Genomic DNA, 57671 nt, shown 5'->3' with positions numbered 1-57671 from the left:
TGCGATCAGCATTCCGCCGTTCACGCCGTAATGCCCGCCGGTCCAGAAGAACGGTGAAACAGCGAAGATGACCGGGCCGAGGAAAAGCGCCGCCGCCTGCAGTCGTCGCACGAACATGACCGGCAGATTATGGAGACCGCTCCAGGCCTGCAAGTGCACACTCAAGAAGTGTCTTTTTATTCCGCAATATTGGTCCGCGCCGCCGGGACGCCCACGCCGTTCGAATGCGGGTTCCGGCACTGATGGCGCGCACCGCCCGCACCGCCCGCACCGCCCGCGCTGCGGGCGGTGCGCACGTCGGCCGCGCGCCGCGCGCCGCGCCCGCTATGCATCGTTCGCCCTTCCACTGGCCTCGCGCCTTTGGGTGATGGTGGCCGCTCCTTCTGTGGCGTCGTGGCTGGCAGAGTTGGGGGCGCGCGGTTTCGTTCTGGCGCCGCCGCCTCTGGGCGGCGGCCGGGGCCGAGTTGTCGGGTGGGCGGAGTCGGCGGGTGCTGTGCCCCGCAGGCTGGGGTGTCGTCGTCGGCCGGGCCCCGCGGCGGCCGCGGCCGCGCAGGCGCCGGGCGGGCCGGTTCGTTTAGAGTGGCCGGACGATGGCTTCTTCGCGCGACAACGCCGCCCGGATCCATCACCGCGGCCTGGTGATCGGCGTCGACATCGGCGGCACCAAGGTCGCCGCCGGAGTGGTGACACCCGGCGGCCGCATCCTGGCACGCGACCGCGCCGAGACCCCCGACCGAAGCAAGAGCCCCAAGGTCGTCGAGGACACCATCGTCGAGGTGGTCGAACGGCTCCGGCGCGCCTACCCGGTGCGGGCGGTGGGCGTGGGCGCCGCCGGCTTCGTCGACGAGCAGCGCGCGACCGTGCTGTTCGCGCCCCACCTGTCCTGGCGCGACGAGCCGCTGCGCGAGGCGCTGCGCTCCCGGATCCAGCTTCCGGTGGTGGTCGAGAACGACGCGAACGCCGCCGCGTGGGCCGAGGCGCGGGTGGGCGCCGGGCGCGAGGCCGCCGACACCGTGGTGGTCAACCTGGGCACCGGGATCGGCGGCGCGGTCGTCATCGGCGGCGAGCTCTACCGCGGCCGCCACGGCATGGCCGGGGAGTTCGGGCACATGACCGTGGTGCCGGGCGGGCTGCGCTGCGAGTGCGGAAACCGCGGCTGCTGGGAGCAGTACGCGAGCGGCAACGCCGTCACCCGCGAGGCGCGCGAGCTGGCCGCGGCCGACTCCCCGGTGGCGCGGGGCCTGATCGCCGCGGTGGCGGGCACGCCGTCGCTGATCACCGGGTCGCTGGTGAGCGAGCTGGCGCGGTCGGGCGACATGGCGTGCGTGGAGCTGCTGGAGGAGGCCGGGGGCTGGCTCGGGCTGGGGCTGGCCAACCTCGCGGCGGCCTTCGACCCCGACCTGTTCGTCATCGGCGGTGGGGTATCGCAAAGCGGCGAACTGCTGCTGGAGCCCGCCCGGCGGGCCTTCCGGCGCACGCTGACCGGGCGCGGCCACCGGCCCGAGCCGCGCATCGTCTCGGCGGAGCTGGGCAACGAGGCCGGGCTGATCGGCGCGGCCGACCTGGCCCGCGACGCGCTGCCGCGCTGGCGTCAGGGCCGCCGCCAGCGCCGCATCGGCAGCGCGGCCCGCATCCGCGGCCGCTCCCGCTAGCCCGCCGCCCGTCCGCGCAAGCCCGCCCGCACAATCCGCCGCCGAGCGCGCCCGCCCGTGCGAGCATTCCCGCCCGCCGCATGCCGCCGCGCGTCCGGTGACCGGCGCGGGGAACCCGTGCCGGAATAACCGAACCTCGTTCTAGTCGGGGCGGTCCGGGGTCTGTAGAGTGCCGCCCATGGAGCTGAATGGAGTTGCCGCCCTGGTGTCCGGCGGCGCAAGCGGACTGGGCGAGGCCACCGTCAAGGAGCTGGCGTCCGCGGGGGCGACGGTCGTGGTCGCCGACCTGAACGCCGAGCGCGGAGAGGCGCTTGCCAAGGAGGTCGGCGGCGTCTTCGTCGCCACCGACGTCTCCGACGAGTCCCAGGTGCAGGCGGCCGTGGACGCCGCCGTGGCCACCGGCCGCCCACTTCGGGTGGCGGTGTCGTGCGCGGGCATCGGCTGGGTCACTCGCACCGTCACCAAGGAGGGTACCCCGCACGACCTCGCCACCTACAAGAAGGTCATCGACGTCAACCTGATCGGCACGTTCAACGTGCTGCGCCTCTCGGCCGCGGCGATGTCGGCCACCGAGCCCGTCAACGAGGACGGCGAGCGCGGCGCGATCGTGAACACCGCCTCGGTCGCCGGGCTGGAGGGGCAGATCGGCCAGATCGCGTACGCGTCCTCCAAGGGCGGCGTCATCGGCATGACCGTGCCCGCGGCTCGCGACCTCGCCGCGGCGGGCATCCGGGTCAACACCATCGCGCCGGGCATCCTGGACACCCCCATCTACGGGCAGGGGCCGGAGTCGGAGGAGTTCAAGCAGCGCCTCGCCGCCCCGGTGCCGTTCCCCAAGCGCATGGGCACCCCCGGCGAGTTCGGCAAGCTGGCGCGCGCCCTGCTGGAGAACGGCTACATCAACGCCGAGGTCGTCCGGATCGACGGCGGCCTGCGCATGCCGCCGAAGTAGTGCCGTCAGCGGTCGGCGGGAGGAGGCGGGACCCGGCGCCTCCCGCCGACTCGAGCCGAGCCGGCAGGCCCGGGTCCGCCCGGCCGGAACCGAGTGAGGAGCACGATGAGCGACGAGGTGGGCTTCGCCGCCGAGGACGGCGTCGCCGTCATCACCATCAACCGCCCGCAGGCCAAGAACGCCGTCAACGCCGCCGTGGCACAGGGCGTCGCCGATGCGCTGGACGAGCTGGACTCCCGCACGGACCTGGTCGTCGGCGTGCTCACCGGCGCCGGGCAGACCTTCTGCGCGGGCATGGACCTCAAGGCGTTCATGCAGGGCGAGGTCCCCACGGTCGAGGGGCGCGGGTTCGCCGGGTTCGCCCAGCGGCCGCCGCGGAAGCCGCTGGTCGCGGCCGTCGAGGGCTACGCCCTGGCCGGCGGGTTCGAGGCGGTGCTGGCCTGCGACCTGGTGGTCGCCGCCGAGGACGCCAAGTTCGGCATCCCCGAGGCCAAGCGCGGACTGGTGGCCGGCGGTGGCGGGCTGCTGCGCCTTCAGCACCGCATCCCGCGCAACATCGCGATGGAGCTCGCGCTGACCGGCGACTTCGTCAAAGCGCCGCGCATGGCCGAGCTGGGCCTGGTCAACAAGGTCACCGCGCCCGGCGTCGCGCTGGAGGGCGCCCGCGAGCTCGCGGGGCGCATCGCGGCCAACGCCCCGATGGCGGTCGCGGTGTCCAAGCGCGTCATCGGCGAGTCCGACGACTGGGCCGCCGATGAGATGTGGCGGCGCCAGGACGAGATCGCGGGCCCGGTCTTCGTCAGCCGCGACGCCATGGAGGGCGCGGCCGCCTTCGCCGAGAAGCGCGAACCCCGGTGGACGGGCGAATGACCCGCAGCGGGCGCGGCGCGGCACGCGGCCGACGTGCGCACCGCCCGCAGTGCGGCCGGGGCCCCGTCCCCGCCGGAGACCGGGGCCCCGCCCCAATCTGAGTGCGGGGCCTCCGGAAGCGGTCGGCGCCCGGGCCAGCCGCGGACGGCGCGGCCCGCCCCGGCGCGGCTTCAGCCGGGCGGAAGCGGGACGTCCAGCGCGCGCAGCATCGTCGCCAGCATGTCGTAGTAGCCGACCAGGGTGATCAGTTCGACCACGCCGGCCTCGCCGAAGTGCTCTTCGGCGGCCGCGTGGCAGGCCTCGGAGGCGTCGCGGTCGCGCAGCAGCGCCCGGGCGTAGTCGAGGGCGGCGCGGTCGGAGGGGCCGAAGGTCTCGGGTACGGCGTGGCCGCCCAGCGCGGCGATCTCGGCCTCGGTCAGCCCCGCCTCGCGGGCCAGCCGCCGGTGCGCCGACCACTCGAAGGCGCTGGCGCGGGCGGTGGCCACGGACAGGATCACGATCTCGCGGACGCGCGCCGGCAGCGTGGTCCGCGCCCCCACGGCGGCGCTGAGCCCCTGCAGCGCCGCGCCCACGCCCGGGGCCGCCAGCATCGCGTTGAAGGGCCCGTGCAGCCGCCCCTGCTCGTCGAACAGCTCGAACGCCGGCTCGCTGCCGTACTTGGCCACCACGCCGTCGTATATCGCCCGCTGCTCGGGGCCGAGCTCGTCGGGGGAGTACCAGTGGATCCGGCCGTGGCGCATCCGACGATTATGCCGCGGCCGGCCGCCGCCCCTCCGCGGCGGCCCCCGCGCGCCGGGGAGGGGACGGACCCGCGGCCGGATCCGGCCGCGGGTCAGATCCGCTGCCAGGCCTCGGAGAGCACCCGGCGCAGGACGGACTCGATCTCGTCGAAGTGCTCGGGGCCGCAGATGAGCGGCGGGGAGAGCTGGACGACGGGGTCGCCGCGGTCGTCGGCGCGGCAGATCAGACCGGCCTCGAAGAGGGCGGGCGAGAGGAACCCCTTGAGCAGCCGTGCGGCCTCGTCGCCGGTGAAGGTCTCGCGGGTCTCCTTGTCCTTGACCAGCTCGATGCCGTAGAAGTAGCCGTCGCCGCGGACGTCGCCGACGATGGGCAGGTCGTACAGGCGCTCCAGGGCGGACCGGAACACCGGGGTGTTGCGGCGCACGTTGTCCAGCAGCTTCTCGTCCTCGAAGACGTCCAGGTTGGCCATGGCGGCCGCGGCGGCGACGGGGTGGCCGCCGAAGGTGACGCCGTGGGTGAACATGCCGCCGGGCTCCTGGAACGGCTCCATCAGCCGCTCTCGCGCGATCACGCCGCCCATGGGCACGTAGCCCGACGTCACGCCTTTGGCGAAGGTGATCATGTCGGGCAGGTAGCTGTACCGCTCGGCGCCGAAGTACTCGCCGAGGCGGCCGAAGGCGCAGATGACCTCGTCGGAGACCATCAGCACGCCGTAGCGGTCGCAGATCTCGCGGACCCGCTGCAGGTAGCCGGGCGGCGGCGGGAAGCAGCCGCCGGAGTTCTGCACCGGCTCGACGTAGACCGCGGCCACGGTCTCGGGGCCGTTCTGCACGATGGCGTCCTCGATGCGGTCGGCGGCCCACGCGCCGAACGCCTCGGGGTCGTCGCCGTGCGCCCGCGCCCGGTAGAAGTTGGTGTTGGGCACCTGGACGGTGGTGGGCACCAGCGGCTCGAAGGGCGTCTTCAGGTCCTGCACGCCGGTGATCGACAGCGCTCCCATGGTGGTGCCGTGATAGGCGACCTCGCGGCTGATGACCTTGTGCCGGGTTGGCCGGCCGACGGCCTTGAAGTACTGGCGGGCCAGCTTCCAGGCGCTCTCCACGGCTTCGGAACCGCTGGTGGCGAAGAAGACGCGGTTCAAGTCGCCCGGCGCCATGCGGGCGAGGCGGTCGGCCAGGCGCACCGCCGTCGGATGGGCGTAGGTCCAGATGGGGAAGTAGGCCAGCTCGCGGGCCTGCGCGGCGATGGCGTCGGCGATCTCCCCGCGGCCGTGGCCGACCTGCGAGACGAAGAGCCCGGAGAGCCCGTCCAGCAGGCGGCGCCCCCGGGAGTCGTAGACGTAGGCTCCCTCGCCGCGCTCGATGACCGGGATGTCGGAATCGCTATAGGCCGCCATCTCGGTGAAGTGCATCCACAGGTGGTCCTTGGCCGCCTGTTGGAGGCCGCCGGACGTGTCGTGCTGCCGGGCTGTCACTTGGCTCCCCCTGAAGGGTCGTGATGTGCGGGGACCGTTTGGTCGACCCAGTGAAATAGTCGCATCGTCAGAAAGTCTGTCAAGTATCCGCTGATAAACGCGATCTTTACAACGGAATCCCTTGTGGCAGGTCAAGGGGTCTGTCATCGTACGGATCAGGCACGAGCCGTGCGTCCCCATTCCACCGGGAGGAACCCCCCGTGCAAGAGCAGTCGAGCCGCCCACGGCGGCTGCGCAACTTCATCAACGGCGAGTACGTCGACGCGGCCGACGGGCGGACCGGCGACCTCGTCGACCCGGTGACCGGCGAGGTCTTCGCGCAGGCGGCGCTGTCCGGCCCAGCCGACGTCGACGCGGCCTTCTCCGCGGCCCAGGCCGCCTTCGACGGCGGCTGGCGCGACAGCACGCCCGCCGAACGCCAGATCGCCCTCAACCGCTTCGCCGACGCGGTCGAGGAGCGCGCCGACGACCTGGTCGCCGCCGAGGTGGAGAACTGCGGAAAGCCGGTCCAGCTCACCCGGGACGAAGAGCTGTGGCAGGTCACCGACGCCCTCCGGTTCTTCGCCGGTGCCGCCCGCAACCTCGAGGGCAAGGCGGCCGGCGAGTACATGGCCGACCACACCTCCTGGGTCCGCCGCGAGCCCATCGGCCCCGTCGGCCAGATCACGCCGTGGAACTACCCCATGGCCATGGCCTCCTGGAAGATCGGTCCCGCGCTGGCCGCGGGCAACACCGTGGTCCTCAAGCCCTCCGACACCACCCCCGTCTCGACCCTGCTGCTGGCCGAGATCGCCGCGGAGTTCCTGCCGCCCGGCGTCTTCAACGTGGTCACCGGCGACCGCGACACCGGCCGCGCCCTGGTCGACCACCCCGTGCCCCGGCTGGTCTCGCTGACCGGCTCCACACGCGCCGGGCTGGAGGTCGCCCAGCAGGGCTCCAAGGACCTCAAGCGGCTGCACCTGGAGCTGGGCGGCAAGGCGCCGGTCATCGTCTTCGACGACGCCGACATCGAGAAGGCCGCCGCCGGCATCGCCGAAGCCGGCTACTTCAACGCCGGCCAGGACTGCACCGCCGCCACCCGCGTCATCGCCGCTCCCGGTGTGCACGACGACCTCGCCGCCGCGCTGGCCGAGCAGGCCGCCCGGACCAGGACGGCGGGGCCGGACGACGCCGACGCCGCCTACGGGCCGCTGAACAACGCCGCGCAGCTGGAGCGCGTCACGGGCTTCGTCGACCGCGCGCCCGGGCACGCCCGGGTCATGGCCGGCGGGAAGCGCGTCGGCGGCAAGGGCTACTTCTACGCGCCCACGGTCGTCTCCGGCCTGCGCCAGGGCGACGAACTCGTTACCGACGAGGTGTTCGGGCCGGTCATCACCGTGCAGCGGTTCGACGACGAGGACACGGCCGTCGAATGGGCCAACTCCGTCCGCTATGGTCTGGCGTCAAGCGTGTGGACTCGCGACCACGGGCGCGCGCTGCGGGTCTCGCGCCGCCTGGACTTCGGCTGCGTCTGGATCAACACCCACATCCCGCTGATCGCGGAGATGCCGCACGGCGGGTTCAAGCACTCCGGCTACGGTAAGGACCTCTCGCTTTACAGCCTGGAGGAGTACACCCGCGTCAAGCACGTCATGAGCTACATCGGCCGTGACTAGCACTTCCGTGAGGAGCCGTCCCATGGCCACCGCCACCGAGGAGACACGCGCCCGCCGAGGCGCCGGGGCCCGCGCCGGCACGCCCGCCATCAGCCTGGAGCAGATCTCCAAGACCTACCGCTCGGGCGGCGAGAACGTGCAGGCGGTGCGCGGTGTCGACCTGCGCATCGAGCAGGGCGAGTTCTTCTCCCTGCTGGGGCCCTCGGGCTGCGGCAAGACCACGACGATGCGCATGATCGCCGGTTTCGAAGACCCCAGCTCCGGCACGGTGCGGCTGCACGGCGAGGAGGTCACCGGGGTCCCGCCCAACCGGCGCGACGTCAACATGGTCTTCCAGAGCTACGCGCTGTTCCCGCACATGACGGTCTTCGACAACGTCGCCTTCGGCCTGCGGCGCAGAAACACCCCCGGCGCCGACATCCGGCGCGCGGTGGCCGAGGCCCTGGAACTGGTGGAGCTGAGCGGGCGCGAGCGCACCAAGCCCGGCAGGCTCTCCGGCGGCCAGCAGCAGCGGGTGGCCCTCGCCCGGGCCCTGGTCAACCGGCCCAGCGCGCTGCTGCTCGACGAGCCGCTTGGCGCGCTCGACCTCAAGCTGCGCCAGGCCATGCAGATCGAGCTCAAGCGCATCCAGCGCGAGGTCGGCATCACCTTCGTCTACGTCACCCACGACCAGGGCGAAGCGCTGACCATGTCCGACCGCATCGCGGTGATGAACGGCGGCCGCGTCGAGCAGCTGGGCACCCCCGCCGAGATCTACGAGCGGCCCGCCACCCGCTTCACCGCGGGGTTCATCGGCACCTCCAACCTGCTGAGTGGAACGGTCACCGGGCACAGCGGCGACCGCGCCACGGTCCGGGTGGAGGGCGCCGGCGAGATCCCCGCCATCGGCGCGGCGGCGCCCGGCTCGCGGGTCGACCTGACCGTCCGCCCCGAGAAGATCGCGCTGGAGACCGCCGAGCCGCCGGGCGACCGGGCGCGGCTGTCCGGCACTGTCGCCGAGGTCGTCTACCTCGGCTCGGCCACGCACTACACGGTCCGGCTCGGCGACGGCACCGAGATGGTCGTCTTCCGGCAGAACTCCTCCGACGCCGCAAGCGCCGCCGAGCGCGGCGACACCGTCTGGGTGTCGTGGCGTCCCGAACACGCCTACGCCCTTCCGGGCTAGGGGCCGCGGGGGCCGGGCACCGATCCGCCGGTGCGCGGCCCGCACGGCCGAACCGGGAGTGCCGGACACCTGCCGTCCGGTCACCCGCCCTCCCTCCGTCCCCACCCCCCAAGCAGGAAAGAGCGGACCGCCGTGACCCGACGCCTCACCCCCGCGCAAGCAGCTCTCGCGCGCGGGCTCACCCAGCCCCGACTCAGCCGACGCGGCATGCTCGGGCTCTCCGGACTGACCGCCGCCGGCCTCACCCTCTCCGCCTGCGGAGTGGAAGGCCAGGGCGGCGAGTCGACCAGTGCCAAAGGCTTCTGGGACGGAAAGAAGAGCAACGGCCGGCTCGACTTCGCCAACTGGCCTCTGTACATGGACCCCGGCCACCCCGAGCTGAAGGCCTTCACCGAAGAGACCGGCATCAAGGTCAACTACGACGAGGCCGTCCAGGACAACCCGTCGTTCTTCGGCAAGATCCAGCCGATGCTCGCCCAGGCCGAGCCCATCGGCTACGACCTGATGGTGCTGACCAACGGCATCGAGCTGAACAAGCTCATCGAGCTGAACTACCTGGCGCCGCTGGACCACTCCAAGCTGCCCAACTTCGCCGACCACGCCGCCGACATCTACAAGAACACCAGCTACGACTCCGGCAACCGCTACACGATCCCCTACGCCTCGGGCATCACCGGCATCGCCTACAACCCCGAGTACGTCGACCGGGAGATCACCAGCATCGCCGACCTGTGGGACCCCGCCTTCGAGGACAAGGTCGGCATGTTCTCCGACCCCCAGGAGCTGGCCAACTTCGGGCTCTTCTACAACGGGGTCAAGCCGGCCGACTCCGGCGAGTCGGACTGGATCGACGCCGCCGACGCGCTCCAGGAGCAGCGCGACAAGGGCCTCGTGCGTCGCTACTACTCCCAGGACTACATCCAGCCGCTGAGCAACGGCGACGTGTGGCTGTCCATGGCCTGGTCCGGCGACATCTTCCAGCAGAACGCCGAAGAGGGGACCAACCTGAAGTTCGTCGTCCCCGAAGAGGGCGCCACGCTGTGGAGCGACAACATGATGGTCCCCTTCACCGCGAAGAACCCGGTCGACGCCCTGATGCTGATGAACTTCTTCTACGACCCCGAGATCGCGGCGGACCTCACGGAGTACATCAACTACATCACGCCCGTGCCCGAGGCGCGGGACATCCTGCGCGGCAAGGCCGAGGAGGCCTCCGGCGACGACAAGGAGACGCTGGAGCGCATCGTCGACAGCCCCCTGGTCTTCCCCAATGACGACGACTACGCGAAGCTGCACAACTACGTCCCGGTGACCAGCAACAACGAGGAGAACTTCTCCCCGCTGTTCCTCGCCATCTCGCAGTCCTGACCATGGCGGCCGAACGAACGGGCAGGCGGGGGCGCACGCGCAGGCTGGCGCCCTACGCGCTGGTGCTGCCCGGCTGGATGTGGCTGGCGCTGTTCTTCGTGGCGCCCATCGCCAGCGTGGTGTCGATGTCGCTGATGACCGGCAGCCTCGGCGCCGGCTACGCGTTCACCTTCGAGGTGGGCAACTACACCCGCGCCGTAGGCCTGTACTGGGAGCAGATTGTGCGCTCCCTGGTCTACGGCGGCCTGGCGACGGTGCTGTGCATCGCCATCGGCTATCCCGTCGCCTACTGGATCGCGTTCAAGGGCGGCGCCTACAAGTCGACCTACCTGCTTCTGGTGCTGCTGCCGTTCTTCGTGTCCTTCGTGCTGCGGACGATCTCGTGGGGATTCCTGCTCTCCGACAACGGGATCGTCCTGGGCACGCTGAAGAGCGCGGGGCTGCTGCCCGGCGAGTTCGGGGTTCTCAACTCCGCGACGGCGGTGGTCTTCGGCCTGGCCTACAACTTCCTGCCGTTCATGGTCCTGCCGATCTACGCGGTCCTGGAGCGCATGGACCACCGGGTCGTCGAGGCCGCCTACGACCTCTACGCCGGGCGGGTGCAGGCGTTCGTGCGCGTGGTGCTGCCCATGTCGCTGCCGGGCGTGTTCGCCGGCGTGATCATGGTGTTCATCCCGACCAGCGCCGACTACGTGAACGCGACGGTGCTCGGCGGTACCGGCAACACCATGATCGGCAAGGTGATCCAGACCCAGTACCTGGTGAACAACGCCTACCCGCTGGCGGCGGCCATCACCTTCATCCTCATGGCGGTGCTGCTGGTCGGGATCTTCAGCTACGCCAAGGCGCTGGGAACCGAGCAGGTGATGGAGGTGCAGGCGCGATGACCGCGACCGAGACCGGTCCCGCCGGCTCGCTCCGAGCGGCCGGGCCCGCACGCGGCCGCCGGGGCGGCGAGCGGCTCCGGCCCGACTGGGGCAAGTACTTCACCTGGGGCGTGCTGTGCTGGCTGTTCGCGCCCATCGTGTTCATGGTCGTGTTCAGCTTCAACGACATCAAGGGGCGGCACAACGTCACCTGGGAGGGCTTCACCCTCCGCTGGTACTCCGACGCCTTCGCCTACCCCGACCTCAACGTCGCACTGCTGAACACCGTCACCATCGCGGTGCTGACCATGCTCATCGCCGGGTTCCTCGGCACGCTGCTGGGCCTGGCCCTGGGGCGCTACCGGTTCCTCGGCCAGTCGGCCACCAACCTGGTGATGTTCTCGGCGATCTCCGCGCCCGAGGTCGTGCTGGGCGCCTCGCTGCTGTCGATGTTTCTGACCATGAACATCGCCGTGGGCTACTGGACCATTCTCATCGCCCACGTGATGTTCTCGGTGTCGTTCGTGGCCATCACCGTGCGGGCGCGGGTCCTGACCATGGACCCCGGCATCGAGGAGGCCGCGCGCGACCTCGGCGCCAGCCCGCTGACCACGTTCCGGCTGGTGACGCTGCCGCTGCTGGTGCCGGCGATCACCTCCGGCGGGCTGATCGCCTTCGCGCTCTCGGTCGACGACTACATCATCACGTCGTTCGTCTCCGGCAGCACCCAGACCTTCCCCCTGTGGATCTGGGGCGCCACCCGCGTGGGAATCCCACCGCAGGTCAACGTGATGGGCACGCTGATCTTCGGCGTCGGCGTGCTGCTGGCCGTCGGCAACATGGTGCTGGCCCGCCGCCGCAGCCGCTGAGGTCCGCCCGGCGGCGGCGCGCCCGCGCCGCCGCCGGGCGGACACCGGACCGTCCGCAGGCACACGGCCGGCCGCAGGGCCCGAACCGCCGGGACCGCCGCAAGCACGTCCCGCATGAGCAGCATCCGCGAACGGAGTTGATCCACGTGTCCGCCCCCGCGACCGCGTCCGCACCCGATCCGGACGCCTCCCGCACCGCACAGGTCTCCCGTGCGCTGGCCCAGGCCCGTCCGCGCACCTTCTGGCTCGACCCCGAGGTGGCCGGGCACGCCGTCCCCGAGGCCGCACCCGCGCTGTCGGGCGCCGAGCGGGCCGACCTCGCCGTCGTCGGCGGCGGCTACAGCGGGCTGTGGACCGCCCTCATCGCCAAGGAGCGCGACCCCGGGCGCGACGTCGTGCTGCTGGAGGCGCGCACGGTCGGCTGGGCGGCCTCCGGCCGCAACGGCGGGTTCTGCGCCGCCAGCCTCACCCACGGCCACGGCAACGGGGCCCAGCGCTGGCCGGAGGAGATCGCCGAACTGGAGCGGCTGGGCCGCCAGAACCTCGACGGCATCCAGAGCACCGTCGAGCGCCACGGGATCGACTGCGAGTTCGAGCGCACCGGCGAGATGGCCGTGGCCACCGAGCCCTGGCAGGTCGACGACCTCACCGACGAGGCCGCCGCCCTGCGCGCCCTCGGCCAGCGCGTGCGCACCCTGACCGGCGCCCGGGTCCGCGCCGAGGTCGACTCGCCCACCTACCTGGGAGGCCTCTTCGATCCCGACGGCGTGGCCATGGTGCACCCGGCCAAGCTGGCGTGGGGGCTGCGCGAGGCCTGCCTCCGGCTGGGCGTGCGCATCCGGGAGCACACCCCCGTGCGGGCGATCCGCCCCGAGCGCGGCGGCCTGCGGCTGGAGTCGCGTGGCGGCTCGGTCTCGGCCGAGCGCGTGGCCTGGGGCGGTGGAGGTTTCCCCGGCCCGCTGCGGCGCGTCCGGCACTTCGTCGCGCCCGTCTACGACTACGCGCTGGCCACCGAGCCGCTGAGCAGCGAGCAGCTTGCCGCCGTCGGCTGGGGAAACCGCCAGGGCGTCAGCGATTCCGGGAACCGGTTCCACTACTACCGGCTCACCGCCGACAACCGCATCCTGTGGGGCGGCTACGACGTCGTCTACCACTACGGCGGCCGCGTGCGTCCCGCCTACGACCAGCGCCCGGACACCTTCCACCGGCTCGCGCGCCACTTCTTCACAACGTTCCCGCAGCTGGAAGGCCTCTCTTTCACGCACAGCTGGGGCGGGGTGATCGACACCTGCAGCCGGTTCTGCGCGTTCTTCGGTACCGCCCACCGCGGCCGCCTGGCCTACGCCGCCGGCTACACGGGCCTCGGCGTGGGGGCCACCCGCTTCGGCGCCCAGGTGATGCTGGACCGTCTCGACGGCGCCGACACCGAGCGGACCCGCCTGGCCATGGTGCGCGCCAAGCCCGTCCCCTTCCCGCCCGAGCCGCTGCGCTACGCCGGGATCCAGGCCACGAAGCGGGCCATCGCCGCCGCCGACCGCGACGGCGGCCGCCGCAACGCCTGGCTGCGCACCCTCGACGCCGTAGGGATGGGCTTCGACAGCTGACCGCAGCGGCCCCGGCGGGGCCGGGGCCGGAGCCTGCACCGGCCGATCGTGTCAGTCGAAGATGTCCTCGGCGGTGTCGACGCCAAGGGCGCGCTCCATCCAGGTGTCGAGTAGGTCGGGGTCGGTGCAGGCGCTGATGCGGCTCGCGACCTCGCCGGAGACGTTCAGCCCCCGGTGGCGGAGCGCGGAGACCACGCACTCCGCCTTGCCTTCGACCCTGCCTTCGCTGATGTACTTGCGGGCGAAGTCGGACTGGTAGGTGAAAGTCGGATTGGCCATCAGTGCATCCCGGTTCTCTCGTGCCGCTCCCTTGAGCGCGGTCGGGATCGCGCCGGAGGAACCGGGGATCGGGCGGTCGGCCCCGTCATGGGTGGTTCCCGCTCTACCGGTCGGATGTGGAGGCTCCGGGACTGTCGAAGATGTCTTCGGCGGCGTTGGCGCTGAAGGCGCGCGCGTGCCAGGTGTCGAGCTGGTCGGGGTCGGTGCAGGCGCTGACGCGGTTCGCGACCTCGTCCGAGACGTTCAGCCCCCGGTGGCGGAGCGCGGAGACCACGCACTCCGCCTTGCCTTCGACCCTGCCTTCGCTGATGTACTTGCGGGCGAAGTCGGACTGGTAGGTGAAAGTCGGATTGGCCATCAGTGCATCCCAGTTCTCTCGTGCCGCTCCCCTGAGCGCGGACACCATGTAGTCATGGTAGACGGAGAAGTCGTCGTTGTTGAGGGTTTTCAGCCCTTCCGCGCAGGCGACCAGGATCTTCTCCTCCTCGCCGCCGTGTGCCAGTGCCGAGAGCACCGCGAGCTCGGGGAGCTCCCTCGCCTCCTCCGCTGAGACGACCACCGGAATCTCGTCGGGCCCGACGACGAACGGGACCAGCCGCATACCGGGCTGGCCGAGGTCGATGGGCTCACGCGCCCACACAGCGGTCTTCTCGTCGGGGCAGAAGACGATCAGCATCACCGGGCATTCCAGGTTCTGGCGCACCGTGGCGATGTAGACCGGCCAGGAGTAGCGCTTCCGGGTGTCCTCTCTGCGCTGTACCTCGGCGATCACCGCCATGAGTGCCTGCGAGCCGTCGCGCAGGGCGACGACGCGGTCGCAGTAGAAGTTCGTGGTCTTGAACCGCGTGCAGTTCTCCGACGCCATGTCGGCGTGCTCGTACGGGGGGAGGTCGACACCGAACTCGTCCTCCAGTAGGCGCGTGACCAACTCAGGGCGGTTCTTGACGAACTCGATCGGCATCTCATGGGCGTTCGAGGGCATGGCGGGAAGCTATCGGGGTGCCGCGTGCGCTCGGGCGGAAACGCTGGAAAAACGCCGATGATCGGCTTATCGGGATGCGTTGAATTGCGCCCGAATACCGAACGCGTTCGCAGCGGACAGTGCCGTTCGCGCCGATTTTCTCCCATTCGCCGGGCGGTCGCGGTCCGGCGGGCGTTCCGAGTTCCGCGCCTACTGCTCGGTCCGAAATCCGGGCCCGCGCGCATGACAGGTGTCATGTGCGGGGCCGGGCGGTTCTCACGGGCGGGCGGTGACAACGGCTTCTTGGGCGCACGGCGAGTGAGACGGAAGAATCGAAGTCATGAGCACAGCAGAACGGCCCGCGGCCGAGCACGGCGCGGGCGAACCCGCGATCAGCGTCCGCGACCTGCGGCAGAGCTATGGCGACTTCGAGGCGGTCCGGGGGGTCTCCTTCGACGTCCGGCCGGGAGAGCTCTTCGCCCTGCTGGGCACCAACGGGGCGGGCAAGACCACGACCGTGGAGACCCTGGAGGGGTTCCGCCGCCCCAGCGCGGGAACGGTCCGCGTCCTGGGCGCCGACCCCTACGGGCAGCCGCCCGGCCTCCGCGACCGCGTCGACGCCGTACTGCAGCACAGCGGCCTGTTCCCGGAGCTGACCACCGCCGAGACAATCGACCTCTCCCGCGACCTCGCCGCCGACCCGATGGACCGCGCCGAGGTGCTGGAGCTGACCGGCCTCACCGAGAAGGCCGGCGTCCAGGTGCGCCAGCTCTCCGGAGGCCAGAAGCGCCGGCTCGACCTGGGGCTGGCGGTCCTCTCGCGCCCCGAGGTGCTGTTCCTGGACGAGCCGACCACCGGTATGGACCCCGAGGCCCGGCGGGCCACCTGGACGCTCATCGGCGACCTGGTCCGCCGGGGCACCGCCGTCCTGCTCACCACCCACCACCTGGAGGAGGCGGAGCACCTCGCCGGCCGGCTCGCCATCATGCACCGCGGCGAGTTCAGGGCCGAGGGCGCCCTGCACGACGTCGTCGTCGAATGGGGCGACCGCATCGCCTTCCGGATGCCCGCCGACGTCCGCTTCGAGGACCTGCCGGAGCTGCCGGGCGCGACCGCCGCCGCCGAGGTCCGCGGCGGCGACGCCTGGGTCCGCTACACCGTGCGCGGCGACGACGCCGACGGCCGCGCCCACCGGGCGATGGAGCCGCTGCTGGACTGGGCCCGCGAGCGCGGCACGTCCCTGGGCCGGCTGGAACTGCGCAGCGCGTCGCTGGAGGACGTCTTCCTCAGCGTCGCCGAGGGCGCTTCCGGCATCGCCGCGACCCCCGCCGGCGCCGACTGAACCGCCGCGCGCCCCGCGAGGGCCCCGCACGACTTCCGCCGCGCACGACCGCAGAGGAAACACACATGACCACCCCCACCCGCACGCCGGCGCGCAGCGGCTCCCCGGGAGCGCGCGTGCGCCACCCCGTACACCCGGTGCGCCAGGCCCTGCGGCTCACCCGCACCGAGCTCACCCTGATCTACCGGTACCGCACCGCGCTGTTCTACGTGCTGTTCCCGCTGTTCTTCGTCGGGATCGCGATGGTCACTCAGGGCGAGTCGGCCATCCCCGGAGTCAGGACCGAGGCGATCGCGCTCTCCGGAACCCCCGCCGTCATCGCGATGATGATCGGCGTCATGCACGCCTCCAACATCTACGCGGCCCGCCGCGAGCAGCTCATCCTCAAGCGGTTCCGCGCCAGCGGCGTCCCTCCGTTCGCGCTGTTCGGCGCGACGACCCTCTCGGTTCTGGCCGCGGTTGCCGTCCTCAGCGCCATGGTCTTCGCGGTGCTCGCCGCCGGGGTCGGCGAGCTGCCGAGCGACCCGGTGATGGTGGTGCTGACAGCGGTGCTGACCACGGTGACCATGTCGCTGTTCGGCGCGGCGTCCAGCCGCTTCGCGCGCAACGCCGAGAGCGCGCAGATGATGAGCATGGTCCCGTTCCTGCTCTTCTACGCCTCCAGCGGCATGATGGTGCCGCTGGCCATGCTGCCCGACTGGCTCGCGACCGCGTGTCGGCTGCTGCCGATGGCGCCGGCGGTGGACCTGCTGCGCAGCGGCTACCTCGGCCGGGACGTGTTCGGCGGGCTGGCGGGCGCGGACCCGGCATCGGTCGCGGAGCTGTGGGCGGCCGCGCTGCCGTCGCTGGCGGTCGTGCTGGTCTGGACGGCCGTCGCGGTGCTGTCCCTGCGCTCCTTCCGCTGGGACCCCCGCCAGCCCGGCTGAGCGTGCGACTCCGCCGGCGGGCCGCGGGCGCGCTCCCGCCGGCGGACCGGCGGCGGCGTGACCGGAGGACGGCCGGCCCCGCCGCCGCCGGCGTCCCCGACCGGGGGTGCCGTGCGTCTAGGCTGATCGGCGCGGCGAGCCGCGGCGAGCCGCACGGCGGGGAGACCGGCGGAAAGGAGTGCAGGTGGCCGACACCGACGCGGACGGCGGCACAGCGGTGCTGGCCGGTCATGCGGACCGGACCGGCCGCAGGCTGAACCGTGCGCGCCGCATCGTGCTGTCGCTGTCGACGACGACACCGCTCTTCTGCGTGTTCACCGCAGTCGCCGGCGCGACCAACCTCATGGCGCCCAACGAGGCGACGCGGACCTTCGCCAGCCGGGGGCCCTTCCCCCAGGACGTGGTGCTGTCCGCGGTCGGCGTGCTGTGCTCGGTGCTGGTGGCCTACCTGTCCATGCGGGTCATCCGCACCCGCATCGACCGCCCCAGCGCCACGCTGCGGCGCGACGTGGCGCTGTCCTACCTGGCGCTGCTGGTCACGGTCGGGCTGCTGGGCCCCAACCCCGCCACGCTGAGCGTCCCCCAGTTCTGGGCCGCCAGCGTCGCCGTCACCGGCCGGATCCGGGACAAGGCCGGCTACGCCGCGCTGATGCTGGCCGCGGGCGTCGCGCCGATCCTGGTGACGATGTGGGGCTCTCCCGCGTCGGCGATGGGCACGGTCGCCGCCTGGCTGGTGTTCTTCCACCTCATCGTCTTCCTGGTCATGCTGTTCAGCAACGTCGCAATCATCGTGCTGTGGGACGTCGTCACCGAGGCGCACGCCGCCCGCGACGCCCAGGCGCGGCTGGCGGTGACCGAGGAGCGGTTGCGCTTCGCCCGCGATATGCACGACCTGCTCGGCCACAGCCTGTCCGCGCTGGCCGTCAAGAGCGAGCTCGCGGCCCGGCTGGTGGAGGCCGATCCCCGGGCGGCCGGCCGCGAGATGAGCGCCGTGCAGCACCTCGCCCGCGACGCGCTGCGCGAGGTGCGCACCGCTGTGTCCGGATACCGCGACGTCAACCTGGCCGCCGAGGCCGAGGGCGTCCGGGCGGTTCTGGCCGCCGCCGGGGTGCGCTGCACCGTCACCGGCGCCGACACCGACGTCCCCGCGGAGCAGCGCTCGCTCGCCTCGTGGGTGGTGCGCGAGGGAACCACGAACGTGCTGCGGCACAGTTGCGCCAAGCGCTGCGCCGTGACTCTGCGCCGCGACAGCGACAGCCTGGTCGCCGAGGTCTTCGACGACGGTACGCAAGAGGGCGGTGACGGCGCGCCCTTCGGCAACGGTCTGTCCGGGCTGGCGGAGCGGGTCGCGAGCGCGGGGGGAGCGCTCACCGCCGGTCCCGCATCCGGCGGCGAGGGCTTCCTGCTGCGCGCCGTGCTGCCGCTGCCGGCGGCCACCCGCGGCGGCGGGGCGGTCGCGGAACCGCCGCCCGGCCGTGACCCGGGTCCAACACCGGGGAGGAAGGACGTGCCCGCGTGATCCGAGTCGTTCTCGCCGACGACGAGCACCTGGTGCGCGGCGCGATCGCGGCGCTGCTGGGGCTGGAGCCGGACCTGGAGGTGGTCTCCCAGGTCGGGCGCGGTGACGAGGTCGCCGGGGCCGTGGCCGCCACCGGCGCCGACATCGCGGTCCTGGACATCGAGATGCCGGGCAGGGGAGGACTGGAGGTCGCCGGCGAGCTGCGCGAGGCGGCGCCCGGATGCGGCGTGCTGATGCTGACCAGCTTCGGCCGCCCCGGCTACCTGCGCCGCGCGCTGGCCGCCGGCGCGCGCGGGTTCCTGGCCAAGGACGCCCCCGTCGACCAGCTCGCCGGCGCGATCCGCAAGGTGCACGAGGGAGGCCGCTACATCGACACCGAACTGGCCGCCGCCGCGATGGCCTCGGGTGAGAACCCCCTGACGGCCCGGGAGAGCGAGGTGCTCCGCTCGGCCGCAGAAGGCTGGGCGGTCGGCGAGATCGCCCGCACGCTGCACCTGAGCGAGGGCACCGTGCGCAACTACCTGTCCAGCGCCATCGCCAAGACCGGCGCCGCCAACCGCATGGCCGCCATCCGCACGGCCCAGGAGATGGGCTGGCTCTGACCGAGTGCGCCGCGCCGGCCGCCCTGTGCCGACGGGCTCGCCTCCGGTGGCCGCGGAGCGGTCCCGGGTGCGCTAAAGGAACCGCAGGACCAGCATCGCCGTGTCATCGGTGTGCCCGCCCGGGGCGAACTCCTCCAGATCGCGGTCGATGCGCACGATCACCGCCTGGGCCGTCAGCCCCGAGCAGTTGGCGAAGATCCGCGTGAGCCCGTCGTCGCCGAGCATGTCGGGGCCGTTGCGGCGCTCGGTCACGCCGTCGGTGACCGCCAGCAGCACCTCGCCCGAGTGGATCTCCATGGTCTCGGTGTAGAAGTCCACGTCCTCGAACGCGCCCAGCAGCGGCTGCGACGCGCCGACGGCGTCGACCTCGCCCTTCTGGTTGAGGCGCAGCGGCAGCGGGTGCCCCGCCGAGACCAGGCGCAGCCGCATGCCCTGGCCCGGCGCGCCCAGCGGGGTCATCTCGCCGTAGAGCATGGTCAGAAACCGCGTGCTGGTGTTCTCGTCCAGGATGGCCTTGTTCAGCCGTTCCATGATGTGCGCGGGCGAGAACCCCTCGCGGGCCAGTGCACGCAGGGTGTGGCGGGCCAGGCCGGTGACCGCCGCCGCGGCGGGCCCGGTGCCGCACACGTCGCCGATCGCGAAGCACCACCGCCCGTCGGTCGCGAACACGTCGTAGAAGTCGCCGCCGACCACCGTGCGCTCGTCGGCCGAGCGGTAGAACACCGCGTGGTCGACGCCGGGGATGGCCGGCTCCTTCTCCTTGGCGGGCAGCAGGCTGCGCTGCAGCGCCTCGCTCATCGAGGTCTGGCCGGCGTACAGCCGGGCGTTCTCCATCGCCGAGGAGACGCGGCGGGCGAGGTCGTCGACCACGTCGACGTCGTCGCGGGTGAAGTCGGCGTCGGCGTCCTTGCCCAGCGTCATCCGGCCGAGCGTCTGGCCGTGCGCCACCAGCGGAACGCTTATGGCGGGCCCCTCGGCCAGCTCCAGCAGCAGCTCGTCGACCAGCCCGGCCGCCGACAGCATCTCGCGGCTCCACAGCGGGCGCGGTTCGCGCTGGACGGGCGGCGGCAGCTCGGTCAGCAGGGTGCGCAGCACGTCGTTGTAGTTCTCGTTGCGGTGCATGGTGTGCGTCAGCCGCGTGGTGCCCAGCTCGCTGGTGGAGTGCACCGCGCACCAGCTGCCCAGCCGCGAGGCCACCAGCTGGCAGGCCAGGGCGGCCGTCATGTGCTCGTTGAGCGTGCCGGTGAGCAGGTCGCTGGCCTCGGCCAGGAAGCTCAGGCTCGCGCGCCGGGCGAGCTCGACCTCGGCCAGGCGGGCGCGCTCGATGGGCAGGGCGATACGGTCGGCGCCGTCCTGCAGCCGCTTGGCGGCGGTGTCGCCGAAGTGCCGGATGCGCCGCGAGGCCACGCCGATCAGGCCGGTGATGCGGCCGTCGACGATCAGCGGCGCGGTCACCAGCGAGCGCATGCCCGCCTGGGCCAGCTTGCCGCGGTGGGCGCGCGCGATCATCAGGTCGTCGTTGATTATGGCGCCTGGCGCGGGAGCCACAGAGGGGAACGTCTCCTCGGTGCGGCTGCGGAAGGGGCGCCAGGGGTCGTCGGTCAGCCCGGTGGCCGCGCGCAGGTCCCACTCGGTCTCGTCGGTCGTGGCCAGCGCGATGTAGGCGGCGTCGCCGCCCAGCGCGGACCGGGAGTACTCCACCGTGCGGTCGAGGAGGTCGGGCAGCGGCAGCCGCGCCGACAGGGCGGCGTCGAGCGCGGCCCAGGGGTTGGGCCGCGAGGGGCGGCGCCGCGGCTGGCGCACCGGAGCGGGCGGTCCCAGCGCCGCGCCGGGGGCCTCGTCCTGTCCGGCCTCGTCGCCTTCGGCCGCCTCGTCCTGGATGCGGAACCAGACGGCCTTGTCGTCCTTGCTGTAGCTGACGCCCCAGCTGGTCGCGATCGCCGCGGCCAGCGCGAGCCCCAGCCCGCCGCTGCGCCCGGGATCGGCGGCGGGGGCGGTGTCGACGGTGAGGGGGCCCGCCTGCGGCACGGCGCGCTCGGGGACGCGGTCGGCCACGACCACCTCGACGGCGCCGTGCAGGCGGCGCACGACCAGTTCGAGGACGCTCTCGGCGTGCACGACGGCGTTGGTCACCAGCTCGCTGACGAGCAGGACGACGTCGTCCGCGGCCTGACCGGCACCCCATTCGGTGAGGGTGTCGCGCACGAAGTCGCGCGCCTGGGCCGCGGTGGCGGGAGTGGGTGAGAACTCCCGGCGGGCGACTTTCATCGGCTCACCCGTGTCATGTGGCATCGTTTAGCCGTACGGTTTCGCGGTTGCGGGAGAAATGCGGATCCGAGCTGAGCGGAGCGGTACCGGCCACCATTCCCTACGATCTTCCCTTCGAGCGGTGACGTCCCGCCGTGTCCGCATCGACCCCCGGAAGCGGGCACAGTGGGTAAAGCAACCAAGCCATGATTTCAGCAACGTTCGTCTAGTGCGCGGTCAAGCCGCATAACCTGGAGCATCGCGGTCCATCTCGACTGGCGTCTGGTACGGCCGTCGACCATCACGGTACGGTGCGTCGATGACCATGGACGACGATCCTGCCAGGTGGGATCACGTGCCGACCAGGCGGCCCCGGTCCCCCACGGGCCCGAGATGCCCGTAGTGAGCAGTTTGAGGAGGGGATCCATGCCCGAGGCCACACGGGCGCCGGACAAGCACGACGCGCAGCTCGACGAGCTGCTCCGCGCGCTCTACAGCATGCGAGACGGCGATTTCAGTGTACGACTGGACTCTCGCGGCGAGGGCCGGTCCGGTGAGATCGCCTCTGTATTCAACCAGGTACTGGACCACTGCGAGCAGCTCAGCAGCGAGCTTCAGCGCGTGGGCGGCGTCGTCAGCACCGAGGGCCGGCTGAACGAGCGCATCGCCGTCAGCCCGGCCCGCGGCGCCTGGGGCAAGAGCGTCCGGTCGCTGAACCAGCTGCTCGACGAGGTCAGCGAGCCGGTGACCTCCGTCGCCCAGATCCTCGACGCGGTCGCCGGCGGCGACCTGTCCCAGCGCGTCGACCTCACCAGCCGCCACGGTTCGCTCCACGGCGACCTGCTGCGCCTGGCGACCTCGGTCAACCGCATGGCCGACCAGATGAACGGGTTCACCAACGAGGTCACGCGGGTCGCCCGCGAGGTGGGCACCGAGGGCAAGCTGGGCGGCAGCGCCCAGGTCGAGGGGGTCTCCGGCGCCTGGCGCGACGTCACCGAGTCCGTCAACCAGATGGCCTCGCGGCTGACCGCCCAGGTGCGCAACATCTCCGAGGTGACCACCGCGGTGGCCGAGGGTGACCTCAGCCGCAAGGTGACCGTCGACGTCCAGGGCGAGATGCTGCAGCTCAAGGACACCGTGAACGGCATGGTGGACCAGCTGGACTCCTTCGCCGACGAGGTCACGCGGGTGGCCCGCGAGGTGGGCACCGAGGGCAAGCTGGGCGGCCGCGCCAATGTCAAGGGCGGGTCGGGTATCTGGAAGGACCTGACCGACAACGTCAACTCCATGGCCGACAACCTGACCAACCAGGTACGCGACATCTCGCAGGTGACCACGGCCGTCGCGCGCGGCGACCTGAGCCGCAAGGTGACCGTCGACGTCCAGGGCGAGATGCTCCAGCTCAAGGACACGGTCAACACGATGGTGGACCAGCTCGACTCCTTCGCCGACGAGGTCACGCGGGTGGCCCGCGAGGTCGGTACCGAGGGCAAGCTGGGCGGCCGCGCCAACGTCAAGGGCGTCTCGGGCATCTGGAAGGACCTGACCGACAACGTCAACTCCATGGCCAACAGCCTCACCTACCAGGTGCGCAACATCTCGCAGGTGACCACGGCGGTGGCCAAGGGCGACCTGTCCAAGAAGATCACGGTCGACGCGCAGGGCGAGATGCTCGACCTCAAGGACACGGTCAACACGATGGTGGACCAGCTGGAGTCCTTCGCCAACGAGGTCACCCGCATGGCCCGCGAGGTGGGCACCGAGGGGACGCTCGGCGGCCAGGCGCACGTGCGCGGGGTGTCGGGGGTCTGGAAGGACCTGACCGACAACGTCAACTCCATGGCCAACAACCTGACCCACCAGGTGCGCCAGATCTCCATCGTCACCCAGGCGGTCGCCCGCGGCGACCTGACCAAGAAGGTCACCGTCAACGCCAAGGGCGAGATCCTGGAGCTGAAGGACACCATCAACGTCATGGTCGACCAGCTCTCGGCGTTCGCCGACGAGGTCACCCGCATGGCGCGCGAGGTGGGTACCGAGGGCAAGCTGGGAGGCCGCGCCGACGTCAGGGGCGTCTCGGGCATCTGGAACGCGCTCACCGAGAACGTCAACTCGATGTCGCAGAACCTGACCACACAGGTGCGCAATATCTCCCAGGTCACCTCGGCGGTGGCCAAGGGCGACCTGAGCAAGAAGATCACGGTCGACGCCCAGGGGGAGATCCTGGAGCTGAAGGACACCGTGAACATCATGGTCGACCAGCTCTCCGCGTTCGCCACCGAGGTCACACGCGTGGCCCACGAGGTCGGCAGTGAGGGCCAGCTGGGCGGCCAGGCCAAGGTCGACGGCGTGTCGGGCACCTGGAAGCAGCTGACCGACAGCGTGAACGAGCTGGCCGGCAACCTGACCACGCAGGTGCGCGCGATCGGTGAGGTCGCCAGCGCGGTCACCCGCGGCGATCTCACCCAGAACATCCAGGTCGACGCCCGCGGCGAGATGCAGAAGCTCAAGGACAACATCAACCTGATGGTGAGCAACCTGCGCGAGACCACCGCCTCGCAGCGCGACGAGGACTGGCTCAAGAGCAACCTCGCGCGCATCTCCGGCCGCATCCAGGGCCACCGCGACCTCAACGAGCTCGCGCGGCTGATCATGACCGAGGTCACGCCGCTGGTCGAGGCCCAGCACGGCGCCTGCTACCTGCCGGAGGAGAAGGACGACGAGGAGGTCTTCCTGCTCTTCGGCGGCTTCGGCTACCAGCCCGACGAGGACCGCCGCCGGGTGCGCTCGGGCACAGGCCTGATCGGCGAGGTGATCTCGCAGAAGCGCGAGATGATCATCCACGATGTGCCCTCGGACTACGTCAAGGTCGGCTCCGGCCTGGGCGAGGCCGCGCCGCTGACCATCGCGATCTTCCCGATCATCTCCGAGGACCGGGTCCTGGGCGTGGTCGAGCTGGGCTCCTACGGGCGCTTCCGCGAGGTCCACCTGGACTTCCTGCGCCAGCTCATGGCCCAGCTGGGCACCACGGTCAACACCATCCTGGCCAACTCCAAGACCGAGTACCTGCTGCTGCAGTCCCGCCAGCTCACCAACGCGCTGCAGGAGCGCTCCAACGAGCTGCAGCGCCAGCAGGAGGAGCTGCGCCGCAAGAACGCCGAGCTGCACAGCAAGGCCGGGCAGCTCGCCAGCCAGAACCGGGCGATCGAGCTGCAGAACCGGCAGATCGAGCGTGCGCGGCGCTCCCTGGAGGACCGCGCCCACCAGCTGCAGATCTCGTCCAAGTACAAGTCCGAGTTCCTGGCGAACATGTCCCACGAGCTGCGGACCCCGCTGAACAGCCTGCTCATCCTCGCGCGGCTGCTGGCCGACAACAGCGAGCAGAACCTGACCTCCAAGCAGGTGGAGTTCGCCCAGACCATCCACAAGGCGGGCAACGACCTGCTCCAGCTCATCGACGAGATCCTGGACCTGGCCAAGGTCGAGGCCGGCCGTGCCGAGGTGCAGCCCTCGGACGTGTCGATCAGCCAGCTGGTCGACTACGTCGAGGCGTCGTTCCGGCCGATGACCGCCGAGCGCGGCCTGGCCTTCGGTGTCGAGGTGTCCCCGGACATCCCGAGCTACCTGTGGACCGACGAGCAGCGTCTCCAGCAGATCCTGCGCAACCTGCTGTCCAACGCGGTGAAGTTCACCAGCACCGGCGAGGTCCGGCTGCTCATCGAGCCGGCCTGGGCGCTGGAGGACGCCGACCTGGACATGTTCGGCGAGAACGACGAGATCATCGCGTTCTCGGTGGCCGACACCGGTATCGGCATCCCCGACGACAAGCTTCAGGTGATCTTCGAGGCGTTCCACCAGGGCGACGGCGGTACCAGCCGCCGCTTCGGCGGGACCGGCCTGGGGCTGTCCATCAGCCAGAACTTCGCGCGGCTGCTCGGCGGCGAGATCCGGGTGCAGAGCGTGCACGGCGAGGGCAGTACGTTCACCCTGCTGCTTCCCGTACGGGTGCCCGAGGGCACGGCCCAGCGGCTGGACGCGTCGCTGGAGTCCCCGCCCGAGGTCACCGGCGCCCGCTCCGACATCGAGCCGCTGACCGAGGTCGACGTGCGGGTGCCCGACACCCCCGCCGAACTGGGGCCGCTGGAGACCGTCGAGCCCACCGCGCCCGACGACGAGGCCGAGCAGCCCGAGGAGGCGGCCGAGCCCGCGCCGGTGCCTGCCCTGGCCGAGCCGGTCGAGGGCGCGCAGGAGGGCGGCGGGTCCGCCGAGACGGGTGCTTCGGAGGACCCCGACCGCGACGCGGTGCTGGCCGGGCGCGAGGTGCTCATCGTCGACGACGACATCCGCAACGTGTTCGCGCTGACCAGCGCGCTGGAGGCGCACGGGCTCCGGGTGCACTTCTCCGACAACGGCCACTCGGGCATCGAGAAGCTGGAGGCCAACGAGAACGTCGAGCTGGTGCTGATGGACATCATGATGCCCGAGCTCGACGGCAACGCCACGACCAGGGCCATCCGGGAGATGCCGCAGTTCGCCGAGCTGCCGATCATCTCGCTGACGGCGAAGGCGATGCAGGGCGACCGCGAACGCAGTCTTGAGGCCGGCGCCTCGGACTACGTGACCAAGCCGGTCAACATCGACCACCTTTTGAACGTCATCCGCACGTGGTTGGACGGCGGCGCCGAGGACGGCGAGGGCCGGGAGGCCCCCGACGGCAACGACAGCCCGGACAGCACGGACTAGGAGCAGGAGCAGTAGACGTGCCGCAGAAGGCCAACATCCTCCTCGTCGACGACCGCGACGAGAACCTCACCGCGCTGGAGGCCATCCTCACCTCGCTGGACCAGAACCTGGTGCGCGCGAACTCGGGCGAGGCGGCACTGAAGGCGCTTCTCGAGGAAGAGTTCGCGGTGATCCTGCTGGACGTCGTGATGCCGGGCATGGACGGCTTCGAGACCGCCTCGCACATCAAGCAGCGCGAGAAGACCAAGGACGTCCCGATCATCTTCCTCACCGGTGCCGGCATCGACCGGCACCGGGTCTTCCGGGGATACGCATCGCGGGCGATCGACTATCTGACCAAGCCGTTCGACCCGTGGGTGCTGCGCTCCAAGGTCGAGGTGTTCGTCGAGCTGCACCAGATGAAGCAGCGGCTGCGCACGCAGTCGCAGATGCTCCAGCGCGAGCTGGCCACGGCGTCGGGGGAGTCCCCTCTTCCGGTGTCCGACCAGCTGTCCCGGCGCGTCGCCGACATCAACACCAACCTGGAGTCGCTGCGCGAGCGGATCGTCACCGACGACCACGAGACCGACCCGAACACGGTCGAGGCCGTGCGCGACCTCGACCGGTCGGTGGCGCAGCTCACCACCCTGGTGGACGCGATCCGGGGGCCGGAGTAGGCGACACCGGCCCGCCGATTGCCCGAACGGTCGGAACCGGGACGGTCCGGGCGGCGTCAGAGTGAACGAAGGCCGGCGCAGCAGCGGTGCGGCTGCCCGGGAAGCCCGTGGACCTGCGGTCTCGTGTATGTAACAAAGGGCGAATCATCCCTTTTCGGGACGAACGTGTCGCCTACGATGCCTACTCGTGCCGCGGCGCCCGCGGTGTTCCCGTGGCGGTTCGCCCCCGGCCCTCCGCCACAATTCGCATACTTCGCCCCCACTGTCAGGACCAGCTCGTCCTCCCCCTGGATTGAGTCGCTACATGTGGTGCGGCGCGGAATCCAGTTGCCTCTTCCCTCGGACTCATAGGAGCGACAGCCGTGTCCCGTACGATGACCCGCACTGCCTTCGGGCTCGCCGCCGCCTGCCTGGGTTTCGGCTCGCTCGGCACGACGCCGGCCTGGGCGGACAGCCTGGAGGGGTCGTCGGCCACCTACAGCTACACCTGTGAGGACCAGGTCGACGACCTGTCGGAGACGATGAACATCGAGATCTACGTCGGCGCTCCGGCCGAGGCCGAAGTCGGCCAGGAGATCGAGTTCCAGATGGAGCCCAGCGACTACAACTACTACTCCTACACCGACGGCGGCGAGATCACCTCGGGAACCCTGACCGTCGACGTCGAACTGGGCGGCGAGGCCGCCCCGACCTCCACCGCCAGCGCGTCCACCGAGGCCTCGGGCGGGTTCGGCGGCAACAACGAGGAGACCTTCGACGAGTCCGGGCTCTACGGCACGTTCACCCCGACCGCTCCGGGCGAGGTGACCGTGTCGCCGGGCGACATCACGATCGACGTCGAGCAGAGCCAGGGCCCCTCGACCACGGTCTGCTCGCCGGACAGCGCCACCGACGCGCTGGCGACGGTCAACGTGACCGGTGAGCCGATCGCCACCGAGACCCCCGCCGACGACGGGGGCGCGGGCGGCGCCTCCCAGGATCCCGTGGCCGCGGACGACGGCCCGTCGCAGGGCCTGCTGATCGGCGGCGCCGTGGCCGGCGGCCTGCTGGTGATCGTCGGCATCTCGTTCTTCGGGCTGATGTTCTTCTTCATGCGGCGCTCCTGAGGCCGACCGCCGCCGCGTCCGCCCGCCGGGCGCACGAGCGGGGGTGCCGACCGGGCGATCCGGTCGGCACCCCCGCTTTTCGCGGTTGCGGCCCGCGCGCCGGACCACCGCGGCCCGCGGCGGCCGGAGCGAGCGCGGCCCGCGCGCCGCCTCAGGCGGTCGGGACCGTCAGCGTGGAAGGACTCCCTGCAGGCGATCCGAAGGTGACGCGTTCCCCGACCGCGGACGCGCCGGTGTAGCGGGCGTCGCGGGTGTCGACGACCAGCGCCAGCCGGTGCCCGTCGGGCACCTCCCACACCACCGGCTCCATCCGCACGTCCACGCTCTGCGGCTGCCCCGGTTCGGCGCCGCGCAGCGTGTAGGGCTTGTGGGTGACCAAAGACCCGATGCCGTGCCTGTCGATGTCGTAGAGGTAGACGTAGAGGGACTGCTCGGCGGCGGTGGGGGTCACGGTCAGGCGGGCGCGGGGCGCGCCGCTGATCCGCGCGCCGCCGGGGTAGGGCTCGCCCGTCCACACCCCTGCGCGGCGCCGGTCCACCAGCGGCAGCGCCACCCCGGTGGGCAGGCCGGCGAACTGCTGGAGCGCGCCGCTGAGCAGCAGCGTCCCGCTCTCGGCGGTGGTACCGACCCCGGCGCGCACGTCGTAGTCCCAGCCGGTGCGCGGCTCGTCCTCGAGGCCGCCGGTGCGCTGCCAGTCGGTCCAGGACCGCGTGGGCTCGCCCAGGTGCAGCGTGGTCTCGTGCTCGCTCACCGACGGCCAGTCGGCATAGGACGCCCAGCCGCCGCCGCTGTTGGGCTTGACCCGGACCGGGTCCTCGCCGGCGACGCCGTTGTCGACGCCCCGCAGGTGGTGGTCGAACCAGCGCGTCAGCGACTTCCAGGTCTCGTTGGGCAGGCCGAACGCGCCGAAGGCCTCGGAGGTGGCGTGGTCGCCCGCCGAGAGCATCAGCCGCTTGGGGCCTGTGTAGGCGCTGTAGAAATCGGTGAGCTGGCTCGGCGGGAAGATGCCGTCGTTCCAGGCGTGGCCGATCATGATGGCGGGTCCGCTGGCGTTGAGGGCGCCGAGCTTGGTGGCCGCCGAGCGCTCCGGCGACAGCTCCAGCGCGGGCCGGACGTTGCCCTTGCGGTACTCCGACTCCATCTCCAGCAGCGCGTCGCCGGGCCGGCCCGTCAGGTGCGCCGAGGTGAGCAGCAGTTCGACGGCCTGGTAGCTGATCGTCTCGTTGGCGTAAACGGAATCGGCGAGGTCGGCCCAGCCGCTCATCGCGCCGACGGCGCGGACGCGGTCGTCGGCCGCCGCCGTAAGCAGGCTGATCCCGGCGCCGTAGGAGATCCCCGCCATGCCGATGCGCTCGGGATCGGCGTCGGTCTCGCGCAGTGCCCAGTCGATGACCCTGCTCGCGTCGGCCACGTCTGCGGGGCCGGCGACCTCGACCTCGCCGCCGGAGTCCCAGAAGCCGCGGGAGGTGTAGCTGACCACCTGGTAGCCCGACTCGTAGGCCAGGCGTTCGGCGGCTCCGACGTAGAGCAGGTTGCTGGTGGACCAGGCCGCCGGCATGACCAGCAGCGGCCGCGGGCCCTCGTAGCCGGTGGGGGTGATGACCATGGCCCTCAGGTCGATTCCGCCGTGGCCCGGGATGGTGCGGTAGGCGACCTCGGCACCGGTCGCGGTGTCGTCGGCCGATGCGGGAAGTGACAGAGAGGATACGAGGAGTATCGAGGCGAGCGCGGTCGCCAACAGTGTGCGGGGTGCGTGCATGCTGACCTCGGACGCGACGTCCGGCCGCGGGGCCGGGAGGGGCGGGGGGATCGCAGGGGCGGGTGTCTGCGTGCGCGGCGGCGGGCGCGCCTCCCGCGGCCGCGCGACTACTCGGCGGTAAGTTACTAGAGGGTTAAATTAAACCGTTGGATCCGCCGTGTAAAGGGCGCGGACCGGAAGGGGCCGCTGCCCTGGACGACCGCGGCCGGAGCGCGCCGCGCGGTGCGGCGGGCGTCGCGTCCTCCGCGCGCCGCAGCGGGCCGGGGCGCACCCGCCCCGACCCGCTGCTGGCGGTCACCACCGTCCGCACCGGCCGCGGTCTGTTGCCGCGGGCGGAGTTCAGCGCCGGCGCGCGGAGGCCCGCAGCTCCGGCGGGGTCCAGCCCGCGTCGGCCCGGTTGAGGTTGGTGCCCGGCGGCACGATCTCGTCGATGCGGTCCAGGACCTCGGCCGGCAGCCGAACCTCTGCGGCGCTCAGCTGCGACTCAAGCTGCTCCATGGTCCGCGGCCCGATGATCGCCGAGCTGACGGCCGGGTGCTCCAGCACGAAGGCCAGGGCCAGCTCGATCAGAGTCAGACCGTTGTCCTCGGCCAGGCGCACCAGCTCTTCGACGGCCTCCAGCTTGGCCGCGTTCTGCGGCTTCGCCGGGTCATAGCGTTCCGGTATCCGGTCCATCCGCGGGCTGTCGACCTCGACGCCCTTGCGGTACTTGCCCGAGAGCCACCCGCCCGCGAGCGGGCTCCAGGGCAGTACGCCCATGCCGTACTCGCGTGCGACCGGAAGCACGTCGGCCTCGATGCCGCGGGCGAGGATCGAGTAGGGCGGCTGCTCGGTGACGAACCGCTCCCGGCCGCGGCGCTCCGCCACCCAGTGCGACTCCACGATCCGGTGCGCCGGGAACGTCGAGCATCCCGCGTAGCGGATCTTGCCCGCGCGCACGAGGTCGGTGAGCGCCCCCAGCGTCTCGTCGAGGTCGCACTCGGGGTCGGGCCGGTGGATCTGGTACAGGTCGATGTGGTCGGTTTCCAGCCTGCGCAGGCTGTTCTCCACCTCGCGGACGAGCCAGCGCCGCGAGTTGCCCCGCATGTTGGGGTCCTCGCCCATGGAGCCGTGGGCTTTCGTGGCGAGGACGACGTCGTCGCGGCGCCCGGAGAGGGCCTTTCCGACGACCTCCTCCGACTCGCCCGCCGAGTACACGTCGGCGGTGTCGATGACGTTGATTCCGGCGTCGAGCGCCCGGTGGATGATCCGCACGCCGTCGTCGTGGTCGCTGTTCGCCCAGGAACCGAAGTTCATGGCCCCCAGGGTGAGCGGGCTGACCCTGACGCCGGTGCGGCCCAATGCTGCGTAGTCCATGGCCGGCGGCCTTTCGTGACGTCTTCAGCACGGCGGTCGGCGGGTGCGCGGACCGCCGACCGCCAACCTACGCCAGGAGCAGGCGGTACTCGCGGACCGAGGGCGACGGTGGGGAGGACCGGGTGACCGCACCGGGGGCGGCAGCGCGCCTTCCGTCTCGTCTCCCGCCTCCGGCCGCCGGGCCTCACCCTGCGGTGCGGGGCGGCAGCGCCAGGCCGATGTGCTCGCCGATCTCCTCGATCAGGCCCAGGTCGGCCAGGCGGAAGCTGCCGCGGTTGCTGCGGCGGATCAGGGTGAGGGCGCCCCGCACGCCGCGGCTGCCCTTGAGCGGCACGCACATCAGCGAACCCGCGCCCAGGGCGCTGAGCACCGGTGCGCCGCCCGCGGCCTCGCCCAGCGCCGTCTCGTCGTCGATGAGCTGGTTGAGCAGCGACTCGCCGTTCTTCAGCACCTCGCGCGGGATCTCCGAGCGCAACGGGTCCAGCGACTCCACCATCCGCCGCTGCTCGTCCTCGCCCGACGGGCCGGCGACGACCGCGCGGCGCGCCTGCTCGGCGCTGTCGGGCAGGTCGCACACGTCGACCACCACCCAGTCTGCGTAGGAGTCCGCGAGCAGCGCGGCCGCGTCGTCCAGCGCCAGCGGGCGGCCCGCGCCGCCGGGCCCCGCGCTGGCCAGCAGCAGGCGCGTCATCCGGGTCAGCACGTCGAGCCGGCGGGCGGCCAGCACGACGACCTGGTCCTCCACCTCGGGCTCCAGCGGTGCGGGTCCCTCGTCCTCCCCGCTCTCCAGCGGCGGCGACAGCGCCACCAGCACCAGCGGGGCCGCCTCGGTGGGCACGTCCAGCCGGGTGAGCGTCATGTGCACGTCCTCGGCCCACCCGCGCTGGGCCAGCCGCGACTCGAAGGACGCCGACTCCCCGCTGCGCAGCACCGCCGCCAGCCGCGAGCGCATCGCGGCCCGGCGGCGCAGGTCCACGAAGTGGGCGAACGGCTTGCCGGAGAGGTAGCCGGGGGAGCTGCCCAGGCGGTCGGCGCCGATCGCGTTGATCCGCCGGATGTAGCCCTCGTGGTCGAGCAGCACCACGGGCACGCTGAGCTGGCTGAACACGGCGCGCAGCACCGACCGCTCGTCGTCGCCGTTGGACCGGCGCGGCGCCGCCGACTCGGCCGCGGCAAGGCGGCGGCCGCAGTCCTGGAGCAGCTGCTCGGCGAAGCCGAGCTCGGCCAGGGCCGCCTCAGCGGTGTCGGCGGAGTCGTCGGGGTACATCGTGTGCGTGCTGCGCAGTGCCGCCACGCGATCGCTCAGCTCGGCGATCTCGCGCTGCAGCTCGGCGAGGTTCTCCGGCACGCTGGGACTCCTGACGTGGGACGGGCGGGCAGCCGGGCGGGCCCGGCCCCCAGCATGACGCTAGCGCATGGAACGGTCCCGGTGAGATCACGGTTACCGTGGAGTCACGGTCCGCTCGACACGCCCTTCCCGGCCACCCGGCCGCGGCGGGGCATCGGACCGGAAAGGGGGACGGTGCCCATGTGGGTCGACCGCCTCGCGCGCGAGATCGGTGCGCTGGGCCAGGCGGAGACCGCCACACCGGAGCGCGCGCTGGACAGGATGAGCGCGGCGGCCGCACGCGAGGTCCCCGGATGCTCCGCGGCGATCGTCGTCATCTGGCACGACATCGCGCCGGGCGACGACCGCTCCGACGAGTCGGAGCGGGTCGCGGGCAGGCACGTCGTCGTCGACTACGGTGCCTCCCACTCCGACCTGGCCACCGCCTTCGAGTACCAGTACACCACCGACGAGGGGCCCACGGTCGAGGCCGTGCGCGAGATGCGCCCGGTGACCGTGGGCGACGTACTGCGCGAGGAGCGCTGGCCCTCCTACACCAGCATGGCCGTGCAATGCGGCGACCGGTCCTCGGTGACCTTCCCGTGCAAGCTGGAGGGCGAGGTGGTGACCTTCGGCGTGCACGCTGGCCGGGCGGACGCGTTCGACGGCGACGCGGTCACTCCGCTGATGGCGCTGCTCGCCGAACACGCGGCGGTCGCGCTGCACAGCGCCGGCCGCTACACCGACGTGGCGCGGGAGGCCGCCCACATGCGCCGCGCGATGTCGGTGCGCGCGGTCATCGACCAGGCCAAGGGCATCATCATGCACGCGCGCGGCTGCGACGCCGACGAGGCCTTCGCCGAGCTGCGGCGGGTCGCCCAGCGCAACCGGATGAAGGTCGCCGACGTCGCGCGCAGCCTGGTGGCCGAGCACGCAGAGAACAGCGGGCGCTAGCCGCGGTGCGCGCCGGACGGGGCGGCCGAGCGGCCGCCCGCCGCGAGTCACGGACCGGCCGCGGGCGTGCAGACGTGCGGGTACCGACGAGTATCAGTGTTATGACGCTGTGCGACGCGATCTGTATCGACCGCTGTCATGCGGTTAATGTTGAGCGCACGCCGAACACCGGCTCGCCGGAGCGGGTCCGGGAACCGCGGCCCGCCTCCTGCCCGTTGCAGGGGGACGGCCGCGAAGGCGGTGCACGGCGCCGCCGGTCGACGGCGGTGCGGGGGAGAGACGGTCCGCGGCGCGCAGCGCCTCCAGCGGGAATCGAGGAACGCGACTGTGGTGACGGACATCCCGGTCCGGCCGGAGGGCGACGTCGTGGTGGTCGCCCCTGAGGGCGAGCTCGACGCCGTGACCTCGCCCGGCCTCGCCGACGCGCTCGACGAACTGCTGGCGGCCGAACCCCCGTGGCGCGGGATCGTGATCGACCTCTCGCGCGTGGGCTTCTGCGACTCCCGCTGCATCGGCGTCCTCGTCTCCGCTTACCGCCAGGCCCGCGACCAGGGCGTCGGTCTGGCGGTCGCGGCCCCGCAGCGCAGCGTGCTGCGCCTGTTCGTGATCGCCGGGATCGACCAGGTCCTGCGCATCGAGGAGGACACCGGCCACGCGGTGGAGACCGTCCTCGCCTGAAGCGGGCGCGGCTTCCGCCGGCTCAGGCGCGGAAGTGCAGTCTGACCAGCGTGCCGTCGGCGTCGGCGGTGATCTCCATGAAGTCGCACACCTGCCGGGTTATCCACAGGCCGTAGCCGCGCGGGCCGAGCGGGTCGGCCGGGGCGTAGCCCGACAGGGGGTCGCGCAGGCCGGGCCCCCGGTCGGCGATGTCGCACACGATCCAGCCGGGCCTGCGCCACAGGGTGACGGTCCCGCCGCCGCGCCCGTGCTCGACGGCGTTGGCGGCCAGCTCGTTGACCGCCAGGACCAGGTCGCCCAGCCGCTCGGGCGGTACCTCGGCCTTCTCGGCGAGCTCGGTGACCGCCGTGCGCAGCGACGCGAGATCGGGGTCGATCTCCAGGCTGCGCCGCTCGCCGGCGGGCGCCGGCAGCAGGCGGGCGAGGTCGGGAGCACTGAAGTCGGCCGGCTCGACGTAGTCGGGGCTGCCGTGCTCGTCGCCCCGGGCCACCAGCACCGGGTGGGTGCGCCGCACGTCGTGCTGCACGCGGGCGGGCAGGGCGCGGCTGTCGTGCAGGCACAGCAGCCGCAGCCGGGTGCCGGCCAGTGCGCGTGTCAGTACCGAGTCCAGCCGGTGCCACTCACGCAGCCGCATCGGGTCGTCCACCGGAAGGGGAGGCTCGCCCACAACGAGCACCGGGCGGGGATGCTCGGTGCGGGCGCGCCCGTACAGGGTCGCCAGGGTGCGGCCGGGCGCGGTGTAGAGCTCGTCGCGCTCGACGCACTCCACCGCGGCGGCGCCGGCGGGCGGCAGTCCCGCCAGGAGCGCTGCGCGGGTGGGCTTCGCGACGCCCAGTACCGCGCGGTCGCCGCTGTCCAGCGCGGCGCGCAGCCGCGGCAGGACACGGCCGCGCAGGTCCTCCGCGGAGGAGAAGAACACACCCCGGTGCTGAAAGTCCGCGGTCCGGTCCGCATGGGTCCCGGCCGTCTCAGCGCGCGACGTCATGGTCTCACCCCGGCAGCCCTCCCAGCCGCAGCCGCCGCCCCGTCCGGTCCGCACGGGCGCCGGCCGCACAGTCGGCGCCCGAACGCCGACTAGTGTGCACCATCACCCGCGGCGTAGGGCAGCTCGCCCTCCGCCTCAGGGCAGGCTCGCCGGTAGACGCGCTCGGTCTCGGCCGCGACCCGCTCCCAGGTGAACCGCGAGGCAGCGCGGTCGCAGCCGGCGATGCCGTAAGCCGTCGCCATGGTGGGCTCGGCCGTCAGCGAGCGCACGGCGCGGGCCAGCGCATCGGGCCGGGCCTGGCGCAGCAGCGTGCCGGTCGTGCCGTGCAGCACGGCCTCGTTGACGATCCCGGCTCCGCGGGCGACCACCGGGAGCCCGCAGGCCATGGCCTCCAGCACGGCGCCGCCGCAGGGCTCGTAGGCGGCGCCGGAGACGTAGACGTCGGCGGAGCGCAGCAGCCGGGGCAGCTCCTTGCGGTCGAGGGGGCCGGTGAGGCTGAGCCTGTCGTCCACCCCCGCCTCCTTGGCGAGCAGCTCCAGGCGCCGCGCGTCGTCGTTCAGCGGCAGCTCGACCTGCGCGGGCCCGGCGACGAGCGTCAGCTCGGCGTCGGGCAGCCGGCGCAGTGTGGCGATCAGCACATCGGCGCCGCCGGCCGCCAGGTCGGTCACCGAGGCCATGCGCAGGCGGCCGTTCTTGCGCGGACTCCAGGTGTCAGCGGAGGTGCCGCCCTCGGAGCTGAAGTGGTCGGTGTCCACGCCGCTGGGGACGACACTGACCCGGTCCCGCGGCAGGCCCATGCGCGCGAGCTCGAAGCGCTGGTCGGCGGAGGCGACCAGCACGTGGTCGGCGCGCCCGGCGACCGCGGCCTCGATGCGGGCGCGGTCGGTCCGCTCGGGCAGCCCGGCCCGCTGCTCGGCGGCGTTGAGCGCGTGGAAGGTCTGCACGAGGCGCGGCCGGCCGCCCTCGTCGCCCGCGGCCTGGGCGGCCGAGACCGCGGCGAGCCCGCTGGTCCAGCCGAAGGCGTGCAGCACGTCGGGGCGGTCCTCGGCGATCCGCTCGCCCAGCTCCCGGGCGAAGGTACCGGTGTGCTCGGCGGCGGCCCCCTCCTCAAGGCGGCGCTGGGGCCCGGCCGCGAGGTGCTCGACGGCGACGCCGCGGCCCATGCGCGAGCGTTCGGGCAGGTCGGGCGCGTGTCGGCGGGCGTAGACGGTCACGCGGTGCCCGGCCTTGGCCAGCTGGCGGGAGAGCGCGGCGATCTGGACGCTGTCACCGCAGGCGGGTTCGCCCTTGTGGGCGGGAAGCGGGTTGGCGTGCTCGGCGACCATGGCGATCTTCACGTGTGACTCCTCACGGCGAGACGACGACCCGGCGCGAAAGCAGGAGCAGGGCCGCAGGATTGCGTTGCAGCGCACGTCGCGGCGCCGACGGGCGCGCGAAGCCGCGGTGCCGGCGGGACGGACTCGGCGGGGCTCGGCAGCGGCGCGTCCGCGCGCAAGGCGGCGGAGGGGGATCCGGCGGCGCTTGGGGCCGGGAGTCCGGCGACCGAAGGACGGCCGCGTCGGCGCGCGGCGCCTCCACGCGGGGCGGAGGCGGCGGGCGACGGGCGGGAAGGGGTAGGAGGGTCCGGATGACAGCGGAAACCGGGCAGACGCATGGAGATCACACCTTCGAGCGTTCGCGGAAATACGAAAAGCGCTCGCTGAGAACGCAGGCGCGATGGAACAGCGCCGCGGCGAGCGCGCGAACGTCGGTGTGTCTGCGTCTTAGACACCCAACGGCCCCGATTATGCCAGAGCCGCGACGGCCCAACAAGGAAGTCCCCGACCTGCGACGCAGTTCGGGCGGGGCGCGCTGGGACACTCGGGGCGCGTTTGGCGGGTGTTCCCTCGGGCACGGTTGGCCGCGTAGGAGTCGCCTGTTGCCGAGAAGTAGCGAGGAACCATGACTGCGCGGCCACCCGGGCGCACGGGCGGCGACCGCGGGGGAGCGACCGCCCGGGCGCGCGACCCGCTGCCGGGCTACACGGCACGCGGCGCCCTGCGCGGGCGCCGGGCACTGGTGCTCGGCGGGCCGGCGGGCCGCGGCTCCGGACGCGCCGTGGCGGCGGCCCTGGCCAAGGAGGGCGCCGCCGTCGGGCTGGCCGACACCACCGGGCTTGCCGGGTCGGCGCCCGGCGCGCGGCCGGTGCCGCGCCGGCGCTTGGGCGACGACCCGGTGCTGCAGGCCGCGGGGCTCGTCTCGTCGCTGGGCGCCTGGTCGCTGCCGATCCACTGCGATCCGGCCAGCGAGAGCGACGGCCGTGCGGCGGTCGCCTACACGGCGCTGGAGTTCGGTGCGGTGGACCTGCTGGTCGTCCACGGGGCCGCGGTGGGTGCGGCGCGCGGGGACGACCGCACGGGCGGGCTCGGCGCGGCCGTGGCGGCGGCGCCCCCCGCGCATCGGCCGCGCGGCTCGGGGATCACGCCCGCGCTGGGAGCCGTGCGCGGCGCGCGGCCGTTCCTCGGCGACGGCGCCGCCGCGGTCGTTCTGGGAGAGCACGGAGCACCGGGCGGCGGTCCGCAGGCGCGCGCTGCGCTGCGCTCCCTCGCCGGCTCGCTGAGCGGGCGCCGGATGCGGCTGAACTGCCTGATCCCGCATGCCGCCGACACCGATGCGGCCGTCGCCGCCGCGGTGGTGGAACTGGCGGCCGACGACGGGCGCACCGGTGAAGTGGTAGGAGTGGCGCAGGTTCCGCATCTGCAGTAGCGGCGGAGTCCGCACGTTTTGCGGCTGTTCGTCGCATCCGGCCGACGGATGCTCGCCGAAGCGGTGGGCGCCCCCGTACTTTGGGGGCGACGAGCGGATCGGGAACTGCGTATGAGGGCGATTTCCGCCATGATGTAGGCGGATTTTGACCACAGTCAGCGGTCCCCCGATACGGTTGCATGATCAACGCGCCGCGGCCTCCCGTACGGCCAGGCGCCGCTTGGGACTGTTCGGCAGGTACTGCCGTTGAAACAGGAGGTTGGGCGTATGGGTGTCGCTGGTGGGGAAGTCACGGTCACGGCCCTCACGCACCGGGGCGCTGTACGCACGGCCAACGAGGACGCCGTCGTCATGGGTGCGCTCACCATCGCCAGCGCCAACATGACCATGCCGGTGCGGTGCGTACTGCCGGTCGGCGAGCCGGTGATCCTGGCGGTCGCCGACGGGCTCGGCGGGCACGCCGCCGGCGAGATCGCCTCCGAGCACGCCGTCCACCGCATGGCGGAGATGAGCCCGCGCCTGACGAGTCCGGACGACGTCGACGTCCTGCTCAAGAACATCGACGAGGAGATCAAGGACCACGCCACCCAGCACACGGAGTTCTCCGGGATGGGTACGACGGTGGCCGGCCTGCTCCTCAACACCGACGGCAACTTCTGGTTCAACGTCGGCGACTCCCGCACGTACCGGCTGGAGGGCACGCGGCTGCGCCAGCTGTCCCAGGACGACTCACCGCCGCTGCCCCCCTCCGACGACGGCAAGCCGGTCACGACGAACTTCATCACCCAGTCGCTGGGCGGCAGCGGCAGCACGGCGATGGTGCCGCACGTGGGCCGCGACAACGAGCCCGACCCGGGCGCCTGGCTGATGTGCAGCGACGGCCTCTCCGACCTGGTCCCGCTGGAGGAGATGGAGCGCATCATCGCCGAGGCCGGCAGCGACGAGGGAGCGGTGCACGGCCTGTGGCAGGCCGCCATGGAGGCCTCCGGCCGCGACAACATCAGCATTCTGCTGGCCCGCCGCGTCTGATGGCGGAGCACACCCGCCCCCGGGGCCGTTGATCCCGTAGCCGGCGTCACCGTGCGCGTGCGCACGTGGCGGCTACGGGATCACCCCGGGCGGGGTCCCGGCGTCAGCCGTTCCCGCCTCCGGCGCCGGGGCGGTTGCGCATGCGGATGACCAGGATCGCGATGAGCGCGAGGACGGCGATCCCCGCGACCACGGCGCCGACCGGCCCGAGCATGGAGTTCGAGGGATCGGTGGGCGACTGCGCCGCGGGCGACTCCTCGGCCTCCGCGCCGCTGCCGCCCCCGTCGCCGTCCTGGGCCGAGGCCTCCTCCTCGGGGGAGGGGCCGGACTCCGGCACCGCCTCCTCGGTGAGGGAGAAGGTGATCTCGTCCTCCAGCGTGTGGCCGTCGGAGGAGACGGTGCGGTAGGCGACGGTGTACTCGCCGGCGGCGGGCAGCTCGCCCAGGCCGATCGCGGCCTCGGGGCCGTCGACCTCGACCTGCCCCTCCTCGTGGTTCTCGCCCTCGGGGCCGGTCACCACGATGGCGTTGGAGCCCTGTCCGATGTCGCTGCTGAAGGTCAGCACCACCTCCCCGGGCGCGGTGTCCAGCTCGGCACCGTCCTTCGGCGAGGAGTCGATGAGGGTGTCGTGCGCGAGGGCGCCGGGCGCCGTCGCGGTCGCGAGCGCCAGCGAGCCCAGCAGGGCGGCGGCGACGACCGCCGGGCGCCGCGCCGCCGAAGGGCGCCGCCGGCCGTCAGGTCCGGCCGTTGCGGGCGCTGCGGGGGTGGCCAGGTTCATCGGCGGAGTCCCTTCGAGGGGTGGGGTGTGCTGTGCGGCTGGAGTGCGCCCGGGTGCCTGCTGCGCGGCGCCCGGCGCACGCGCGCTGCCGGCGCGCACGCGGCACCGCGCTCCCGGTGTCCGCGGGGCCGCGCGACTCCACAACCTAGCCGACGGCACCCCGCCGGCGCCCGGCCGCCGTCCACCGCCCGCCCCGGCCGGGGCAGGCCGGTCGGTACGCGCCGCCCCCGACGAGGGGAGCGGCCGGTGCGGCGGCCTAGGAGGCCACGGGCAGGGGTTGGCGGCGCATGTAGCGGCGGTCCTCGGGCGTCGTGCCGCCCCATACGCCGTGCGGCTCGCCGGCGCGCAGGGCCCAGCTCAGGCACTCCGAGCGCACCGCGCAGGTACGGCAGATGGCCTTGGCGAGCTCCGCGTCGTTCTGCCCGGGGCCCGTCGTGCTGACGGGGAAGAAGAGTTCCGGGTCGTACTGGCGGCAAGCGCCCTGCTCGACCCAGTCTTCGCTGTCGTGGTAAAGGCGGTTCACCAGGAGCCTCCGTTCCCTGGCCGGTCCTTCGCGCGAGGCGCTCATGGCCGGATGGCGCGCGCCGGACGTGTCTGGTCGCGAGGCGGAGGGGCGGTCGCCGCCGCTCCATCGCGATGCGACCCATCGTAGTACTACGGATAGTCGTACTACGAAAAGTCTGCCAAAATTCTTCGACTCGCTTCAAGTCCGCACACGCCTCGGATCCGTCGGCACCGGCCCCCCGGCGGAGCGGACCGCCACTGCGGCGGCCGCTACCCCCCGATCGCGCGGAGTTGCGTGCGGGATGCCGGTGGGTCCCGGACGGCCCGCTGTCCCGCCGCGGAGCCGGCGCGCGGGTCCGGGTCGTGCCCCCGCAAGGCGGGTGAACGCGGGGATGCGCGGCGGCCGCCCCGCAGTGCGGCAGGAGGGGCCGCACTTCCCGGCGGCGGCCGGAAGGCTGTGTCGCGAGGATTCATCCGAATTCGTGTGACTTAACACACGCTTAAAATCCGCTCGCGGTCTCCCTATGTTTGCCCGGCAACAGGCACAATCTCCTCTACCGGCTTGCGTCGCCCCCGCCCTCGGCGGCTCCCGGGCGGTCGTCCGAACCCCCTGGTGAGCATGGCGTGCACGGCACCGATTCGGCAGGTGCCCGGACCCCCCTCACGGCGACGCAAAGTGACGACCGGGGCAAAATAAACAAGCCATACCCCGCGAAACACGGCCGAAACATATGCCGTTCGGCGTCCGGAAACGCTGCTCAGGAACGTTCGCTATGTTCCATCGACGTGCCTGACCAACAGACCGACGACGACACCAGCGCCGTGTCCGGCTACGGGGATAAGCCCGCTGTAGTCGGCGGCCCGGCGGCGGACGACGGCGTGCGCCTGCAGCAGCCCTCCCTCGCCGACGGCCCCGACTTGTGGCGGCTGGCCCGCGACGCCGGGCTCGACATCAACTCGCCCTACGCGTACACGCTCTGGAGCCGGGACTTCGCCTCGACCAGCGTCGTCGCCCGGGACGGCGAAGGGCGGCCGCGCGGTTTCGTCACCGGGTTCGTCCGACCCGACCACCCCGACACCTACTTCCTGTGGCAGGTGGGCGTGGACCCAGACTTCCGCGGGCGGCGGCTGGCACGCCGCATGCTCGACGAGATCGGCGACCGTATCGCCGCACGCGGGCTGTCCCACCTGGAGGCCACGGTGACACCGGACAACGCCGCCTCGCGCGCGCTGTTCGAGTCCTTCGCGCGGTCCCGGGGATGCACAGCGGTGTGGAATCCGTTGTTCGGGCGGGAGCACTTCCCCGGCGACGGCGAAGGGCACGAACCGGAGGACCTGGTCCGCATCGGTCCACTGGGCCGACCGGACACGACCGCAGCACGTCCGCCGACACCTGACATCCGACCTGACACCCGAGCCTGACCGACCCGACCCCCACGCGCCACATCAGTGACCCCATGAAACTGGGGAAAGGACTCAAGGAACTCACGATGGAGATCTTCGAACGCCTCGAATCCGAAGTCCGCAGCTACTGCCGTAGCTGGCCGGTCGTCTTCAACGAGGCGCGGGGCAGCTACGTCTACGACGAGTCGGGGCGACCCTACCTCGACTTCTTCGCGGGTGCCGGTTCCCTCAACTACGGGCACAACAACCCGGAGCTGAAATCCAAACTCATCGACTACCTGATGAGCGACGCGATCGTGCACAGCCTCGACGCGTACTCGACCGCCAAACGCGACTTCCTGGCGACCTTCGGCGAGACGATCCTCGAACCGCGCGGGCTCGACTACAAGGTGCAGTTCCCCGGCCCCGCCGGGAACAACGCCGTCGAGGCGGCGCTCAAGCTGGCCCGCAAGTACACTGGCCGCGAGACCGTCATCAGCTTCACCAACGGGTTCCACGGCATGACCCTGGGTGCGCTCGCGGTCACCGGCAACTCGATGAAGCGCGGCGGCGCCGGCGTACCGCTGAGCCACTCGGCCACCATGCCCTTCGACAAGTACATGGACGGCCAGACGCCGGACTTCCTGTGGTTCCGCAGCATGCTGGAGGACAGCGGCAGCGGCCTCGACGCGCCCGCCGCGGTGATCGTCGAGACGGTGCAGGGCGAGGGCGGCATCAACGTCGCCAGCGCCGAGTGGCTGCGCGGCCTCCAGGAGGTCTGCCACGAGTACGACATGCTGTTCATCGTCGACGACATCCAGATGGGCTGCGGCCGCACCGGCCCGTTCTTCAGCTTCGAGCACGCCGGCGTCAAGCCCGACATCGTCACCCTGTCCAAGTCCATCAGCGGCTACGGCCTGCCGATGGCGCTCACGCTGTTCAAGCGCGAGCTGGACGTATGGGAGCCCGGTGAGCACAACGGCACGTTCCGCGGGCCCAACCCCGGGTTCGTCACCGGTACCGCCGCCATGCGCACCTACTGGCGCGACGACTCCCTGCAGAAGGCCACCGAGGCCAAGGGGCAGCTGATCGACCGCCGCCTGCGCGCCGTCGCCGACGAGCTGGGATCCGACGAGGCCCACGTCCGCGGCCGCGGCATGGCCCGCGGCCTGGTGCTGGAGCGCCCGGGCGCGGCCAAGGTCCTCAGCCGCGAGGCCTTCGAGCGCGGCCTGCTGCTGGAGACCTCCGGCCCCGAGGACGAGGTCGCCAAGCTGCTGCCGGCGCTGACCACCACCGAGCAGGAGCTGGAGCAGGGCCTGGAGATCATCGCCGAGGCGGCCCGCGCCGCGATGAAGACCCCGCAGCCCGCCTGACCAGCGGTGGTATCAGGGGTGCGGCGCCCCCACAATTGGCTGTAGAAGGTACAGCGGGGTTCCGGGCCGGCCGCCCGGAACCCCGCACTCCGGCCAACACGAGCAAGCAATAGGAGCATGCACCGTGATCGTGCGCAGCATGAGCGATGTCGACGGAACCGACGCCGACATCCAGACCGAGACCTGGCGCAGCCGCCGGATCGTCCTGGCCAAGGACAAGGTCGGGTTCTCGTTCCACGAGACCGTCCTCTACGCGGGGACCGAGACCAGCATGTGGTACGCCAACCACATCGAGCTCGTCCACTGCATCGAGGGCGAGGCCGAGGTCACCAACGACGAGACGGGTGAGACGCACCTCATCACGCCGGGCACGCTGTACCTCCTCAACGGCCACGAGCACCACACGGTGCGCCCGAAGACCGACTTCCGGGTGCTGTGCGTGTTCAACCCGCCGGTCACCGGCCGCGAGGTCCACGACGAGAACGGTGTGTACCCCCTGCTGACCGAGGAGACCCCCTCCCAGTAGGCGAACCCGGCCGGTGCGGCGTCCTCCGCACCCGGCCTCCCGGGGCCGGTGCGCGCGCCGCACCGGCCCCGGCTTCGCTGGCACCGCCGCGCACGAGCGGCGGTCGGACGGCGGGCGCACGAGCGCCCGCGGGCACGTCGCAAAGGAGCGGGACGAGCACGACGACGAGAAGGTGACGCGGCCACCGGACGCCGCGCGGCAACGAAAGGAGCGAATCCCTCCGGGGTATGGCCATGACTGCGTTGACGACGAACATCGAGCAGCCGACCATGGACGACTACCCGACCCGCAAGGAGCAGACTCCGGCGCTGCTCTACCGCAAGGACCCCGCCGTCTGCGGCGACGCGGCGAGCGGCCCGATCGACGCCGAGACGCTGGCCTCCTACGACGCCAAGGGCTATCTGCAGGTCGAGTCCCTGATCACTCGGGACGAGCTGGAGGGCTACCGCGCCGAGCTGGCACGGCTCAGCTCCGACGACGAGCTCAAGAAGGACGAGCGCGTCGTCGTCGAGCGGGCGTCCGACGAGGTGCGGTCCGTCTTCGAGGTGCACAGGATCAGCCCGGTCTTCGCCGAGCTGGTGCGCGACCCGCGGCTCGTCGGCCGTGCGCGCCAGATCCTGGGCTCCGACGTCTACATCCACCAGAGCCGGGTGAACTACAAGCCCGGGTTCTCCGGCACCGACTTCTTCTGGCACTCCGACTTCGAGACCTGGCACGCCGAGGACGGCATGCCCCGGATGCGGGCGGTGAGCATCTCCGTCGCGCTCACCGACAACTACGAGCACAACGGCTCGCTGATGATCATGCCGGGGTCGCACCGGACCTTCGTCTCCTGTGTCGGCGAGACCCCCGACGAGCACTACCGGGAGTCGCTCAAGAAGCAGAAGGTCGGCACGCCCGACCAGAACAGCCTGTCGATCCTGGCCGAACAGCACGGCATCGACGTGCTGACCGGGCCCGCGGGCGGGGCCCTCATGTTCGACGCCAACTGCATGCACGGCTCCAACGGCAACATCACGCCGTTCCCGCGCTCCAACGTGTTCATCGTCTACAACAGCGTCGAGAACACGTGCGAGACGCCCTTCGCCGCGTCCGAGCCGCGGCCGCACTTCCTGGGCGCCCGCGACTTCACTCCGGTGAGTTGACGGCGCACCCCGGCCGAGCAGGTGCGCCCGCCGTGGCGCGATCGTTACGGGGCCGGTCCCGGCCACGGACCGGGATAACCAGTGCATAACGTGCTATTCCGACGCCGTTAGCCCTGACCGATCATGGGCACGGAAGACGCAGGCGCCGGTTGGTGCCGGGCGCCCCGCGTGACCGGGGGTACTGAGACGGCCCCGTCCCCCTGACCCGGCCGGGATTCGTCTCTGGGCCACGCATGTCCGTACCGCCGCACGGCGCTCCTTCCCCGCGCGGGAGGGAGCGCCGCGCTGTTCGCCTACCCCTTAGTTTCGCGACGAGGAGAGAAGCTATGAGCAACAGCAGTCCCCTGGGTCACCTCGGCCGCCGCGACCTGCTCCGTGCCGGCGGCGTCACCGCCGCCGCGCTCGCGGCGGGGCCGGGGCTTGCCGCGTGCTCACGCACCGAGCCCGCCGCGGGGCAGACTCTGCTGGAGAGCCTGCGCGAGAAGGGCACCATCAAGGCCGCGATCAACAACGAGCCGCCGTTCGGCTACATGGACGACAACGGCCAGGTCACCGGCGAGGCCCCGGAGCTGTTGCGGGCGATCGTCAAGGAGATGGGCATCGACAAGATCGAGGCCGAGACCGTCAGCTGGGACGGCCTGATCCCCGGCCTGAAAGCGGGCCGCTACGACGTGGTCGCCGCCGGCATGTACATCACGCCGGAGCGCTGCGCGGAGGTCGCCTTCGCCGAGCCCGACTACAAGGTGCTCGAAGCGTTCATGGTGCCCAAGGGCAACCCCAAGAACCTGGAGACCTACCAGTCGATCGCCGAGCAGCCCGACGTGACCGTCGCGGTGCTCAACGCCTCGGTGGAGCAGAACTACGCCGAGGGCGCGGGCGTGAAGAAGGACCAGATGACCCTCGGCGACAACGCCGTGCAGATGCTCGACCTGCTGGAGAAGGGCCGCGTGGACGCCGTCGGGCTGAGCACGTTCTCCCTGAACTACCAGATGGAGCAGCGCGGCATGCAGGAGGACTTCGAGGTCACCGACGGCTTCACCCCGGTGGTCGACGGCGAGGAGGTCAAGCCCGCCGGCGGGTTCGCCTTCCGCAAGGAGAACAAGGAGTTCCTCAAGGAGTTCAACAAGGTCCTGGCCGACTTCAAGGAGAACGGCCGGCTGACGGAGATCGGCAAGGAGTTCGGGTTCGACGAGGCCGCCCACCCGGGCGACCTGACCACCGAAGAGCTGTGCTCGGAGTAAGGGTTCAGGAGTGGACTTCTTCCTCAACCGGTTCCCCGTCTACCTGGACGGCGCCCTCATAACCCTGCTCATGACGGTGCTGGGCTCGCTCCTGGCGTTCGTCCTCGCGATGGCGATCGGCATCCTGGGCACACTGCGCAACCCGGCGGCGCGCGCCGTCGCGACGGCCTACACCGAGGCCTTTCGCGGCGTGGCCGCGCTGGTGCTGCTGTTCTGGTTCGCCTACGCCATCCCGCAGATCACGGCCTATGAGCTCTCCCCGATGTTCGCCGGCATCCTGGCCCTCGGGCTGAACGTGGGCGCCTACGGCGCCGAGGTCGTGCGTGCGGCGATCAACGCGGTGCCCAAGGCGCAGACCGAGGCGACCATCGCGCTGAACATGTCGTGGGCGCGGCGGATGTGGCTGGTCCTGCTGCCGCAGGCCTGGGCGCAGATGCTGCCGACGTTCGGCAATCTGATCATCGAACTGATGAAGGCCTCGGCCATCGTGTCGCTGATCGGGGTCGCCGACCTCGCCGACGTCGCCAGCAAGCAGCAGTCCAGCACCGGCAACACGGTCCTGGCCTACGGCAGCGCCATGGTCATGTACTTCGTCATCGCCCAGCTCCTGATCTTCGGAATGCGGATGCTGGAGCGCCAGGCCAACCGGCGGCTGGGCAGGTCGACGGCCGGCGGCGGCGGGCTGCTGTCGCTGCTGCGTCCGCCGACACCCGGAACGAGAGTGGGGGCGGCCAAGTGATCTGGGACACCGACTTCGCGATCAGCATCATCCCGCAGCTGCTGCAAGGGCTGGTCGTCACCATCGAGGCGACGGTGATCGGCTACGTCGTGGCACTGGCGCTGGGACTGCTCGTGGCCGTCCTCCGCAGGGTCGACTACATCGGCCCGGTGGTCTTCGTGGTCTTCGAGTTCATCCGGACCACGCCGGTGCTGGTGCAGCTGCTGTTCGTGTTCGCGCTGGCGCCGCCGACCATCACGCCGCTGACCATCGGGATCGCGGTGCTGGGCGTGCACTACGCGGCCTACACCGCCGAGGTCTACCGCTCGGGGATCGAGGGCGTGGCCAAGGGCCAGTGGGAGGCCTGCCGCGCGCTGAGCCTGCCGCCCTTGCGGGTGTGGGGCGCCGTCGTGCTGCCCCAGGCGATCCGCAAGGTCATTCCGGCCCTGGGCAACTACCTCATCTCCATGTTCAAGGACACGCCCTACCTGTTCGCCATCACCGTGGCCGAGATGCTGTTCGTGGCCAAGGCGATCGGCACCGAGGCGTTCCGCAGCATGGAGGCCTACACCCTGGTCGGCCTGTTCTTCCTGGCCGTGAGCGTGCCCTCCGCGGTCATCATCCGACGTCTGGAGCGCCGTTATGCAGCAGTCTGAGAGTACGGAGGCCGCCGGGGCGCAGTCCGCGCAGGAGGCACCCGGCGACGAGATCATCCGATTCGACAACGTGGTCAAGCAGTACGGCAGCAACGTCGTGCTCAACGAGCTGGACTTCCGCGTCGAGCCGGGCGAGCGGGTCACGCTCATCGGCCCCAGCGGGTCGGGCAAGACGACGATCCTGCGCCTGCTCATGACGCTGGAGAGGATCAACGGCGGCGTCATCTGGGTCAACGGCCGGCCGCTGTCGCACATGGAGCGCGGCGGCAAGCTGGTGAAGGCCAACGAGGCCCACATGCGCCGCGCACGCCAGAGCATCGGAATGGTGTTCCAGCAGTTCAACCTGTTCCCGAACATGAGCGTGCGCAAGAACATCACCGAGGGCCCCGTGCACAGCCTCGGCGTGGACAAGGCCGAGGCCAACCACCGGGCCGAGGAGCTGCTGGACCTTGTGGGGCTGAGCGACAAGATCGACGCCCACCCCACCCAGCTCTCCGGCGGCCAGCAGCAGCGCGTGGCGATCGCCCGCGCGCTGGCCATGCGCCCGCAGATCCTGCTCCTGGACGAGGTCACCTCGGCACTCGACCCCGAGCTCGTCGCCGGCGTGCTGGACGTGCTGCGCAACATCGCCCAGACCACGGACATCACCATGCTGTGCGTGACCCACGAGATGAGCTTCGCGCGCGACGTCTCGCACCGGGTGCTGATGTTCGACCAGGGCCAGGTCGCCGAGGAGGGTCCGCCCGAGCAGATCTTCGGCGACCCCCAGGAGGACCGCACCAAGCAGTTCCTCAAGGCCGTGCTCGAAAGCGGCTGATCCCGGCCCGGCGCGGCTCCCTGCACCCCCTCCCTGCAGGGAGCCGCGTCCGCGGCGGTCCCGCGGTACGCCCTGCCCCGCGGCCCTCCGTACCGGCCTTCGCGCACCTTCGCGCGCCTTCCCGCGGACGCTCGGCGCCTCGTCGCACGGCCGCCGCCTCCGCGCACCCGCGGCTCCCGCGCCGCGACTTTCCTCGGCGGAAAGTAAAAAAACGGAGAGTAACGACATACCGTTGCCATTGCGTCACCTTTCCCTCCATAGAGGAGAGACTGAGGCTCCGAGCTGGGGGGAGGCCGGTGGCGAAGGTATTCGGACGGTTACTGAGGTGGGGCGCCGCGGTGGTGGTGACGGCCCTGGCCGCCGCTTTCGTGATGACCGGGTACGTGCCGTTCCACGGGGAGGCCCCCGTGAAGACGACGCACGATTCGCTGCTGGTCCCGATGGCGACCGGGATCGTACTGGCCGCGCTCCTCGCCGACCGCAGCCAGCGAAGGAAGCTCGACCAGCGGGTCAGGCGGGCGCTGGAAGGGCACTCGATGCCCTACGAGCTGACCTGGCTGCTCCTGCTGCTCGCGGTGTTCCTCGTCGCGACCCTCGGGGTCTCCTACTTCGCCGAGGTCTTCCTGCCCGGGGTGAGCTGGGAGGTGATGATGCCTCCCGTCCGCATCCTGTTCCTGTTCGTGCTTCCGCTGATCGTGGTGGACCTCGGCGGGTTCACGATCGCCGGATACAGCACGGTGATGCCCACGGTGGCGATGCGGGTGACCGAGCGCTGGCGCTGGATGGGCCTCGTCCCCGCCGCCGCGGTGGCGGGCCTGTCCCTGCTCGCGATCTCGGACATCATCCGGGGCTCGGTCCTCGGTCCGCTGGTCCTGGCCGCGGCCGTGCTGGCGATCGTGGCCGCGGTGGCGGTGCCCGAGGAGATGTTCTTCCGCGCTCTGGTGCAGTCGCGCCTGGAGGTCGTGGTCGGGCGCTGGCCCGGAATCCTGCTGTCGGTGGCGCTGTTCACGGTGGTCAGCGTGTTCCTGTCGGAGTACGGCGACTTCTCGTCCGAGTCGGAGCTGGTCGAGTTCGGGGTCGGGCACGCCGCGGTGTTCTACGCGGTCGTCGGGCTGCTGCAGGGCTACATCTGGGCGTGCTATCGCAACATCTGGCTGAACATCCTGCTGCGCAGCGCCACCCTGCTGCTCCGGGTCCTGCCGGCGCTGCAGCTCATGTAGGGGGCCGTGCGCGGCGCGGGCCGGTGCGCCGGGTGGCCGGATGCGGTCTGAAACGGGCGGTTCCGCGCTGGGACAATGGCCGGGTGATCCCCGTTGCGCCAGGAGAGAGATGAACCCGCCGGCCCAGTCGCACATCCTCACCGACGACCTGCTGCTGCTCGCCTACCGGCCCGACACCGGGCGTCCGCTGGTCGACGCCAACCGGCTGCAGTGCGGGCTGGCCGGTGCTCTGATCGCCGAGACCGTGCTGGCCGGCATGACCGCGCTCGACGGCGGCGGGCACCTGCACGTGTCCGGCCGCCACCGCACCGGCGACCCCGACGTCGACGGAGCCGTCGACCAGATCGCGGCCCAGCCCAAGGCGCGGAAGGTCAAGTGGTGGGTCCAGCGGATGAACAAGGGCGCGCTGCGCAAGCGGCTGCTCGGCCGCGCGGTGTCCGTCGGCGCGCTGGCGCACGAGCAGGGCCGCGTTCTGGGGATCTTCCCGACCGACGACTACCGCCCGGCCGCGCCGGGCAGCCGCGAGCAGGCCGTCCACCGGCTGCGCTCGGTGCTGCTGGGCTACAGCGGGTCCGACCCGCGTTCGGCGGCGCTGGTCGCGCTGGTCGGCGCGGTCAAACTGGACGCCAAACTGTTCCCCGACATCCCTGGGGGCGACCGGCGCAGGCGCATCAAGGCGGTCATGGCGGGCGACGACATCGGGCGCGCGGTGCGCGACGTGATCCAGTCGATCGAGGGCGCCGTCGTCGCCGCGGTCGCCGCGGGCGGAGCGGCCGCCGACGGGGGCGGCTGACACGAAGGGACCGTTACCTCCCGCGGCGCCCCTTGTGCCCGAAATCTCGACGGGCGTCCCCGTTTCGGCGTCGCGACGTGCTGTGCGGGAACACTCCGGAGATCGGTACGGGCGCGGGTATCGGCGCGCCGGTCCGCGTCACCGCGCGGACACCGGGCGGCCGACCCGCATTCAGCGGAATGGGGGACCCTGCCAGCGTGAGTGCGGAACCGGTTGTTACGGGACAAAGCGGCGATCTGCCCGCTGATCGCTTCCTCGACCGGGAGGAGGGCTGGCTGCGGTTCAACCAGCGGGTGCTCGAACTGGCCGAGGACGCGCAGATCCCGCTGCTGGAGCGGGCCCGGTTCCTGGCGATCTTCTCCAGCAACCTGGACGAGTTCTTCATGGTCCGCGTCGCCGGGCTCAAGCGGCGCCTGGCCACCGGCGTGGCCGTCACCTCCGCCACCCGCCACCACCCCGGCGAGCTGCTGCAGCGCGTCTCCGACGTCTCCCGCGAGCTGATGCTGCGCCAGGCGCGGTGCCTGCACGAGTCGGTGGCGCCCGCGCTGGCCGAAGCCGGCATCCGCATCGTGCGCTGGGACGACCTCGGCGCCGACGAGCAGGCGCGGATGCGCGCCCTGTTCCACGGCTCCGTGTACCCGCTGCTCACCCCTTTCGCGGTCGACCCCGCGCACCCCTTCCCCTACATCTCCGGCCGCTCGCTCAACCTCGCGGTCACCGTCCGCGACCCCCGCACCGGGCGGACGATGTTCGCCCGCGTCAAGATGCCCTCGGCCCTGCCCCGTTTCATCGACCTGGGCGGCGACCGCTTCGTGCCCACCGAGGACGTCGTCGCCGGGCACCTGTCCGTGCTGTTCGAGGGCATGGAGGTGCTGGAGCACCACGCCTTCCGCGTCACCCGCAACGCCGACCTGGAGGTCGACGAGGACGAGACCGACGACCTCGTGCAGTCCCTGGAGAACGAGCTGCGGCGGCGCCGCTTCGGCCCGCTCGTGCGGCTGGAGGTCGAGGAGACCATCTCCGAGGACGTCCTGGACATCCTGCGGCGCGAGCTGGGCGCCGAGGAGCGCGAGGTCTACCGGGTGCCCGGACCGCTCAACCTCGCCGGGCTGGACCGGATCGCCGACCTCCCGCGCCCGGAGCTGCGGTTCGCCCCGGTGGTGCCGGCCGAGCCCAACGCGCTGGCCCAGGACGGCTTCTTCGACGCCGTCCGCAGCGGCGAGCTGCTGGTCCACCATCCCTACGAGTCCTTCACGACCACGACCGAGCGCTTCCTCGCCCTGGCGGCCGCCGATCCCGCGGTGGTCGCGGTCAAGCAGACCCTCTACCGCACCAGCGGCGACTCCCCGATCGTGGAGTCGCTGATCGAGGCCGCCCGCGCCGGCAAGGAGGTCGTGGTCCTCGTCGAGATCAAGGCCCGGTTCGACGAGCAGAACAACATCCTGTGGGCGCGCAAGCTCGAAGAGGCGGGCTGCCACGTCGTCTACGGCGTCGTCGGCCTGAAGACCCACTGCAAGCTCGCCCTGGTCGTGCGCCGGGACGACGACGGCGTGCTGCGCCGCTACTGCCACGTCGGCACCGGCAACTACAACCCCAGCACCGCCCGCGTCTACGAGGACTTCGGGCTCCTCAGCGCCGAACCCGAGGTCGGCGAGGACCTCAGCGACCTCTTCAACCACCTCACCGGATTCTCCCGCAAGTCCGAGTACCGCCGGCTGATGGTGGCGCCCACCGGACTGCGCGACGGGCTGCTGCACAGCATCCGCCGCGAGATGGACGGCCACGCGCGCGGCGCACCCGCCCGCATCCGCATCAAGGTCAACTCCCTGGTCGACGAGGAGATCGTCGACGCCCTCTACGAGGCGTCGCGGGCCGGCGTGCCCGTCGACCTCTGGGTGCGCGGCAGCTGCGTCCTGCGGCCGGGCCTGGAGGGGGTATCCGAGACGATCCGGGTGCGCAGTATCCTCGGACGGTTCCTGGAACACTCCAGGATCTTCGTCTTCGAGAACGGAGGGGAACCGCAGGTGTGGATCGGCAGCGCCGACCTCATGCCGCGCAACCTGGACCGGCGGGTCGAGGCGCTGATCAGGATCGAGGATCCCGCCCAGCGCGCCCGCCTGGTGGAGCTGATGGACCTGGCCATGGCCGAGGGCACCGCCTCGTGGCGGATGGCGCCCGACGGCACCTGGGAACGGGCCACCCGCGACGGTGCGGGTGAGCGGCTCCTGGAACTGCAGAGTGCGCTGCGCGGCGACCGCCACCTGCGGTCCGTAGCAGATGGCTGACCACCCGGACGACCCGATCACGACCACCAGCGCCTTCCCCCCGCGCGACACGGCCCCCGGCGGCTACCTGGAGCCCATCCGCGCCGCCGGAACCGTGCTGTGGCGGGGCGAGACCCCCGAGGAGCGCGAGGTCGCGCTCGTGCACCGGCCCGACCGCGCCGACTGGAGCCTGCCCAAGGGCAAGCTCAAGAGCAGCGAGCACCTGCTCAGCGCCGCCGTGCGCGAGGGCCTGGAGGAGACCGGAATGCGCCCCGTGCTCGGGCGGCGCCTGCCGCCGCAGCGCTATCTCAAGGACGGCTGGCCCAAGCAGGTCGAATGGTGGGCCGCGACCGCCGCGCATGACGCCGGAACCGGCGGCGGCCCGGCCTCCGGATTCCGGCCCAACGACGAGATCGACGCGCTGGAGTGGATGCCTCTGGCGGCGGCCCGCCGCCGCGTCACCTACGGCCACGACATCCAGGTGCTGGACAACTTCGCCAGCGGCCCCGCCGAGACGTTCCCGCTGGTCGTGCTCAGGCACGGGTCGGCGGGCAGCAAGAGCGGCTGGGACGGCGACGACCTGCTGCGCCCGCTGGACTCCTCCGGCCGCGCCGACGCGGACGAGCTCGTGCGCGTCCTGCCGACGCTCGGTACCCCGCGGGTGGTCACCTCGCATGCGGTTCGCTGCGCCGAGACCGTGATGCCCTACGCGGCGGCCCACGGCACCGGGATCCGCACCGAGGGCGCCTTCACCCTGCAGACCGCGGGCGCCGAGACGTTCGCCGACAGCGCGGCGGCGGACGCAACCTTCGCGGCCCTGATCGACGACGGCCTGCCCACCGTGGTGTGCACGCACGGCGAGGTGGTCCCGCCCCTGCTGCGCGCGGCCCTGGACCGGCTCGGCGCCCCCGCGCCCCAGCAGCTCTCGCTGCGCAAGGGCACCTTCTGGGTGCTGCACGTGTCCCGCGCGGACCGGGGCCTGGCCGCGATGGAGCGCCACGCCGCCCGCGGCTGAACGCGCACCGGAGGAGACGGAAACCACCGCAGCGACCGCATTTGCGGCCCCTCCGAGACTGAGAGGATTCGGGCATGGCCAAGCACCGGGTATCGCGCAGCGTGGTGATCGACGCCCCCGCGGAGCGCATCTTCCGCATCATCATCGACCCCCGCCGCCACCACGAGTTCGACGGCTCGGGCACCGTCCAGCGGGCCCGGAGCGACGCCGCGCCGTTGGGTCCCGGTTCGCGCTTCGGCATGGACATGCGCATGGGCCTGCCCTACCGCACCGCCAACCGCGTCGTGGAGTACGAGGAGAACCGGCTGATCGCGTGGCGCCACGCCGGCGCGCACATCTGGCGCTGGCGCCTGGAGCCCCTGGACGACGGCACCACCCGGGTGACCGAGACCTTCGACTACACCCGGATGCCCGCCTTCTACATCCTCATCGGCTACCCGGCCCGCAACGCGCGCGGCATCGAGCGGTCCCTGCCCCGCCTCAAGCGCCTGGTCGAGGAGGAAACGCCGGACGAGGACTCGGCCGGGGGCGCGGAGTAGGCGCCTGCCGCAGCCGCCCCCTCGCCGATCGGCCGGTCCCGGCGGGGCGCGCGGGGACGAGCGCGGGGCGCCGCCGCCGCGGGCGTGCCAGACTTGGGCCATGCCATCCTCGTTCGCTGAAGCCCGCGTCGACCTGGGCGCCATCAGTGAGAACACCGCCGCCCTCGCGCGGCGCGCGCCCGGCGCCGGGGTCATGGGCGTGGTCAAGGCCGACGGCTACGGCCACGGCATGCTGCCCGCCGCCCGCGCCATGCTGGCCGGCGGCGCCGAGTGGCTGGGCACCGCCTTCATCGAGGAGGCGCTGGAACTGCGCGGCGCCGGCATCTCCTGCCCCGTCGTGGCCTGGATCCTGCCGCCGCACGCGCCCCTGTCGGCGGCCGTCGCCGCCGACATCGACCTGGGCGTCAGCACGCCCGGCCTGGTCGCCGACATCCGCACCGCCGCCGCCGAGACCGGCCGACGGGCGCGCGTGCACCTCAAGGCCGACACCGGGCTCAACCGCGGCGGCCTCACCGCCGAGCAGTGGCCCGAGACCGTCGCCGCGGCCGCCCGCGCCGAAGCCGACGGGCTCATCCGCGTCACCGGCGTGTTCTCCCACTTCGCCTGCGCCGACGAGCCCGGCCACCCTTCCATCGCCGCGCAGACCTCCGCCTTCCACGAGGCGCTGGAGATCGCCGGCAAGGCCGGGCTGGAGCCCGAGGTGCGCCACCTGGCCAACTCCGCCGCCACCCTCACCCTGCCCGAGACGCACTTCGACCTGGTCCGCCCCGGGATCGCGAGCTACGGGCTGAGCCCCATCCCCGGCCTCGCCGGCACCGGCCTGCGCCCCGCCATGACCCTGCGCGCCGCGGTCGCCCTGGTCAAGCGGGTGCCCGCCGGAAGCGGGGTCTCCTACGGCCACCGCTACACCACCGACCGCGCGGCCAACCTCGCGCTGGTGCCGCTGGGCTACGGCGACGGCGTGCCGCGGGCCGCCACCAACTCCGGGCCAGTGCAGATCGGCGGGCGGCGCCGCACGGTCTCGGGAACCGTGTGCATGGACCAGTTCATGGTCGACATCGGCGACGACACCCTCGGAGCCGACGCCGAGGCGGTACTCTTCGGCCCGGGCGACGACGGCGAGCCCACCGCCCAGGACTGGGCCGACGTGCTGGGGACCATTCCCTACGAGATCGTCACCCGGATCTCCCCCCGCGTACCGCGCGTCTACGGCGCCCGCTGAGACCGGCGGCCCGGCGGCGTCCGACCCGCTCGCCCGGCCCGCCTACCCTGGGTATGTGGACGCCACCACCGCCGCATCCCACCGAGACGACGCTGCGAGCCCATGACCGAAACCACCCGCGCCGAATCCGCGACCGAACCGAACACGGCGTTCGTGACGGCCGAGACCGACGCCGCCATGCGCGCGCTCGGCCGCCGCCTCGCCGCACAGCTCCGCGCCGGCGACCTGCTGATCCTCAGCGGTCCGCTGGGCGCAGGCAAGACCACGCTGACCCAGGGCATCGGCGAAGGACTGGGCGTACGCGGGCGCATCACCTCGCCGACCTTCGTCATCGCGCGCGTGCACCCGTCGCAGACCGGCGGTCCCGCGCTCGTGCACGCCGACGCCTACCGCCTCGGCGGCGTCGAGGAGCTCGACGACCTCGACCTCGACACCGGGCTCGACGAGTCCGTGACCGCCGTCGAATGGGGCGAGGGCATCGCCGAGCACCTGACCGACGAGCGGCTGGAGATCACCATCTCCCGCCGCCCCGACGACACCCGCGGCGTGACGCTGACCGGGGTCGGCTCGCGCTGGGCCCGCGTCGCCCTGGATGCGGAATAGGCTGGATCACCGTGCTTCTCCTGGCTTTCGACACCGCGACTCCGGCCATCACCAGTGCCGTCTGCGAAGCGGGCGACGACGGCGTGCGCGTGCGCGCCGCCGCCTCCACCGTGGACGCCCGCCACCACGGCGAGCTGCTCAGTCCCCAGATCGACGACGTGCTGGCCCAGGCCGGCACCGCCTTCGGCGACCTCACGCACATCGCCGTGGGGATCGGCCCCGGCCCCTACACCGGTCTGCGCGTGGGTCTGGCCACCGCACACGCCCTGGCCGAGGCCCTGGGCATCGGCTGCCACGGCGTCGCCACGCTGGACGCGGTCGCGTTCGCGTCCGGGCGCGAGAAGCCCTTCGTCGCCGCCACCGACGCCCGCCGGAAAGAGGTGTTCTGGGCGCGCTACGCCGACGCGCGCACCCGCACCGGCGAGATCGCCGTGGACGTCCCGGCGGCCGTGGACACCGAAGGGCTGCCCGTCATCGGCCACGGCGCCCGGCTCTACGCCGACGTGTTCGGCCCCCAGGCGGCCGAGCCCGAGCCCGACTACCCGACCGCCGCCGCGCTCGGCGAGGTCGCGCTGCGCCGGCTGGCCGCGGGCGAGGAGCTCGCCCGACCGCGCCCGCTCTACCTGCGGCGCCCGGACGCCGCCGAGCCGGGCGCGCCGAAGAAGGTGCGCCAGTGGCAGGCGTGAACGCCGGATACCGCATCCGGCCGATGACCGAGTTCGACGTGCCGGCCGTGATGGGCCTGGAACGCGCCATGTTCCCCGACGACGCCTGGACCGAGGACATGGTCCGCTCGGAGCTGGCCGAGCCCAGCCGGCACTACTTCGTCGCATGCCGCGGCGCGGGCCGGGGCGACGGCGGCGAGGGCGAGGGCCCGGTCGTGGCGTACGCGGGCCTGCGCGCGGTGCCGCCGCAGGGAGACGTGCAGACCATCGCGGTCGACCGCGACTGGTGGGGCCGCGGGATCGGCCGCGCGCTGCTGACCGAGCTGCTCGGCCAGGCCTACACCCACGGGGTCGAAGAGGTGTTCCTGGAGGTGCGCTCGGACAACCCGCGCGCCCAGGAGCTCTACCGCAGGTTCGGCTTCGCCGAGATCGGGGTGCGGCGCCGCTACTACCGCGGGGGCGTCGACGCCATCGTGATGCGCTGCCAGGAGCCCGCCGCGGCGATCGCGGCCACGGGCGGCGGCGAGCAGGGCGAGGCCCTGGAGTTCGGCGATGCGGCCGACGGGGACGACGGGTCCGGCGAAGAGGAGAAGGCGTGATGAGTGCGGGGGACCTGCCCCTGGTCATGGGGATCGAGACGTCCTGCGACGAGACCGGTGTCGGCCTGGTGCGCGGCTGCGAGCTGCTCAGCGACGAGGTCGCCTCCAGCGTCGACCAGCACGCCCGCTTCGGCGGCGTGGTGCCCGAGGTCGCCAGCCGTGCGCACCTGGAGGCCATGACACCGACGGTGCACCGTGCCCTCGACAAGGCGGGGGCCTCCCTCGCCGACGTCGACGCGATCTCGGTCACCGCCGGACCGGGACTGGCCGGCGCGCTGCTGGTGGGGGTCTCGGCGGCCAAGGCCTACGCCATGGCGCTGGGCAAGCCCCTCTACGGTGTCAACCACCTGGTCGGCCACGTCGCCGTCGACCAGCTGGAGAACGGGCCGCTGCCCAAGCCCGCCATCGCCCTGCTGGTCTCGGGCGGGCACACCTCGCTGCTGCTGGTGCGCGACCTGGCCACCGACGTGCAGCAGCTCGGCGACACCGTCGACGACGCGGCGGGGGAGGCCTACGACAAGGTCGCCCGGCTGCTCGGCCTGCCCTACCCGGGCGGCCCGCCGATCGACAGGGCCGCGCGCGAGGGCAGCGCCCGGGCGATCCGCTTCCCGCGCGGCAAGTGGGGCGACGGCACCCACGACTTCTCCTTCTCCGGGCTGAAGACCGCGGTCGCCCGCTGGGTCGAGGACGGCGTCCGCGAGGGGCGCGACCTCCCGGTGGCCGACATCGCCGCCGGGTTCCAGGAGTCGGTGGTCGACGTGCTCACCCGCAAGGCCGTCGACGCCTGCCTGGAGCACGGCGTGGAGCACCTGGTGATCAGCGGCGGCGTGGCGGCCAACTCGCGCCTGCGCTCGCTCGCCGCGGAGCGCTGCGCCGACGCGGGCATCACCCTGCGCGTGCCCCGGCCGCGCCTGTGCACCGACAACGGCGCCATGATCGCGGCCCTCGGCGCCGAGGTCGTGGCCGCCGGCCTTCCGCCGTCCACCCTGCACCTGGCCACCGACACGTCCCTGCCGGTCGACCGCCCCCTGGCGGCGTAGCCGGCAGCGCCCCGGACGACAGCGAAGGGGCGGGGCGAGCGCTCGACCGGCGCTCGCCCCGCCCCTTTCCACGTCTCCTAGTTGCGGCGGGGGCTACTCGTCCTCGTCCTCCTCGTCGCGGCGGCGCTTCTTCTTGCCGT

51 protein-coding genes (1 of these 51 running past the window's edge) are annotated in these 57671 nt (G+C 72.1%); 38 read left to right on the top strand and 13 right to left on the bottom strand.

The features are described from left to right. Positions 1-117, bottom strand: partial view of a hypothetical protein gene (locus ABEA15_RS10895; protein ID WP_345556539.1) — the 5' portion only. It extends 471 nt beyond the left edge of the window; 117 of the gene's 588 nt are visible here — the first part of the coding sequence; it begins with the start codon at positions 115-117; its stop codon lies beyond the left edge, outside the window. A 473-nt stretch (positions 118-590) separates the two neighbouring features. Between ABEA15_RS10895 and ABEA15_RS10890 the strand changes: the two genes are divergently transcribed. The 3 genes from ABEA15_RS10890 to ABEA15_RS10880 all read left to right on the top strand — a co-directional run bounded on the left by ABEA15_RS10890 (position 591) and on the right by ABEA15_RS10880 (position 3474). After that, positions 591-1652: an ROK family glucokinase gene (locus tag ABEA15_RS10890; RefSeq protein WP_344142717.1), complete on the top strand. Its 1062-nt coding sequence runs from the start codon at positions 591-593 to the stop codon at positions 1650-1652. 178 nt (positions 1653-1830) lie between these two features. Then, positions 1831-2604 (top strand): SDR family NAD(P)-dependent oxidoreductase, encoded by a 774-nt coding sequence (locus tag ABEA15_RS10885; RefSeq protein WP_345556538.1) that lies wholly within the window; start codon positions 1831-1833, stop codon positions 2602-2604. Positions 2605-2709: 105 nt separating this feature from the next. Next, entirely contained in the window at positions 2710-3474 is a 765-nt protein-coding gene (locus ABEA15_RS10880; RefSeq protein WP_345556537.1) for a crotonase/enoyl-CoA hydratase family protein, read from the top strand. A 170-nt stretch (positions 3475-3644) separates the two neighbouring features. On the opposite strand, the gene ABEA15_RS10875 is transcribed toward ABEA15_RS10880, so the two are convergent. Both ABEA15_RS10875 and ABEA15_RS10870 read right to left on the bottom strand, forming a co-directional pair. Further along, complete coding sequence (locus ABEA15_RS10875; protein ID WP_345556536.1) at positions 3645-4214, bottom strand: carboxymuconolactone decarboxylase family protein; 570 nt, start codon at positions 4212-4214, stop codon at positions 3645-3647. A 92-nt stretch (positions 4215-4306) separates the two neighbouring features. Next, positions 4307-5689: an aspartate aminotransferase family protein gene (locus ABEA15_RS10870; RefSeq protein WP_345556535.1), complete on the bottom strand. Its 1383-nt coding sequence runs from the start codon at positions 5687-5689 to the stop codon at positions 4307-4309. 200 nt (positions 5690-5889) lie between these two features. Between ABEA15_RS10870 and ABEA15_RS10865 the strand changes: the two genes are divergently transcribed. The 6 genes from ABEA15_RS10865 (at position 5890) to ABEA15_RS10840 (ending at position 13216) form a co-directional block, all read left to right on the top strand. After that, positions 5890-7344, top strand: a complete 1455-nt coding sequence (locus tag ABEA15_RS10865; protein ID WP_345556534.1) for a gamma-aminobutyraldehyde dehydrogenase — start codon at positions 5890-5892, stop codon at positions 7342-7344. Positions 7345-7366: 22 nt separating this feature from the next. Beyond that, on the top strand, positions 7367-8509 hold the full coding sequence (locus tag ABEA15_RS10860; protein ID WP_345556533.1) for an ABC transporter ATP-binding protein: 1143 nt from the start codon (positions 7367-7369) through the stop codon (positions 8507-8509). Between the two features lie 207 nt (positions 8510-8716). Then, positions 8717-9877 (top strand): ABC transporter substrate-binding protein, encoded by a 1161-nt coding sequence (locus ABEA15_RS10855; protein ID WP_344142841.1) that lies wholly within the window; start codon positions 8717-8719, stop codon positions 9875-9877. Between the two features lie 2 nt (positions 9878-9879). Then, positions 9880-10764 carry an ABC transporter permease gene (locus ABEA15_RS10850; protein WP_344142728.1) on the top strand — a complete coding sequence of 295 codons (885 nt, stop codon included), beginning with the start codon at positions 9880-9882 and terminating at the stop codon, positions 10762-10764. Further along, positions 10761-11612: an ABC transporter permease gene (locus ABEA15_RS10845; RefSeq protein WP_345556532.1), complete on the top strand. Its 852-nt coding sequence runs from the start codon at positions 10761-10763 to the stop codon at positions 11610-11612. The genes ABEA15_RS10850 and ABEA15_RS10845 overlap by 4 nt, the downstream gene beginning before the upstream one ends. A 215-nt stretch (positions 11613-11827) precedes the next feature. Continuing rightward, positions 11828-13216 carry an NAD(P)/FAD-dependent oxidoreductase gene (locus ABEA15_RS10840; RefSeq protein WP_345556566.1) on the top strand — a complete coding sequence of 463 codons (1389 nt, stop codon included), beginning with the start codon at positions 11828-11830 and terminating at the stop codon, positions 13214-13216. Positions 13217-13267: 51 nt separating this feature from the next. On the opposite strand, the gene ABEA15_RS10835 is transcribed toward ABEA15_RS10840, so the two are convergent. Continuing rightward, positions 13268-13495, bottom strand: a complete 228-nt coding sequence (locus tag ABEA15_RS10835) for a hypothetical protein (RefSeq protein ID WP_345556531.1) — start codon at positions 13493-13495, stop codon at positions 13268-13270. Between the two features lie 103 nt (positions 13496-13598). Continuing rightward, complete coding sequence (locus ABEA15_RS10830; RefSeq protein WP_345556530.1) at positions 13599-14477, bottom strand: hypothetical protein; 879 nt, start codon at positions 14475-14477, stop codon at positions 13599-13601. A gap of 319 nt (positions 14478-14796) precedes the next feature. Here ABEA15_RS10830 and ABEA15_RS10825 point away from each other — a divergent pair, with 319 nt between their 5' ends. The 4 genes from ABEA15_RS10825 (at position 14797) to ABEA15_RS10810 (ending at position 18845) form a co-directional block, all read left to right on the top strand. Then, complete coding sequence (locus ABEA15_RS10825; RefSeq protein ID WP_345556529.1) at positions 14797-15798, top strand: ABC transporter ATP-binding protein; 1002 nt, start codon at positions 14797-14799, stop codon at positions 15796-15798. Between the two features lie 65 nt (positions 15799-15863). Next, positions 15864-16724 (top strand): ABC transporter permease, encoded by an 861-nt coding sequence (locus tag ABEA15_RS10820; RefSeq protein ID WP_345556528.1) that lies wholly within the window; start codon positions 15864-15866, stop codon positions 16722-16724. A 184-nt stretch (positions 16725-16908) separates the two neighbouring features. Next, a complete protein-coding gene (locus tag ABEA15_RS10815) occupies positions 16909-18243 on the top strand; it encodes a sensor histidine kinase (RefSeq protein WP_345556527.1) in 1335 nt (444 codons plus the stop codon). Continuing rightward, positions 18240-18845, top strand: coding sequence for a response regulator (locus ABEA15_RS10810; protein ID WP_344142736.1), 606 nt, complete (start codon positions 18240-18242; stop codon positions 18843-18845). Before ABEA15_RS10815 ends, ABEA15_RS10810 begins: the two co-directional genes overlap by 4 nt. 72 nt (positions 18846-18917) lie before the next feature. Here the strand turns inward: ABEA15_RS10810 and ABEA15_RS10805 are convergent, their stop codons facing one another. After that, a complete protein-coding gene (locus ABEA15_RS10805; RefSeq protein ID WP_345556565.1) occupies positions 18918-21113 on the bottom strand; it encodes a SpoIIE family protein phosphatase in 2196 nt (731 codons plus the stop codon). Positions 21114-21518: 405 nt separating this feature from the next. Here ABEA15_RS10805 and ABEA15_RS10800 point away from each other — a divergent pair, with 405 nt between their 5' ends. From ABEA15_RS10800 to ABEA15_RS10790, 3 genes are all read left to right on the top strand, one after another. Further along, positions 21519-25835 carry a HAMP domain-containing protein gene (locus ABEA15_RS10800; RefSeq protein WP_345556526.1) on the top strand — a complete coding sequence of 1439 codons (4317 nt, stop codon included), beginning with the start codon at positions 21519-21521 and terminating at the stop codon, positions 25833-25835. A gap of 17 nt (positions 25836-25852) precedes the next feature. Further along, positions 25853-26491: a response regulator gene (locus tag ABEA15_RS10795; protein WP_345556525.1), complete on the top strand. Its 639-nt coding sequence runs from the start codon at positions 25853-25855 to the stop codon at positions 26489-26491. Positions 26492-26853: 362 nt separating this feature from the next. Further along, on the top strand, positions 26854-27597 hold the full coding sequence (locus ABEA15_RS10790; protein ID WP_345556524.1) for a hypothetical protein: 744 nt from the start codon (positions 26854-26856) through the stop codon (positions 27595-27597). A 151-nt stretch (positions 27598-27748) separates the two neighbouring features. Here ABEA15_RS10790 and ABEA15_RS10785 read toward each other — a convergent pair whose 3' ends face one another. The 3 genes from ABEA15_RS10785 to ABEA15_RS10775 all read right to left on the bottom strand — a co-directional run bounded on the left by ABEA15_RS10785 (position 27749) and on the right by ABEA15_RS10775 (position 32060). Beyond that, positions 27749-29356, bottom strand: a complete 1608-nt coding sequence (locus ABEA15_RS10785; RefSeq protein WP_345556523.1) for a CocE/NonD family hydrolase — start codon at positions 29354-29356, stop codon at positions 27749-27751. A 339-nt stretch (positions 29357-29695) separates the two neighbouring features. Further along, entirely contained in the window at positions 29696-30712 is a 1017-nt protein-coding gene (locus tag ABEA15_RS10780) for an aldo/keto reductase (protein WP_345556522.1), read from the bottom strand. Between the two features lie 184 nt (positions 30713-30896). Next, complete coding sequence (locus tag ABEA15_RS10775) at positions 30897-32060, bottom strand: PAS domain-containing protein (protein ID WP_345556521.1); 1164 nt, start codon at positions 32058-32060, stop codon at positions 30897-30899. 180 nt (positions 32061-32240) lie between these two features. On the opposite strand from ABEA15_RS10775, the gene ABEA15_RS10770 reads away from it, so the two are divergent. Then, positions 32241-32993, top strand: coding sequence for an ANTAR domain-containing protein (locus tag ABEA15_RS10770; RefSeq protein ID WP_345556520.1), 753 nt, complete (start codon positions 32241-32243; stop codon positions 32991-32993). Positions 32994-33320: 327 nt separating this feature from the next. Next, positions 33321-33671, top strand: coding sequence for an STAS domain-containing protein (locus ABEA15_RS10765; protein WP_345556519.1), 351 nt, complete (start codon positions 33321-33323; stop codon positions 33669-33671). A 22-nt stretch (positions 33672-33693) separates the two neighbouring features. Here ABEA15_RS10765 and ABEA15_RS10760 read toward each other — a convergent pair whose 3' ends face one another. Both ABEA15_RS10760 and ABEA15_RS10755 read right to left on the bottom strand, forming a co-directional pair. Continuing rightward, positions 33694-34656 (bottom strand): anti-sigma factor RsbA family regulatory protein, encoded by a 963-nt coding sequence (locus tag ABEA15_RS10760; protein ID WP_345556518.1) that lies wholly within the window; start codon positions 34654-34656, stop codon positions 33694-33696. An 89-nt stretch (positions 34657-34745) separates the two neighbouring features. Then, positions 34746-35993, bottom strand: coding sequence for a glycosyltransferase (locus ABEA15_RS10755; RefSeq protein WP_345556517.1), 1248 nt, complete (start codon positions 35991-35993; stop codon positions 34746-34748). 604 nt (positions 35994-36597) lie between these two features. Between ABEA15_RS10755 and ABEA15_RS10750 the strand changes: the two genes are divergently transcribed. Next, on the top strand, positions 36598-37401 hold the full coding sequence (locus tag ABEA15_RS10750) for a Rossmann-fold NAD(P)-binding domain-containing protein (RefSeq protein WP_345556516.1): 804 nt from the start codon (positions 36598-36600) through the stop codon (positions 37399-37401). A 267-nt stretch (positions 37402-37668) separates the two neighbouring features. After that, complete coding sequence (locus ABEA15_RS10745; RefSeq protein WP_345556515.1) at positions 37669-38430, top strand: PP2C family protein-serine/threonine phosphatase; 762 nt, start codon at positions 37669-37671, stop codon at positions 38428-38430. 103 nt (positions 38431-38533) lie between these two features. On the opposite strand, the gene ABEA15_RS10740 is transcribed toward ABEA15_RS10745, so the two are convergent. Then, a complete protein-coding gene (locus tag ABEA15_RS10740; protein WP_345556514.1) occupies positions 38534-39208 on the bottom strand; it encodes a copper resistance CopC family protein in 675 nt (224 codons plus the stop codon). A 256-nt stretch (positions 39209-39464) separates the two neighbouring features. Beyond that, entirely contained in the window at positions 39465-39731 is a 267-nt protein-coding gene (locus ABEA15_RS10735) for a WhiB family transcriptional regulator (RefSeq protein WP_344142752.1), read from the bottom strand. 899 nt (positions 39732-40630) lie between these two features. On the opposite strand from ABEA15_RS10735, the gene ectA reads away from it, so the two are divergent. From ectA to tsaD, 18 genes are all read left to right on the top strand, one after another. Then, positions 40631-41134: a diaminobutyrate acetyltransferase gene (gene ectA, locus ABEA15_RS10730; protein ID WP_425579380.1), complete on the top strand. Its 504-nt coding sequence runs from the start codon at positions 40631-40633 to the stop codon at positions 41132-41134. 68 nt (positions 41135-41202) lie between these two features. Continuing rightward, entirely contained in the window at positions 41203-42468 is a 1266-nt protein-coding gene (ectB, locus tag ABEA15_RS10725) for a diaminobutyrate--2-oxoglutarate transaminase (RefSeq protein WP_344142753.1), read from the top strand. A 124-nt stretch (positions 42469-42592) separates the two neighbouring features. Then, positions 42593-42994 carry an ectoine synthase gene (locus ABEA15_RS10720; RefSeq protein ID WP_344142754.1) on the top strand — a complete coding sequence of 134 codons (402 nt, stop codon included), beginning with the start codon at positions 42593-42595 and terminating at the stop codon, positions 42992-42994. Positions 42995-43227: 233 nt separating this feature from the next. After that, entirely contained in the window at positions 43228-44139 is a 912-nt protein-coding gene (gene thpD / locus ABEA15_RS10715) for an ectoine hydroxylase (RefSeq protein ID WP_345556512.1), read from the top strand. 326 nt (positions 44140-44465) lie between these two features. Beyond that, the gene (gene ehuB, locus ABEA15_RS10710) at positions 44466-45380 is read left to right on the top strand and encodes an ectoine/hydroxyectoine ABC transporter substrate-binding protein EhuB (RefSeq protein ID WP_344142756.1); all 915 of its coding nucleotides are present in this window, start codon (positions 44466-44468) and stop codon (positions 45378-45380) included. 10 nt (positions 45381-45390) lie between these two features. After that, positions 45391-46119, top strand: a complete 729-nt coding sequence (ehuC, locus tag ABEA15_RS10705; RefSeq protein ID WP_344142757.1) for an ectoine/hydroxyectoine ABC transporter permease subunit EhuC — start codon at positions 45391-45393, stop codon at positions 46117-46119. After that, positions 46116-46754, top strand: coding sequence for an ectoine/hydroxyectoine ABC transporter permease subunit EhuD (ehuD, locus tag ABEA15_RS10700; protein ID WP_344142758.1), 639 nt, complete (start codon positions 46116-46118; stop codon positions 46752-46754). Before ehuC ends, ehuD begins: the two co-directional genes overlap by 4 nt. Next, on the top strand, positions 46741-47571 hold the full coding sequence (gene ehuA, locus ABEA15_RS10695; protein ID WP_344142760.1) for an ectoine/hydroxyectoine ABC transporter ATP-binding protein EhuA: 831 nt from the start codon (positions 46741-46743) through the stop codon (positions 47569-47571). The genes ehuD and ehuA overlap by 14 nt, the downstream gene beginning before the upstream one ends. A gap of 296 nt (positions 47572-47867) precedes the next feature. After that, positions 47868-48791, top strand: coding sequence for a CPBP family glutamic-type intramembrane protease (locus ABEA15_RS10690; protein ID WP_345556511.1), 924 nt, complete (start codon positions 47868-47870; stop codon positions 48789-48791). 109 nt (positions 48792-48900) lie between these two features. Next, the gene (locus tag ABEA15_RS10685; RefSeq protein WP_344142763.1) at positions 48901-49584 is read left to right on the top strand and encodes a GOLPH3/VPS74 family protein; all 684 of its coding nucleotides are present in this window, start codon (positions 48901-48903) and stop codon (positions 49582-49584) included. Positions 49585-49763: 179 nt separating this feature from the next. Further along, positions 49764-51869 (top strand): RNA degradosome polyphosphate kinase, encoded by a 2106-nt coding sequence (locus ABEA15_RS10680; RefSeq protein ID WP_425579379.1) that lies wholly within the window; start codon positions 49764-49766, stop codon positions 51867-51869. Continuing rightward, complete coding sequence (locus ABEA15_RS10675; RefSeq protein WP_345556509.1) at positions 51862-52863, top strand: NUDIX domain-containing protein; 1002 nt, start codon at positions 51862-51864, stop codon at positions 52861-52863. Before ABEA15_RS10680 ends, ABEA15_RS10675 begins: the two co-directional genes overlap by 8 nt. Positions 52864-52937: 74 nt before the next feature. Continuing rightward, entirely contained in the window at positions 52938-53402 is a 465-nt protein-coding gene (locus ABEA15_RS10670; RefSeq protein ID WP_345556508.1) for an SRPBCC family protein, read from the top strand. Positions 53403-53502: 100 nt separating this feature from the next. Then, positions 53503-54624: an alanine racemase gene (alr, locus tag ABEA15_RS10665; RefSeq protein ID WP_345556507.1), complete on the top strand. Its 1122-nt coding sequence runs from the start codon at positions 53503-53505 to the stop codon at positions 54622-54624. A gap of 102 nt (positions 54625-54726) precedes the next feature. Then, entirely contained in the window at positions 54727-55227 is a 501-nt protein-coding gene (gene tsaE / locus ABEA15_RS10660; protein ID WP_345556506.1) for a tRNA (adenosine(37)-N6)-threonylcarbamoyltransferase complex ATPase subunit type 1 TsaE, read from the top strand. Positions 55228-55238: 11 nt separating this feature from the next. Further along, complete coding sequence (tsaB, locus tag ABEA15_RS10655) at positions 55239-55913, top strand: tRNA (adenosine(37)-N6)-threonylcarbamoyltransferase complex dimerization subunit type 1 TsaB (protein ID WP_345556504.1); 675 nt, start codon at positions 55239-55241, stop codon at positions 55911-55913. Next, the gene (gene rimI / locus ABEA15_RS10650) at positions 55901-56491 is read left to right on the top strand and encodes a ribosomal protein S18-alanine N-acetyltransferase (protein WP_425579378.1); all 591 of its coding nucleotides are present in this window, start codon (positions 55901-55903) and stop codon (positions 56489-56491) included. Before tsaB ends, rimI begins: the two co-directional genes overlap by 13 nt. After that, entirely contained in the window at positions 56491-57531 is a 1041-nt protein-coding gene (gene tsaD / locus ABEA15_RS10645) for a tRNA (adenosine(37)-N6)-threonylcarbamoyltransferase complex transferase subunit TsaD (RefSeq protein ID WP_344142770.1), read from the top strand. Before rimI ends, tsaD begins: the two co-directional genes overlap by 1 nt. Positions 57532-57671: the final 140 nt, after the last annotated feature.

Origin of the sequence: Streptomonospora halophila, from assembly GCF_039542725.1 — a bacterium.
Taxonomy (GTDB): Bacteria; Actinomycetota; Actinomycetes; order Streptosporangiales; family Streptosporangiaceae; genus Streptomonospora; species Streptomonospora halophila.
The sequence above is the reverse complement of the archived record's forward strand: the minus strand, read 5'-3'. Positions and strand labels throughout refer to the sequence as shown.

Excerpts from the sequence above, each read along its gene's own strand:
- ABEA15_RS10745 (WP_345556515.1), top strand. The coding sequence starts at position 37,669 with ATGGGTGTCGCTGGTGGGGAAGTCACGGTCACGGCCCTCACGCACCGG.
- ABEA15_RS10825 (WP_345556529.1), top strand. The coding sequence starts at position 14,797 with ATGAGCACAGCAGAACGGCCCGCGGCCGAGCACGGCGCGGGCGAACCC.
- ABEA15_RS10670 (WP_345556508.1), top strand. The coding sequence starts at position 52,938 with ATGGCCAAGCACCGGGTATCGCGCAGCGTGGTGATCGACGCCCCCGCG.
- ABEA15_RS10855 (WP_344142841.1), top strand. The coding sequence starts at position 8,717 with ATGCTCGGGCTCTCCGGACTGACCGCCGCCGGCCTCACCCTCTCCGCC.
- ehuB (WP_344142756.1), top strand. The coding sequence starts at position 44,466 with ATGAGCAACAGCAGTCCCCTGGGTCACCTCGGCCGCCGCGACCTGCTC.
- thpD (WP_345556512.1), top strand. The coding sequence starts at position 43,228 with ATGACTGCGTTGACGACGAACATCGAGCAGCCGACCATGGACGACTAC.
- ABEA15_RS10685 (WP_344142763.1), top strand. The coding sequence starts at position 48,901 with ATGAACCCGCCGGCCCAGTCGCACATCCTCACCGACGACCTGCTGCTG.
- ABEA15_RS10680 (WP_425579379.1), top strand. The coding sequence starts at position 49,764 with ATGGGGGACCCTGCCAGCGTGAGTGCGGAACCGGTTGTTACGGGACAA.
- tsaD (WP_344142770.1), top strand. The coding sequence starts at position 56,491 with ATGAGTGCGGGGGACCTGCCCCTGGTCATGGGGATCGAGACGTCCTGC.
- ABEA15_RS10750 (WP_345556516.1), top strand. The coding sequence starts at position 36,598 with ATGACTGCGCGGCCACCCGGGCGCACGGGCGGCGACCGCGGGGGAGCG.
- ABEA15_RS10800 (WP_345556526.1), top strand. The coding sequence starts at position 21,519 with ATGCCCGAGGCCACACGGGCGCCGGACAAGCACGACGCGCAGCTCGAC.
- alr (WP_345556507.1), top strand. The coding sequence starts at position 53,503 with ATGCCATCCTCGTTCGCTGAAGCCCGCGTCGACCTGGGCGCCATCAGT.
- ABEA15_RS10805 (WP_345556565.1), bottom strand. The coding sequence starts at position 21,113 with ATGAAAGTCGCCCGCCGGGAGTTCTCACCCACTCCCGCCACCGCGGCC.
- ABEA15_RS10885 (WP_345556538.1), top strand. The coding sequence starts at position 1,831 with ATGGAGCTGAATGGAGTTGCCGCCCTGGTGTCCGGCGGCGCAAGCGGA.
- ABEA15_RS10770 (WP_345556520.1), top strand. The coding sequence starts at position 32,241 with ATGTGGGTCGACCGCCTCGCGCGCGAGATCGGTGCGCTGGGCCAGGCG.
- ABEA15_RS10785 (WP_345556523.1), bottom strand. The coding sequence starts at position 29,356 with ATGCACGCACCCCGCACACTGTTGGCGACCGCGCTCGCCTCGATACTC.
- ectB (WP_344142753.1), top strand. The coding sequence starts at position 41,203 with ATGGAGATCTTCGAACGCCTCGAATCCGAAGTCCGCAGCTACTGCCGT.
- ABEA15_RS10860 (WP_345556533.1), top strand. The coding sequence starts at position 7,367 with ATGGCCACCGCCACCGAGGAGACACGCGCCCGCCGAGGCGCCGGGGCC.
- ABEA15_RS10780 (WP_345556522.1), bottom strand. The coding sequence starts at position 30,712 with ATGGACTACGCAGCATTGGGCCGCACCGGCGTCAGGGTCAGCCCGCTC.
- ABEA15_RS10760 (WP_345556518.1), bottom strand. The coding sequence starts at position 34,656 with ATGACGTCGCGCGCTGAGACGGCCGGGACCCATGCGGACCGGACCGCG.
- ABEA15_RS10850 (WP_344142728.1), top strand. The coding sequence starts at position 9,880 with ATGGCGGCCGAACGAACGGGCAGGCGGGGGCGCACGCGCAGGCTGGCG.
- ABEA15_RS10740 (WP_345556514.1), bottom strand. The coding sequence starts at position 39,208 with ATGAACCTGGCCACCCCCGCAGCGCCCGCAACGGCCGGACCTGACGGC.
- ABEA15_RS10820 (WP_345556528.1), top strand. The coding sequence starts at position 15,864 with ATGACCACCCCCACCCGCACGCCGGCGCGCAGCGGCTCCCCGGGAGCG.
- ABEA15_RS10830 (WP_345556530.1), bottom strand. The coding sequence starts at position 14,477 with ATGCCCTCGAACGCCCATGAGATGCCGATCGAGTTCGTCAAGAACCGC.
- ABEA15_RS10890 (WP_344142717.1), top strand. The coding sequence starts at position 591 with ATGGCTTCTTCGCGCGACAACGCCGCCCGGATCCATCACCGCGGCCTG.
- ABEA15_RS10845 (WP_345556532.1), top strand. The coding sequence starts at position 10,761 with ATGACCGCGACCGAGACCGGTCCCGCCGGCTCGCTCCGAGCGGCCGGG.
- ABEA15_RS10875 (WP_345556536.1), bottom strand. The coding sequence starts at position 4,214 with ATGCGCCACGGCCGGATCCACTGGTACTCCCCCGACGAGCTCGGCCCC.
- tsaE (WP_345556506.1), top strand. The coding sequence starts at position 54,727 with ATGACCGAAACCACCCGCGCCGAATCCGCGACCGAACCGAACACGGCG.
- ABEA15_RS10880 (WP_345556537.1), top strand. The coding sequence starts at position 2,710 with ATGAGCGACGAGGTGGGCTTCGCCGCCGAGGACGGCGTCGCCGTCATC.
- ABEA15_RS10835 (WP_345556531.1), bottom strand. The coding sequence starts at position 13,495 with ATGGCCAATCCGACTTTCACCTACCAGTCCGACTTCGCCCGCAAGTAC.
- ABEA15_RS10675 (WP_345556509.1), top strand. The coding sequence starts at position 51,862 with ATGGCTGACCACCCGGACGACCCGATCACGACCACCAGCGCCTTCCCC.
- ehuA (WP_344142760.1), top strand. The coding sequence starts at position 46,741 with ATGCAGCAGTCTGAGAGTACGGAGGCCGCCGGGGCGCAGTCCGCGCAG.